Source organism: Flavobacterium sp. SLB02 (genome assembly GCF_009664855.1).
In the GTDB taxonomy this organism is placed as follows: domain Bacteria; phylum Bacteroidota; class Bacteroidia; order Flavobacteriales; family Flavobacteriaceae; genus Flavobacterium.
In genome coordinates this window covers 692,056-749,726 of record NZ_CP045928.1, presented here as the reverse complement: position 1 = coordinate 749,726, position 57,671 = coordinate 692,056, and the positions used below count along the sequence as shown (strand labels likewise).

Here is a 57,671-nt window from a genome sequence, read left to right as displayed (position 1 = left end):
TCTCTGATCGAATAACTGTCAAGCAAAGCCTGAGTAGGATGTTCGTGCGCACCGTCTCCGGCATTTACGATACTGGCTTTGACATTTTTGGATAAAAAATAAGCCGCTCCGGGATTGGAGTGGCGCATTACAACCATGTCTACTTTCATGGAAAGGATATTATTTACAGTATCAATCAGGGTTTCTCCTTTTTTAACCGAAGACTGAGCTGCCGAAAAACTGATAACATCAGCAGATAATCGTTTTTGAGCCAATTCGAACGAAAGTTTTGTTCTGGTACTATTTTCGAAGAAAATATTGGCAATAGTAATATCTCGCAATGAAGGAACTTTTTTAATGGGTCTGTTAATGACTTCTTTAAAATGATCGGCAGTTTCAAAAATCAGGTTAATATCATTCTCGTTGATGTATTTTATTCCTAATAAATGATTTACGCTTAATTCTTTCATTTTTATTTCTTTAATATTTATTTGTCAAATTCATGAATTTCTGAAAATATTCAGTTCTTCAATGCTTATTTAAAGAGCAGCAACTCTATTGAACCATTCTGTCTACCACTTCACTGTAATCCAGGAGATCTCTTGCGTCTTCATCAAAAATCTTCTGCCATCTGAAGCCCGGAATTTCGATTTTGGTTCTTGCAGAGCCATCCCATTTTATTTTAAAATCGTTGTTTATTAAAACCTCAGCTACTACTTTTCCTACTTCTATTGTCGTTGCATCATCAGAATTATCTACTTTCTGAAAAGCGATAAACAAACTTGGATTTTCAACTGCAATTGCTCTTGCCAAATCCTGTTCGTGATAAAAACAATAACCATCAGACTCTATTTCGTTTTCCTGCAATTCTCTTTCAACCTCAACCACTTCATATTCACCATCTGTTGTGGTGTAACCTGCATTATGAAGTGCCAGAATATTCTCGTCACACAATTCATCAAACGCATTTATTAGCCTTTCAGTATCTGTTGGACTTTCCCATTGTTTACTTTCTGACAATAACTTTTGGTATTCTTCTCTTATTTTATCAAAAGCCCATTCTTCTGAGATTTCGTCTGCAAATTCGTTGTCTTCAATTTCTTCTATAATGTTCTCCTGAATCTCATCAAGAGAAAGAAATCCCATTCTGACCTGATTAAAAATTGATTCATAAATAAACGTTTCATTCTCTGTCATATTTTTTTGTTTAAGCGTTTATTTGTTTAAGCGTTTTTGCTATACCGGTAATCGTTTCTTTCCGATTAAACAATTAAACAAATCACCGATTAAACTTTTAATTCGTTATCAGATAAACGGCATCCTCGCCTTCATTCTCTTTCCAGCTCACTTTTACTTTTTCGTCGTTTATAGCATCAACCTGACGACCACGATAATCGGGCTGAATAGGTAAATTACGGCTAAAACGTCTGTCGATTAACACTAACAATTCGATTTCTGAAGGTCTTCCAAAAGACTGAATTGCGGTTAACGCAGAACGAATGCTTCGTCCGGTAAACAATACGTCATCGATAAAAATGACTTTCTTGTTTTCGACTATAAAATTTATTTGTGTTTTATTGGCTTCCAGCGGTTTATCAGTACGACGAAAATCATCTCTAAAAAAAGTGATGTCCAGATAGCCCAAAGAAATCTCCGGAACCTGATATTCGTTTTCTAATATTTGTTTTAAACGTTCAGCTAAAAAAACGCCTCTTGGTTGAATCCCAACTAAAATAGTATCGGAGAAATCAAGGTGTTTTTCGATTAACTGACAAGCCAAACGATGGAGTATGATAGTAACTTCTTTTGAATTAAGTAATACTTTTTGGCTCATAATTAAGTGTAATGTTTGGTTGGGCAAATATACGAAATCAGAATTTATTTGTTGGGGTGTTGGGAAGGGAAATATTTTTTTATTGGTTTTGGCACATAATTTATGCTTGAATTATGTTTTTTAACTTAACACAAATATTTGACTTTAAATTCTCTGGGAGAGATGCATATTATTAATAAACGTTATTATTATATCGAAATTCCATATTTGTAAACTAGATTAAAATCCAGCCCTACAATATTAGTCGAGCCGATGGCTCTTTTTTACCTGATCGGAAATTTACTTGTTTTTCTTATATTTGATAAATGCAAAAACCAAACATCATGAGAAAAATAATCGTAATAACCATGATTACAATCGATGGCGTAATGCAGGCACCTGGTGGACCGGAAGAAGATACTTCAGACGGTTTTGAATATGGAGGCTGGGTGGCGCCTTTTGGAGATGAGGAATATGGCAATGTCATGCAGGAACAAATGAAACCTGCCGATATTCTTTTGGGCAGAAAAACATTTGATATTTTTGAAGACTATTGGCCAAAACATGCAGAAGGCTGGCCAGGAATCAATGAGGTAACCAAATATGTTTTGTCCTCTACCAGAAATAACTCTGACTGGGAAAATACCGAATTTCTTTCGACTATAGAAGACATCAAAAAACTCAAAAATTCAGAAGGCGGAGATATTAAAGTTTGGGGAAGTGCAACACTTGTGCAACTTTTGCTTCAACATGATTTAATCGATGAACTTGGGCTTTTAATTTATCCCATAATTCTAGGTAAAGGAAAAAAATTGTTCGATGATAACTCAACTCCGGCAGGATTTACCTTAATAGAAAATACAGTTACGCCAAGCGGTGTAATTGCTTTGAGTTATAAACGAGGCGGCAAAGTCAAAACTGGAACAATTGGAGAATAAAAAAAAGTCTTCATTTTAATGATAAACAAAATTAAACAACTAAAAATCACAGGAGGAATTATTTGGCTTTTAGAACTTATTCATGGAAAAGATCATTTAGCAGCTAAATTAAGTAATTTAAGAACTTTACAATTGGGAACCGTTGGACGTGAAGTTGCAGAAATGCTCGACAATAAAAACTATCGATTAATTCCGAAATTTGAAAATCACGATTTAAAGCACATTGTTTTAGAATATGAAATGACAATGAAAGATGAAATCAGAATGCAAGCCTATCTCATTGGAAATGGTAATTTTACTTTTCCATGTTTAATATTCTTTTCTTTAGGGATATTTTATCCAACAATTTGGAAAGATTTCCTAGACGAATATCAAACAGGAAAATCTTCAAAATCAATTCATTTTTTAACTTTAGATAATTGTATGGAATTGCAATTGAAAGATATAAAAAGTGAATATGGGAGAAAACATTCAATTTTAAAACTATAAAATCATGAAAGTAAAAGTCATAGGAATCCCAGTTCAAGAACAAGAAAAGGCATTACAATTTTATACTACAAAATTGGGTTTTATAAAAAAACATGATGTGCCTTTAGGCGAAAATAACAGATGGCTAACAGTAGTTTCTAAAGAGGAACCAGACGGAGTCGAAATTTTATTAGAACCGTCACCCAATCATTTTGAACCGGTTAAAACGTATCAAAAAGCGTTGTTTGATACCGGAATTCCGTACACGCAATTTAATGTAGAGAATCTTCAGGAAGAATATGATAGACTTGTACATCTTAACGTTGTATTTAGTATGAAACCCACCGAAATGGGCAATGTAAAAATTGCCATTTTGGATGATACTTGCGGGAATAAAATTCAGTTGATTGAGATGTTATCTTAATATTCCGTTACACTCTTTATATTAAAAATCCCAGTCCCAGAGGGACGTTATATTTATAGCAATTTCTATAGCATTTCATAAGAACCTCATAGGGGTGACACATATTCGTAATCAAAAAACATTTGCAAAAAAATAAGATCGATCTGATTTTTGTAATTTTAAAATTTCGTAGGAATGATTTATATTGTAGCAACGTCCCGAGGCTTCGAAATTAATTCGTTGTATAATGGTTATCATTCTTTTTGACTGGATTAAAATCCAGCCCTACAATATGGTCGAGCCTACGGCTCTTTTTTAATATCATTGATGTTTTTTGAATCAAATTAGACCTATTTTTTTGTTGTTCAAATGATAGTATTTGAAATAAAATTAACTTCAATGATTAATAATTACTACTTTTGATAGTATCAAATGATAGTATCAAAATGAAGCCTCCGTACGAAATAACTCCCGAAATATTAAAATTAATCGTTATTGTCTCTGAGAAAATCGGAGAAGTAAACGCAAAATATTTAGTCAAGCAAAACCCTACATTAAGAAAACAAAATAAGATAAAAACAATTCATTCTTCGTTAAGTATTGAAGGAAACGCATTGTCTGAGGAACAAATTACTGCAATTCTTGAAAACAAGAAAGTTGTGGGACCTCAAAAAGATATCATTGAAGTCTTAAATGCTTTAGAGGTATATGATAACTTAAGTTCCTTAAAATACCAGTCGGAAAAAGATTTTTTGAAAGCTCATAAATTGTTAATGAAAAATCTAATTGAAGATCCTGGAACTTACAGAAAAAAAGGAGTTGGAATTGTAAAAGGCGCAAAAGTAGAACATATTGCACCGCCCTATCAAAACGTTCCTTTTTTGATGAAGGATTTATTCGAATATTTAAAAGATAAATCTGAAATCTCGTTAATAAAAAGTTGTGTATTTCATTACGAAATGGAATTCATTCATTCTTTTATGGATGGAAATGGAAGAATGGGAAGATTATGGCAAACCCTGATTTTGATGAGCGAATATAAATTATTTCAATTCCTGCCTTTCGAGACGTTAATTTCAAAAAATCAGCAAGAATATTATAAGATTTTATCGGTTTGTGACAAAGAAGGAAAATCAACTCATTTTATTTCCTATATGCTACAAATAATAGACACTTCACTTTCGTCGTTGCTTGAAAATTCTACAAAAAAATTAAACGAAACTGAACGGTTAGAATTATTTATAGAAAACGTAAAAGAAGAATTCGCTAGAAAAGATTATATGAAATATTTTAGTGATTTGTCATCTGCGACAGCTAGCAGAGACTTAAAAAAAGGCGTGGAAAACCAAATTATTGAGAAAAGTGGCGATAAAAAAACAACAGTATACATCAAAAAATAATAAACTATTAATAAGTACATGATCTAACAAAAAAGGACTATAACTATATCTAATCTCCAAATCATAGAACTTTCCGGCAAAATTATATAACACCTTTTTTTGTTGTTTGAAGTAATTTTAATCTAACGATAATTAGAATACAAAATTCTTTTTAAAACACTAAAAACAGCAAAATCATGCAAAAGAACATTACACGTTTGTTAATGGTATTCGTAATACTATTTTCATTTACAAGTTGCGAAGTTATTGGAGACATTTTTAAAGCCGGAATGGGATTCGGGATTTTTATCGTCATCTTTATTGTTGCGATAATCATCTTTATATTCGCTAAGCTTTTTGGCGGTAAGAAATAAACATAAAAAAATCCCGATCAGTTGAATGATCGGGATTTTTTTTTATCTAAAACTATGTTTTATTTCGCGTACATTTTTGTTCTTAATTCCTGAACTTTTTCGTCGTCAAGATATTCATCAAATGTCATATAACGGTCGATTGCTCCGTTTGGTGTAAGCTCTACTACTCTATTTCCAACCGTTTGCGCAAACTCGTGGTCATGTGTGGTAAAAATTACAGATCCTTTGAAGTTTTTTAGCGAATTATTAAAAGCTGTAATCGACTCCAAATCTAAGTGATTCGTTGGCTCATCAAGCATTAGGATATTAGCTCTTTCCATCATCATTCTCGAAAGCATACAACGTACTTTTTCTCCTCCTGATAATACGCGGCTAGTTTTTAAAGCTTCTTCTCCTGAGAAAATCATTTTCCCTAAGAATCCTCTAATAAATACTTCATCACGTTCTTCTTCCGTTTTCGCGTATTGGCGTAACCAGTCTACCAATGTTAAATCGTTCTCGAAGAAAGAATGGTTTTCAGCCGGTAAATAAGCCTGATTGGTTGTAATTCCCCAATCGAAAGTTCCTGCATCTGCTTTTTGCTGATTGTTCAAAATTTCGTAGAATGCTGTTGTAGCACGTGAATCTTTTGAGAAAAGAACTATTTTATCGCCTTTTGCCATATTAAGATCTACTCCTTTAAACAAAAGATCTCCATCTACAGACGCTTCTAAATTTTCAACATTCAAAATCTGATCTCCTGCTTCACGATCCTGATCAAAAATGATTGCTGGATAACGACGGCTTGAAGGTTTGATATCTGAAATATTCAATTTAGAAATCATTTTTTTACGAGATGTTGCTTGTTTTGATTTGGCAACGTTGGCGCTAAAACGACGAATAAATTCTTCTAATTCCTGTTTCTTTTCTTCGGCTTTCTTGTTTTGCTGTGCACGTTGTTTTGCCGCTAATTGGCTAGACTCGTACCAGAAAGTATAGTTTCCTGAATAGTGATTTATTTTTCCAAAATCGATATCAGAAATATGTGTACAAACCGAATCTAAAAAGTGACGGTCGTGAGAGACTACAATTACTGTATTTTCATAATTGGCTAAAAAATTTTCTAACCAAGAGATGGTTTCAAAATCCAGGTCGTTGGTAGGCTCATCCATAATAAGCAAATCAGGATTTCCAAAAAGTGCCTGCGCCAAAAGGACACGAACTTTAATTTTTCCCTCAAGATCTCCCATTAATGTATAATGATGCTCTTCGTTGATTCCTAAGTTAGACAACATCGATGCGGCATCAGAATCTGCATTCCATCCGTTCATTTCTTCGAACTGAACCTGAAGCTCTCCAATTCTGTCTGCGTTTTTATCGTTGTAATCTAAATAAAGTTCATCCATTTCTTTTTTAACAGCGTACAAAACTTTATTTCCCATCAAAACAGTTTCCAAAACCGTATGCTCGTCGAACATGTTGTGATTTTGGTTTAAAACCGACATACGTTTTCCGGGCTCTAAATGAATGTGGCCAGAAGTTGGGTCGATATCGCCCGAAATGATTTTTAGAAAGGTAGATTTTCCAGCACCATTGGCTCCAATAACTCCATAAATATTTCCGTGTGTGAATGTGGTATTTACTTCGTCAAACAAAATACGTTTGCCAAATTGAACTGATAAATTATTGACTGTTAACATGAATGTCTTTTTAATTAATTTGGTGCAAAAGTACGAAAAAAGGTTCTAAGTTGCAAAGGTGCTAAGGTTCTAAGTTTTTACCATGCGGAGAAAATTTCTCGCAAAGCCGCAGAGGCGCAAAGAAAACATACTTTGTGTTGAAAATTTTTACCATATAAGTGACATAAGTTCATCTAAACTAAACTTAAAAAAGAAAAACTTTGCGCTTTTGCGAGATTAATTTAATCACAAGCTTTATATAAAACCAAACTTACAATTTCTTATATCACTTATATGGTTTAAAAAAATTATAATTTACTTTCTTTCTCTAAGGCGACTTCTAAACTTTCGAAATTAGGCAAGACTTTTGCAATAATTCCTTCTTTGTTTAAAATAAAATGTGTTGGGAATGAATTGAGTTGTAATGATTCATTCATATACACTTTCATGTTTGGAATTACGGAATATGCCAAAGGTCTTTTGGCTAAAAATACTTTTAATTTTTCCTGAGCATCTTCGGCCAGACTTATAAACAGAATATCTTTTCGGTCTTTGTATTCGTCTGCCAGTTTGTTTACCTGTGGAAATTCTTTGATGCATGGCGTGCAGTGAATGTACCAGCATTTTATAACAATGATTTTTCCTTTCATGGATTCATTTGAAACTAAATTCCCGTTTAGATCTTTGAAAGAGAATTTTGGAAATTGGGTTCCTTCCATTTCGAAATTTTTGTGGGCATCGAAACCAATTTGATTGATGGTGGCTTTTATGCTAGTATCTGAATTCTGCTGAATTAGAAATAGCTTATAATAGTATGTTGAATCTTCTGATTTTAGTCGGATTGGGATGTAGTTTCTGTTTGCCAATAGATTTAGAAAAGATTCTTTCGAAATTTCTTTTGAATTTGGATCTAATGCTACAAAATCTCTTGAAAGCATGATGTTTTTACTTTGGTATGCTGACCAATCTGTATATGTTTTTTGAATGTGGATTGGGTCTACTTCTGGGTTTCCGAAATTATTTTGGGCGAAGGAAAAAGTAAAAAATAAAAATGTGATTATAATGGTGATCGATTTCTTCATGAAGTTTTTAATACGATTATTGAGTTTCAAAAGTACTTAAAATAGTTTTGAATTTGTGTTAATCGTGAGGAAATGGCACGCGGATGGCACGGATTCGCTTTGCGAAAACGCGGATTTATACCGATTTTTTATTCTGATTTTGTCTTATGAAAACGGGTGCCCTAGCCCTGATAGTAGTGGAAATCCTTTTGTGCCGGTCCCGATAGCTATCGGGAGGCACAAAAGGAACGGATTGCTTCCCCAATTCGCACTTTCAGGCTCGGGTGCAGGAAATAGCTCCTAAAAAAAATCACTATTAATTTTACTTCACCTTAAAGCATAAAAAAACCTGACAATATAATTGCCAGGTTCTAATGCTCGCCTCCGGGTGAAAACCAAATAACAAATCACCTAAATTTGATGCATTTATTCGAAATAAAAACTAGATTAAAAAATAAATAACCAAACTCAATTTTAACCGTCCTAATTTTTTTATTTCTAAATTTTCATTCATTTAATTAATTTAAAAAGTTCATTACTTTCAGTGATTTTTTGTTTCCTGCTTTGTCTGTTACGATCACTACAAATATTTGTTTTGTTGAGAAACTATAATTTTGAAGCAGTACTTCTTTATTATTCTGAATGTTTTTATGACTTATCAATAATTGCCCGATGGTACTAAACACGTCTACCTGAGCGATATCCTGGGTGTCATTTGTAACTGATAACGCATCGTTTTTGAAATAAGCCACAGTTGCGTTATTTGCTTCGATAGTATCCACTGAGAGTTTTCTTGCTGTTGACTGCGAAGCAAAATAAGCGGCATAGGCTTTAGATAATTCAGATGAATTACCACAAGAAGATGCATCCCAATTTACAGACCAGGTCATTAAACCTCTTAAAGAAGGATATGGTCCGCCTGGCTGCATAGTATATGTTCTTCCTGAAAACGTGGTTCCGTTTCTTAAATAATCCATAGCACTAATTCCTTCTGCCGGCGTTAAATAACCGCTGCCTGCTGCACTTGGACAGGCTGGTAATGCAATAAGAACTTTTGAGGCAGGTAAACCATCAAAATGCATTCCTGTTGTACCAATGTTATAGCCTTTTATCACCATATCAGTTAGGGCTGTTACCATGTTTGCTTTCTTGGCTGAACCATAATATTGACCATCTAATCCGTTTTCTCCTCCTGTATTGTACAATTGTACCGCTAACAAATCCAATTCATTACGCAAGTTTTGAATGATCGGCAGGAAGGAACCAAAAGTATCTGTGTAGGTAGAATATCCTCCTTGTACGTATTGTGTTTCCGGAGCTGCAGTTAATAAAAATCCAGGACCATAGTACGCTTTTAATTCTTTGAAAGCATCTACTACGTTTTTTAATCTTGGATAAGCAGAAATACCCGCATAAGAAATATTTCTTAAACCTCCTGCATTAAAATTCATCGATCCGCCCTCAAAATCAATATCAACTCCATCAAATTGATACTCATCAATAATTGCTTTCAGACCATTAACAAAAATATTTTTTTGAGTTACATTGTCTAAAACAACATGACCATTTTGACCTCCAATAGAGACAATAACAGGAACGCCGCTATCTCTTAAGGATTTAATATCGTTTTTCAACAATTGCTTATTGAAAACACCATTGGTCAGATATCTAGTGTCATTTGTAGTTAATACTGGTGTGTAACCATCACGATTAACTGTTTCTACAAAAGAATAATCAACTACGTTAAACTTACTTCCTACCATTTGAGAAAAATATAAAAATGGAGCACCAGTATTTTCCCAGGAATGTGCGTATCCTAAAATAATTTTGGATGGAAGCGGGATAAATCTATTGGTGCTCACCGGAGCAATTTTAATTGTATTATTTAATGTAGTTACACCAGATTGATTATCGGTTGCTTTGATTACAACTGGATAATCCTGATAAGCAGAGGGTGTAAAATTATACGTATAGGTATTGTTTGTACCTGCTGTCATGTTAAACGTACCTCCATTTATTGTAATAGTAACACCTGAAACTGATCCGTTACTATCAACAGCTGTAACTGAAATTGGTACAACCTGGAAAGAACTTTGGTTTACAGTGGTATTCGATGGTGAATTCCAAGTAATTACTGGCAAAGAATTTGGACAGTTTGCACCTGAACAACTTAATGTAAAACTATATGTTTTAGAATCTGTTGTTCCGTTTGATGCAGTAGCCGTAACGGTTAACGTATGAGAAACTCCAAACTGATTTGCTGCTGGTGTCCAAATAGCTGTATAAGTTCCTGAAGAATTGGTAGCACTCAAACTTTGTCCATCTAAACTAAATACAACAGATGAAATTGTAGTGGCATCAGCAGCACTTAATCCTACACTTGCAACAAAATTAATTGCTGATCCTAAATTTATAGCTATCGCCGAAGCTGTTGGCGCTGTAATGGTAACCACTGGCTTAGTCGCAACCACCGCTTGTCTATTAAAATCATAAACAGTTGGAGTTGTTGGCATTGCAAAGTTGGATAAGTTATTTGGATAATAAATCACATCACCGTTTTCCCAACCATTTAATTTTAAACTTAAAACTTGCGTATAACCTGCTACAACTGAATTATCAAAACTATAATTTCCTGATGCATCTGTTGTGGCAATAACACTTTTCCAGTTGTGGGTATTATCTGTCCATGGCACCACCAATTCTACTTTTGCTCCTGCAACCGGGGTCGTTCCATTTTTTACAGAACCACTAATTAGGTTGGTAACAGCTAGTGCAGCTGCTCTTGCTGTAGAACCTGTGCTGAAATTATAAACTGTGGGATTTGCCGGAACTGCAAAATTTGCCAGATTATTTGGTAAATAAACCACTTCTCCGTTTTCCCAGGTGTTTAATTTTAAACTTGTAATTGTTGTATATCCTGCTACAACTGCATTATCAAAACTGTATTTTCCTTGTGCATCTGTTATGGCGATAACACTTTTCCAAGGGTGTGAGTTATCTGTCCAAGGTAAAACTATCTCTACTTTGGCACCAGAAACAAAATTTGCTCCGTTTTTAACAGTTCCGCTAATTTTACCTGAAGGTGTTACAACAACATCCTGAGCAAAGTTTAATGTTTTATTGGCAACTAAATTGGTATAAACTGTTGAAGCCGGTGTAAAGGTTTGCCCTGTTAAAGCTGCTGTTACCGTATAATTTCCTCCAGAAGGCAAACTAAGCGAATAAACACCACTTGCGTTTGTAACTGCTGTGAAATTTCCTGTTGTAGAAGTTGCTGTAACTGCTACACCAGAAACCGGCGTTGTTGAGTTAAGAACTGTTCCGCTAACGGTATAATTAACAATTGGTGCGCCCTGAATAAAATTCAGCGTTTTGTTAGCATCGATTGCATTATAGACTGTAGAAGCTGGCGTATATGAAAATCCTGATTTTGCAGCTGTAAGGGTAAAATTAAGTCCAGCTGTTAAACCGGCAACGCTATAAACTCCGCTTGCATTAGAAACTGCAGTTAAAACTGTTGTTGCTGAAGTAGCCGAAACTGTTACCCCAGAAACCGGAGTTGTTCCATTAAGAACTGTTCCGCTAACGGTATAAGTAGGTTGTGTTCCGTTAATAACAACACCTGCTTGATTTACTGCAACATTATTTAATGTCACCGGAACAAAAGTATAAGAAGCTTTTAAAGCAGTTAATGTATAATTTTGTCCTGAAGTTAAGTTATTGAAGGTGAAATTTCCGCCAGGAGAAACTACGGTCTGCAATACTACATTGCTTGCATTACGCAATTCAACAGTAACATCCGGAACTAAAGCTGCTCCGTTTTTTACAGAACCTGCAATACTTACTGTTCCCGGAACTACACTCCCAAATGAAGTATCTATCTGATTTAATAATGAATTAGGAATAGAACCTCTGGTATCCTGAGACAATTCCCAAACCATACCTCCGGCTAAATTTTTTGATTTAATATACTGCACTTTTAAATCCATTGATTGCTTATCTTCATAAGAGATAAACTGTTTTAAAGTCGCATTGTATAAATAAGGAACTTTTGTTGTATTATCGAAATAACGTACCCATCCTGCCGAAGCTGCACTTGGAGTAACTAGCATTGTATTTGGATCTAAATAAGCATGTGAATTCGTTACCGGATTCCCTACTAAATCGCAAATTTCGATGCTTCCCGAACGTTCGCAGGCTGCTGCTCCATCCCAGGTTCCTATAGGGTTTTGTGGGTTTGTACATCCCGGAACTATATCTCTTGGTGCTGAAACGAACAATCCGGGTAAATTAGGATTGGTTCCGTTATTGGCTACATGATCAAATTTTTTCCCGTAGAAAGGCAATCCCATGATTAATTTATTGGCAGGAAAACCAACTACATTAAGATATTGATTTGTTAATTCGTCCAAAGATTCTGATTGTGCTGCGCCATATAAAGGATCATTTGCGTTTCCACTTCCGTATAAAGGAGCGTTGTAGCAGGTTTTATCATACCAGTTTCCTCCAAAATCATAGCCAAAATAGGTGATATAATCACAATAAGTCGAAATGTCTTCTGTCATTCCGTATTGCGATCTGTTGTTTGGCCCAAGATATTGTTTGGATACATTTCGAACATTGTTTCCCGCAGCAATTGTAACTAATTTATTGGGCATTGCCTGACGCATTGCTTTCAATAAATAAACTAAGTTTTTGTTGTCGTCCGGGCTGTACTTTTGCGGAGGAATTGGTGCTCCGTTGATTACTTCAGTACCATCTGTTCCTCCTGAAAGAGGATATTCCCAGTCAATGTCGAACCCGTCAATAAACGGATAAGTGGTAATGAATTTTGCCATGTCTGCAGCCAGAGCGGCTCTTGCAACAGGACTTGCTGCAATTGGAGAAAGATCCTGACCTTTTGTCCATCCTCCTACAGAGATTAAAACTTTTAAATGAGGATACTTTTCTTTTAACTTTTTCAAGTCATAAAAGTTTCCTTTTACCGGAGCATCCCAAGGGATTCCGCCTTCCATATGCTCAAAATCGGCATAGCTATCCAAACATAATAATTTGGTGTTCTCAGGATGGGCCGGATCGTAAGTTGTCCCATAAAAAGAATAATTCAAATGCGTCAATTTACTGCCGTCTATTTTGGGGATATTAAAATCCCGGGCATAGATAGACCATTGCGCATAATACCCCACTACTTTTTTGCCGTGAGCTGGTTGGGCTAACGCGAGTAAGGGAAACAGTAACAAAAAAAGCAATCTGTAATAATGTTTCATAGTTAAATTAATATTGGTTAATAGAAAAAAAATAAATATTCCAATTACAATAAATTATGCACCAAAACACGGCACATAAAAACAATAACTGGGTTTCAATAAATTGCAAATAGAAAACATTGCAACTCACAGGAAATTAATTCATATTACTTCTAAAAATAAATACTACTATTACTGATTTTCCATAATCATTAGTGAATAGCACTGATTGATATTTATTTAATTTAAAAAAAAAATTAGGTTAGCAAATGATAAATTTGGGGTTCATCAATTTTAATACTCTACTTGTTTGTCATGTTTATACTTTATTCTGTTTTATTTGGTTTTAAATGTTAATAATTCTTATTTGGTTACTATATTTTTTATTTGATTTAATAATTTTAATTTAGTTGCTCTTACCATATTCACCTCTACCAGAAACTTCTGGTAGAGATAAATAAATTACTAATAATCATGGTAACAAAACTTACTAAATACTAACTCAAACCAAACTCTTTAAATTAATTTTTTAAGACTTGCATATACTGATAACTCAACATCTGCATGATCTTTTGTATTACATTGCTCTATTAAACTTTTTAGATCATCAGCTTTTAATGTTGATTTGTTCTCTAAAACAAGTAACAATTCCTGGGATGCATCTGTTAGTTTTTTAGACAAAGGCAAAATTGGCTGTAGTAAAGGAGCATTGGCACTCAAAGCAACTAACTCTTTATTTAAGGCAATCCATCTGGTAAAAAATGCCGTTACTTTTGCTTTATTTTCCGGTGTTTTATTGGCCAGATATTTTGTTACTGCGTCATCAAAAGCTAAAGAATCTGTGGCATCCGGTCCACAAGCATCAGCAAAAAGTGTAAATGGTGAATACATTTGATACTCCGTTCCGCCTTTATTACGTGTATATCCTTTTAATGGTTCGCAAACATTCGAAAACTCATCTAGAGAAGCAATGTTTTGATTGTTTGTGATGTTTCTTAAAATAACATCTTTGTTGCGAATGTGTGTTAATCCTAATTCTTCTAATCTAAAAGAAACTACTTCAAGACGTTTGCGCATATTGGCTACATCTGTAATATCTTCTGCTGACCAAAGTCTCTCTGCAATTGCAGCTGTTCTTGGCCAAAGTCTTGAATCGATCGTTAATGGCGTTACCAGTTCTGTCCACATTGTGGCTTCTCCACCCAAAATTCTTGCTTTTTCATCAGCAGTTAAATTGGCACCTTTTGGCATAGGATCATTCAGATAGTGGCTTGCAATTGGGTACATTAGATCGATATAATATCCGTTTGATAAAACTGTTTTGTATCCTTTTTTTACTGCATCAACCAATGACTGACCTGCAATAACTCCTTCGTTAGGACCTCTCCAGGAATGAATAATGGCATCTTTTGACATGTTTTTTGTCAAAATCTCTTCCCATCCCATTAGTTGTTTACCATGTTTTTTAAGCATTGGCACTAATTGCATGGTAAAATAAGTCTGCAATTCATGGTTGTTTGCTAACTTGTTTTTCTTTTTAAATTCCTGAATTTTTGGGTTTGCATCCCAGTCTTTACCTTCGTTTTCATCTCCCCCGATATGAAAATAAGCGCCTGGGAATAATGGACAAACCTCATCAAAAATTTCACTTAATAATTGATATGTTTTAGGATTTGAAGGATCTAATGTTGGTGAAAAAATACCCGCATTTCTTTCAATTCCATAGGTGGCGATTGCCGTACCCTGAATATTTTTTTCAGAAGTTCCTCCTGTCAGTGTAATCACTTTGCTTCCTATCTCCGGGTAAGCAGTAAGTATTGCAGATCCATGACCAGGAACATCTATTTCCGGAACTATCAAAATACCACGCTCATCAGCGTATTTTACGATATTCTTGATTTCCTCTTGTGTGTAATACATTCCATCCGAAGCTAAGTCGATTAGTTTGGGATGTTTTTTCATTTCAATTCTCCAACCCTGATCGTCTACTAAATGCCAGTGGAAAACGTTCATTTTCATAGCAGCCAATCCATCAATGTTTCTTTTGATTACATCAATTGGCTGAAAGTGTCTTGAAACATCAATCATCAAACCTCTCCAGGTAAACCTTGGGAAATCTGAAACTTTTGAGTTTGGAAAATAAAATGAGTTATTGTTATTCTGCAACATTTGCAATAACGTTTCAAGGCCGTGAAGTGCACCTAAATCGCTGGTTGCATTTATTGTAATTTGATTTTGTTTGATATCTAAATGATAGCTTTCATCTTCGTACAAACCAATTTTTCCCGCCTTAGTACAATTGATCTGGAGTGAAGCTGTCGGAACTTCATTTAATTTGGTAATAAAACCTTGTTCGAAAAAAATACCGGTTCTACCATCTAAGCGACGTAAAAAACGAGTTACTCCTCCAAAAATTCGAGGATTAGGGTTTCCGGTAATGTTTACTTTAAAATTTTTATTTAAAGCAAAATTTCCGTCGTTTAAAACAACACTCTGAGGCCACGGCATAAGATTTAGCTGCTCTTTTTGAATTTGAGCACTAGAAGTTACACCTGCTAATAGTAGGACTAATAAATATTTCATTTTTTACTGTTTTTGAAAAAGATGTTATCCGCAGATAACAGTATTAAATAAATAAGAAACAAAACTCAGAATGATCTCTATTGAATCCTCACTTTCCTTATAAAATCAATCTGAATTTTGTAATGTGATTCGCTCTCACCCGAATCTTATATTTTAATTTTAGTAATCAAAACGTTTAAAGGCTTCGATTGCTTCGTATTCTGCCAATCCTAAATCATCGTATAAAATGGCGGTGTTTTTGTTACGGTCTTCGGCTCTTACCCAGAATTCTCTTGAGTCATTACCTTGAAACATTACCCTGTCTTTTTGAGATTGATGATACAAAATCGCATGACGTTTTAAAAGTACTTCTGATGGAGAAAGCGGAACGGCCATGTCAATTTCGTGAATGTCCCATTCGTGCCAAGCTCCTCTGTACAACCATAACCAGCAATCATCCATATATTTCTCTGGTTTTAATTGTTTCATTGCTGCAAAAATCGCGTTCAGGCAAACTTCGTGCGTTCCGTGAGGATCTGCCAAATCTCCTGCGGCAAATACCTGATGCGGTTTTATCTTGGCGATAATATCCTTTACAATGGCGATATCTTCAGCTCCTAATGGATTCTTTTTTACCTGTCCTGTTTCGTAAAACGGAAGATCTAAAAAGTGTGTATTCTCATCTTTTAAACCAATGTATCTTGTGGCTGCATAAGATTCTCTTCTTCTAATAAGCCCTTTTAATTTTCGAACTTCAAGAGAATCAATCTGGTTTTCTGATTTATGGTTTAAAAATTCAATTACCGATTTAAAGTTGATGCCACTTCCTGCGTCGCCCACAAAATCTTTGGCAACCTCAGCAAATTTTAATGCTTCGTCGTCTGTAACGGCTATATTTCCAGAGGTTTGATATACAACATGTACATCATGACCTTGTTTTATCAATTTTGAAAAAGTTCCTCCCATAGAAATCACATCATCATCCGGATGCGGACTAAAAAGAATCACTCGTTTTTTTGCAGGATTGGCTCTTTCCGGACGATGTGAATCATCGGTATTGGGTTTTCCACCCGGCCATCCTGTGATGGTATGCTGCAATACGTTGAACATATTAATATTCAAATCATAAGCAGAACCTTCCTGCGCCAAAAGATCAGACATTCCGTTGTTGTTGTAATCTCTGTCTGTTAATTTTAATATCGATTGTTTTGTTTTTTGGCACAACCAAACAATCGCCTTGCTTTTTAATTCTTGTGTCCAGATGCATTCTCCAACGAGCCAAGGTGTTTTAAAACGGGTTAATTCTGAGGCTGCAGACTGGTCTAATACAAATGTTGCATTAGCATGATTTTGTAAAAAAGTAGCCGGAACTTCTGAACTGATATCTCCCTGAATGGTTCTCTTGATGATATCGGCTTTGTTTTGCCCCCAGGCCATTAATATAATTCTCTTTGATCTCATGATCGTAGAAACTCCCATGGTAATTGCTCTTTTAGGAACGTTATCAATACCATTAAAATCGGATGAAGCGTCTACTCTTGTAATATGGTCCAGTGTAATAATTCTGGTTCCTGAATTGATGTGTGATCCCGGTTCGTTGAAACCTACGTGACCTGTACGCCCAATTCCTAATAATTGAAAATCAAGACCTCCGGCATTTTTAATATTCATTTCATAATCGATGCAATACTGATTCAGTTCATCAATATGTACTGTTCCGTCAGGAATATTAACATTCTCTGGTTTGATGTCAATATGATTAAAAAGATGCTGATGCATGAAATAATGATAGCTCTGATTGTTCTCTTTGGTCATTGGATAATATTCATCCAGATTAAAAGTAATCACGTTGCTAAAGCTCAAGGCTTCTTCTTTGTGCATTCTCACTAACTCTTCGTATACTTTTATAGGAGAAGAACCTGTTGCTAAACCTAATACACAAGATTTTCCTTTTTCTTGTTTAGATCTAATTAATTGCGCAATTTCCTGCGCTACAATTATAGAAGCTTCTGCTGAATTTTTGAAGATTTCATTATGGATTTTCTCAAATCTGGTCTCTTCAAATTTTCCCGCACTTTTATAGCTGATATCAGGTTTTATTTCTAAAGCACTTTTCATTTCTTTTTCTTTTTTTGCTATTTACAATTTTGGTTTTTGAAATGGTATAAGCAACTTGCATTGCTTATACCATTTACTAACCAAACTTAAATTCTTATAGTTCTTTGATATTTTATTTTAGAAATTTGGAGCATTAACATCCCACCAGGTTCTGGTTCCACCATTATCAGGGCCTCCTAATTTTGCTAGTCCTGTTTGATACCCACCAGGATTTCCGTCTTTTTCACTAGAAACAAAAGGTATTCTTCTTACACCAAATTCAGTAGTAACTGTACCACCACTTTGATTATTAAGAATTGGTAATAATTTTGGGTAACCTGTTCTACGGTGATCAGCCCAAGCTTCCATCCCATCAGGGAAATTAGCAATCCATTTTTGAGTAATGATTTTTTGCAGTTTTACTTCGTTGCTTGCTGCATTATCCCAGGCAACAGTAACTTTATTTACCGCTAAACCACTATTAGATGGGGCAACCGGATCTACATAATCTTTAGCCATTTTTACATTATCAGCGATATAATCAGCAGCACCGCCAGTAGCAAGCAAATCAAATGATGCATTAATACCAGCTTTATATAATGTTTCAGCGTCACCTCCCATATTCCAACCTCTTAGAGCTCCTTCTGCTCTTAAAAAGTAAACTTCGGACGTATTCAACCATACTACTCTTTTATCGTCTCTTATTATCTTACCAAAATTTGAGAATGTCATATGTATGGTTTTATCTCCCTGATTTCCTCCGGTACGAACTCCTTTGTATTCTCCAGGAACTTGCTCAGATGTTGCAAAATAAACCTGCATTCTAGGATCATTGTAACCTCCCATAATAGACTCCATATCTGCAGACATACGGCTGTCATTGTATTCATAAGCAGCTACCTTAAGAGGATGCTGTGATACATTCTTAGTTACTATAAAACTATCGCCTGCAACTTTCATTACACCAAATTTTTGGCTAATGGCTTTTTCAGCTTCAGCTTTAGCTAATGCCGGATTTACTTTTACAATACGCATTGCTAATCTCAAGCGCAATGAATTTGCATATATAACCCATTTTTTATAATCACCTTCATATGTTGAACGATCTATATTCGTAAAAGAACTTTTCTCTCCGGCATCGATTCTTTTTGTTAATTCTGTTACGGCGAAGTCTAGATCTTTAAACATTAATCCATAAGCTTCTTCCTGAGAATCATATGCAATTGTTGCATCAGTAGTACCTAATTTTGAGTACACAATTGGCCCCCATGAATCTGCTGCTTTATGTAAGGTTTGTACTTTAATAATTGTAGCAAGAGCGTAAAACTCATCATATTTACCTTTAGCTGCAGCTTCAACTTTTAAGTAATTTGCCATAACTTGTGTGTACATAGCTTCCCAGCCCCAAAGATTCCAGTTATCAGAAAGTGCGTATGAAAGATTGTTAGCTCCATCAAAACCTGGAGGAGTTGTGTAACCTCCCCAGTTATTTCCAGACAAGTCAATAGCTACCTGGTACTTCCAACCCGGAACATTCACCATCACATTATCGAACATGGTCGTAAAAGGACCTTTTATATAATTAAAATCCTGTTTTAGTTCGTCTTGTGTAAAAGCATCAGGATTGCTATTAATCTCGTTGAAATTATCTGTACAACCAACTAAGGCTAAAAGACCAAAACAGATTAATGATTTTTTTATATTATTTGTTTTCATGATATTTTAATTAGAAAGTTACATTTAAATTAAGACCAATACTTCTTGTTGATGGCATACCATAAATATCAACTCCTTGTAAGCCTTGACCTGTACTCAAAGCAATGTTTGGATCAAAAGGTGCGTCTTTATAAATAAAGAATAAGTTTCTTGCTATTAATGATAAAGTTGCTGTATTAACAAAAGGAAGTACTTTTTTATTGAAAGTATAACCAAGAGAAACCTCTCTTAAACTTACGTTTGTAGCATCGTACACATATTCAGCTGTAGCTCCGTTAACTCCGGCAACTGTAGTATAGTATTGCTCAGCAGGCATAGAAGTTACTTTTGTACCATCAGGTTTCACTGCATTTATTGCAACACCTCCTGCATTTCTTGCATCTCCACTTCTTTTTGAAACTCCATAAAAATCATTCATAGATTCAGTAATACTCATTACCTCTCCTCCAAAACGTCCATCGATCAAGAAATTAGCTGTAAAAGCTCCAAATTTAAATGTGTTTGACCATCCTAACATAAAGTCAGGATTTGCATTACCTACTTCGCGCAATCCAGCTTCTAACGACACATTTCCTTTATCATCTAAAACAATTTCTCCCTGATCATTTTTAACAATATGTTTTCCTTCAATAACTCCAAAAGGTCTGCCTTCAGTTAAAGCATATCTGTAATTGATATTATTTACAGGAGTTAAAGGAATTGTACCTCCTAATTCTTCAGGAATTTCTTTAACTTTATTTCTATTTTGAGAATAATTTACAGTAGTATCCCAAGAAAATTTATCTCCAGCAATGATTTTTCCAGTAAGAACAACCTCAAAACCTTGATTTGCAATGCTACCGGCATTAATTCCATAATTAGCATAACCAAAAGGATTGGTTGCAGGGGCAGCAACTTGAACATATTGATTTTTAGTTTCTGAGTTGTAGTACGAAACCTCAAATCCTAATCTATTATTAAACATTCTCCACTCAGTACCAAATTCATATTCTGATTTTAATTCTGGTTTTAATGATTCACCTGGTCTTGGTCCTACTGAAGGATAAAGAATATTACCTCCTTGGATAGTTGATTTTGGAGTAGTTACAAAAGTCGAAATATCATTTCCTACTTGCGCGTAAGTTCCTCTCACTTTAGCAAAATTAACCCACTCTGGCATGCTTGTCATTTCACTTAAAAGAGCTGTAACCCCTACAGATGGATAAAAATAAGATGGAGTATCTGTATTCACTAAAGTAGAAGACCAGTCGTTACGTCCTGTAACATCTAAATACAACATGTTTTTATAACCAAAAGTTGCAGACGCAAAGATGGACTGAACTTCTCTTGAAGAACCTGTAGCCTGAAGACTTAAATTATCTAATCCTGTTGCAGGTCCAAAATTACCCAACGTAAACAAGTTAGCATTAACAAGACCTCCAACAATACCAGAATCTAAAGTAGTGGCATGATTTCCTAATGTATTGTTTATACTTGCCCCAATGATGGCATTAAAACTAAAATTTTCATTGAAATTAGTATTGATTTTAGCGATTAAATCTCCATAACGCTGTGTGCTTAATGTAGCAACATTGATGTATCTACCATTTATATTAGATAAGGAAATGTTGGTAGTTGCGTATATTCTTTTATCAAAATCGTTTTCAATTCTGTTATAACTATATCTCGCACCAATACTTAACCAATTGTTTGCTTTATAGTCTAGTGCTATATTTCCGTTAAAGAAATTGTCCTTATCAACAGATTTGTTTCTATTGATTAACCAATATGGATTCTGAACATAAATATCAGCATTTGGTGCACTATAAAAATTTTGTCCGTATAAATTTCGATCAGGCTGATAGGCTTCAAAATTATCCTTATAATAGTTAAAGTCATTTCCTCTTTGGAACAAATATACTCCTGTTAAAGGATTTGAGTAAAGTCCGTTTACAGGTCTGTTATCAATAGTTTGAGTTGTATATTTTGCATCAGCAGAAACCGTTAATTTATTATCAAAAAATTTCGCTGTCTGACGAATTCCAAAATTATTTTTCTTTAATCCATTCCCTTCTATAATTCCAGAAGCAGAAGTATTAGCATAAGATAAACTAGTTGAATTTACATCTGTTCCTGTTGTAAACGCTAATGAAGTAATTTGTGTAACTCCCGTATTAAAAAAATCTTTTTCAAAATCATTTGACTGCACTTTTCCTCCCCAAGATTTTTGAGCATTAGCAGTTCCATATTCATGCTGGAATTTTGGCAATGAATGCACCGATTCGAAAGTTGTAACAGAAGAAACTGCTAAATTTGATGCATTTTCTTTATTCTTTTTAGAAGAAAGCAAAATAACACCATTTGCTCCCTGAGATCCGTAAAGTACAGAAGCAGCTGCACCTTTAAGTACTGTCATTCCTTCATAATCATCAGGATTAATTAAAGAAACAGTATCACCTCCATCACGGTTACCTCCGGCAGTACTACCAAATGAATCATTTGGCTGATTTGAAGAACCATTATATAAAGGAATACCATCAATAACATAAAGTGGCTGGCTATTCATAATAGAAGAGTTACCACGAATAATTACTTTAGTAGATCCTCCGGTACCTCCAGAACTTTTTGTTACAGCTACACCGGCAATTTTACCAGCAATTGTATTGATAACGTTGGCATCTTTTACACGAGTTAACTCTTCTCCTTTAAGTTCCTGCGCTGAATAAGTTAAAGATTTTCTAGTTTTCTTAAGACCTAATGAAGTTACAACAACCTCTGTAAGAGCATTTGATGCTGCAAGAGCCATTTTAACATTAATTGTAGCGGCATCACCTACAACTATTTTTTGTGTTTCAAGACCTACATAAGTAAAAACTAAAGTCTGTCCCTTTTGCACTTCAACTGTGTACAAACCATCAAAATCGGTAGTAGCACCTTTTTGACCTCCTTGTACTGCAACGGATGCCCCTGGCAACGGCAACCCATCAGAATCTGTAATCACACCTTTGACACTCTTTACTTGTGCAAGTGAAACCTGCGCCGTAAAAACAATCATAAAGATTAAGAAAATTTTTTTCATGTTTATTTATTTTGTTAGTTATGGTGTAAATTTATTCTTAAGGGATTGTTAAAAAAAATATTTTATACAAACAGCTTTAAATTTTAAACCAACGACATAAATCAATCAATAATCCGTTTCACGAAAACGTTTTCAAATTAATATATGTGCTATGTTTAACCTATTTACCAATGTTTTATGCAGTTATTTCACTTATTTACTAAATAATCATCATCTACAATAAAAACCTAATAATGTGAGTTTTACGACAAAAAAACACTTTAAAAAGGCGGATTTATTCGATAAAACAGAATTTTTAGAATAGTTAAAATCTTATTAATTTAAAGGACATATGCAGTCTTGAATTTTAATTTAGTTGCCACACAATCCTGTAGTTCTCACTTTTAAGCTTGTATATTTTTGATGAATTACATCTAATAAAGAATATTCGCCAAAAGAATCCTGAGCAATTTCCCAAATCATTATTCCTCCGGTATTTTGAGAAGCAAATTCAACTTTTTTAGCAATGGTTGATTTTCCGTTGTAATATATTTTACCAAGCTCGTCCTGATCTGCAAATTGGGTTCCTGCCATTATAATATCATTATAGGTTGAACTGGTAACATCAGGATAGGTAAAATTATAGCCGTAAAAAGGCACACCAAGCGTTAATTTATCACTTGGTACATTTTGAAGTTTATGCCAAAAATCAATTCCTTCTTTAGCAAACTCAAAAGAGCTGTGCTGACCCGGCTTATCAGGAGTCCAGGGGCCCGTACTATCGTAAGCCATAATATTAATAAAGTCGAATGCATTTAATGCTGCCTGAGTTATATTTTCGAAACGCGAATTATTAGGCAAAGCTGCCGTTAATAATTTTTTACGCTCGGCAAGGCTCTTTTTTAATTCAATTACAAAACCACTATATCCTGAGGTCACAGCATTCCATTCGAGATCTACATCTACTCCATCCAACTGATGCAATTCGACAAAATTGACAATGTTCTGAATTAAAGCTGACCTGTTTTCTGGTTTATCTATTAAAAAAGACCAATTTGAGGCCTGTTCTTCTGATATTACTCCACCGGCGAGTGAAATACTAATTATAATTTTAGGATTAACTGACTTTGCATATTTAATCAGAGCATCCAGATCTCCGCTAAATACTATATTTCCATTTTTATCCGGGTTTGCAAACGCGATATTGAGATGCGTTAATTGACAAAACTGAATAGCATTGATTTTATTAAAATTATCCGAAGATAAATACCCAACAACTCTGGCTGTTTTATTTTTTGAATCTACAGGATCAGGTTGTTTTTCTCTCGAACAGCTGTATGCTGAAAAAAGGGAACTTATAAAAAAAAGGATGCCTAATAAGGCTTTATTTTTTATCATAATTTTGAATTTAAACTTGTTGTTTGTAATTTTAATTAGAATGAAAATAATACCTCATTAGGCATAACTTTATATTTGAGATTTATTTTTTAGTTTACATCCCACCAAACTTTACCAAACCAGTCATTCTTTCCTCCTAATCTCGCTAAGGCTTCCTGATAATTTTTTTCATTTTTTTGTAGTTCATCACTTGGATAGTACAAACGTGTTGGCACAATACCACCCGTTCCTGAATCTGAATTTGTAATTGGTATTAAGTGAGGATATCCTGTTCTTCTCCAGTTCGAGTATCCTTCGATACTATTAAATAGATAGGTAATCCAAATTTGTGTTCCAATTTGTTCTTTTTCTGTACCAGGCAATAAAGGTTTCGCATTTACATAAGCGTCGATGCTTGCCTGACTTGCAGGAGTCGCACCATAAATAGACAATTGTTTAATTCCTGCCTCAACACCTTTTTTGTAATATTCTGCAGCAGAACCTGAAACCCATCCTCTAAAAGCAGCTTCGGCTAATAACAATTGGCTCTCTGAATAACTTACGTGCAAGAACGGAGTTGTTCTTAATTTTAAATAAGGCTGTATACCAGAGGCTGAATTTGATCCTCCGGAAAGCTCCCATCTAAACACTCCCGGTTTAACCCCTTCGTACAATGTTTCTCCCGGCTGTAGTGGCGCACCCGGAACTATACTACTACTGGTTTTAGGAGTAGCGATCATAGTCAATCTTGGATCTCCGTTATTTTTTAAATAATCTATTAGTAAGGAACTAAAATGATCTCCCTGCTCATTTCCTATAAAACCATAAGACAATCCGTTTCCTCTATAGTCCAGTCTGGCTGGATCATCACTAAAGGGAAAATCTAAATGCTGCATAATACAGTTATCAGCATTGCTTTCAAAAACGCCATTTTGTAACGCTGCTTTTGCTTGTTTTTCTGCTTCGGCTGGGCTTACTTCAGAAATTCTCATCGCCGCACGCAAACGCATAGTGTTGGCTAATTTTTTCCATTTAGAAACATCTCCTTTATAAAACAAATCTCCTTTGATCAGGTCTTTTCCAACATTTAATTGATTATAGGCCTCTTCTAATTCTCTAAAAAATGAAGCATAAATATCTTGTTGTTTATCATATTTAGGTGTTACAATTCCTTTAGAAAAAGCCAGACCCGCTTCTGAATAAGGTACATCTCCATAAATATCTGTTAATCGCTGTGCCACCATTACTTTCATAATTTTAGCAACTGCATTCATATTTACAGCCGAAGCATCTTTTCCGGTTACATCCAGAATATCTACAACACTTTTCATTTCATGAGCATATACGTTTCTCCATAAGGCTACTGCATATTCCTCTGAATTATTAAATTTACCACCGTAGTTTGTTACTGCCCACGAACCAGAGTAATGCTGCACAAAACCTCCGGCATAAATTAGATTGGTTCTATGCTGATAGTATCCGTCTCCAGACATACACAATTGGGTAAATGAAAGCTGACCTGCCGGATTTGCAGATAACGCCACAGGATCTTTTTCCAGTTCGTCAAAATTTTCTGTACAGCCAACTACCGTAAAAACTGCAAGCATGGCTATTATATATTTGATTTTCATAATCTACTTTTTTAGAATGTAATTTTAATATTAAAACCATACGATTGTCTTGATGGTAATGAACCATATTCAAAACCTTGTCCGTTTCCTGAAGTATACATAGACTCCGGATCAATGTTTGGTAAATCTTTATTGAATGTCAATAGATTTCTTCCAAATACAGAAACATAAATTGAATTTATTTTTGCTCCGCCAAAAACGCTTTTAGGTATATTATACCCTAAACTTACCTCTCTTAATTTTACATATGAAGCATCATAAATAAATGGCGCCGGAGTAGCATCTGTAACATTTCTCCAATATTCCTGAGGATCTACAGGTTTGGTATTTTTTACATAAACAGGATTCTGAGCTGTTCCTGTATTTACCACTCCATTTGCTACATAACCACCTGTAGGAACCCAATTATTGATGTCGAAATTAGGATCGTTTGCAGCAGCTTGTGTTCTTGCAGCGATATACGCATCTCTTCCTTCTGTAGTTACATCTAATAATCCTCTCATTGCAGCAACTGAGTTTGTCATAGAATAAACATCCATACCAAATTTCATATCTAATAAAAACTGAAGCGTGATTCCTTTATAAGTAAATCTATTGGTTAAACCCGCTGCCCAATCCGGAACTCCTTTTCCTAAAACTACTTTATTATCTGTATATACAGGCATACCTTGTGCATTTACAATCATTTCTCCTGAAGGTGTTCTTTGAAAATCTCTTCCAATGATAGTACCGTATTTTCCACCAACCTGAGCAACAATCGCTGCGTTAGCCCAACGAGCCTCAGAAATTGTGTAGGTATTAATTTCAGGATGTAAAGAAAGAATTGAGTTTTTATTTCTGGAATAGTTTAAGTCAATTCCCCATTCAAAGTCCTTCGTTTTTATTGGTGAACCAGATAAAAAGATCTCAATACCTTCGTTACGCAATTCACCGGCATTTACAGAAAGATATTCATATCCTGATGTTGATGAAGAAGCTAAATCAAGTGTTTGATCAGATGTATCCTCACGATACACCGTTATATCAGCTTTTAATCTGTTTTTAAAGAAAGCTGTTTCTAAACCAAACTCGATTCCTTTTTTCGTTTGAAAAGTCAGGTTTGCATTTGGTGCCGATGTATTCTTAACATTTACAACACTTTGCCCGTCATAAGAAGAATATGTAGTATAATTTAATGCATTTTTATAAGCCCCTGGAGCATTAGAAACTTTTGCCCATGAAGCTCTTAATTTTCCATAAGAAAAAGTATCTCCCTGAATGTTAAATGCATCCGAGAATACAAAACCTAATGAAGCTCCCGGATAGAAAGCATCTTTATTAATAACGCTAAACCAGTCATTTCTTCCCGTAAACTCAGCATATAGATACCCTTTATAATCCAATTTTGCAGAACCGTAAACAGAATTTGTTCTTGTTCTTGTTTCTATTGGTGCATTTATTGTTTGCGTGGAAAAATTACTAATAAACTCTGTTCCCGGCTGAATAATATTGGTTCCCTCACTAGAATTTTCAGATCTTCTAAAATCTCTTCTAGTTGCTCCTAAAATTCCTGAAAAAGTCAGATCATTAGCTAATTTAATTCCGCTAAAAGTAGCAATGATATCCGTATTCATTTCAGAAACGGTGATATCACCTACTCTAAGATAACCAGTATCTCTTCCAGGCCATGTACTTCCAGGCACCATAAAATCTTTAGAATCAAAAATATAAGTATCTAAACCAGTTCTAAAAGTCAGCGCAACCCATTTTTCTAGTTGATACGTTCCGGCAACATTCCCTGTAAAACGATTTTTCTTAGAAGTATTGTGGTTTGCATCTACAGTTAAATAAGGATTTAATTGATAAATATTATTATTCCATTTATAAACTTCTCCAGTCTCCGGATTTCCATAATTTTTCAACCACGCCTGATCAATATTTGGCGCCAGACCACTTAAAGAATACCCCACATTGTTTGGTGAATCACCCAATCCAGGTCGGTTATTTGTAGTCTCTACCATATAATTTACATTAGCATCTAAAGTAAATTTATCTGATTTTAATGTACCGTTTAAACTAGCATTGTTTCTTTCTAAACCAGAATTAGGAACAACATCATCATTTTTCAGGTTATTGAATCCAAAACGAAGAAATGCATTTTCACTTCCTCCAGAAAGTGCAATTCCGTTTGTTGTTGTAACACCGGTCTTGAAAAAATCCTGAATATTATTTTCAACTCTTGCATAAGGTCGCATAGAACCATCAAATATTTTTACTTGTGTTCCTATACTATTTGAAAATTTAGGTCCCCAGGCACTGGTTGTATACCCGTAAACTTCGCTAGGTGCTTTTGTCGGATCTGGCAAAATTCCGTGACCTCCCGTACCATATTCAGTTTGAAAATCATCATATTTTGCATTTACACGGTCAAAACTAACACCACTTGTTAATTCTACTTGTAATTTTCCTTTGCTTCCTTTTTTAGTTGTAATTAAAATTACCCCGTTTAACGCTCTTGAACCATATAAAGCTGATGCAGCTGCACCTTTTAATACAGTAAGACTTTCAATATCATTTGGGTTAAGACTTGAAATTCCGTCTCCGTTATCTCTTCCGTCGAACCATTTACTGGCTCCGGCAGTGTCATTATTCAAACCTGAGTTATCAATAGGAACTCCATCAACAATATAAAGTGGCTGGTTACTCTCCCCTATACTTGAAATTCCTCTAATAATAACTCTGGAGCTCCCTCCAACTCCTGTGGCAGGCATAGAAATATCAACACCGGCAATTTTACCTGAAAGTGCCGACGCTACATTGGTTGTAATCACTTTATTAAGCTGATCACCTTTAATGTCCTGAACTGCATAACCCAATTCTTTTTTCTGTCTCTTGATACCTAATGCGGTAACAACAACTTCGTTTAAGTTTTGTGCATCTTCTGTGAGCACAACATTTACTGTAGCTGATTGTGTTACAGTAACTTTCTCAGTTTTGATTCCGATAAACGAAAAAACAAGAACATCTCCTGCAGATGCTTGTATCGTAAATTTTCCGTCATAATCAGACTGGGTTGCGGTTTTGGTACCCTGAATAATAATACTTACTCCCGGCAGCGGCAATCCGTTTTGATCGCTTACTAAACCTTTGATTGTTTTTACCTGAGCAAGCGAGAGCTGCGCCGTAAAAACAAACATAAAGATTAACATAATTTGTTTCATTTTATTATGGTTTTGTTGGTTAAGCGATAAATTTATTGTTAAAATTAACATAAATAAAACATTTTAAACATACAGCACAAAACCTTAAACGAACGACACAAAACAATCAACAATATGTTTTACGAAAACGATATACCACACTAATAATATAAAATATATCTTTTTTTATAAAATTTTATTCAAAAGAATTGCGTTTTACCCAGTAATTGTTTAAAGTTGCACAATATTTCCAGCATACCAAACAACCAAATCTAAATTCCCAAATTAAAGTTGACCGAAATTCAAAAATTAAAATTTGATATTAAGCTTAAAAATCATGTTTGGTTTTGGGGTAGCTATTTCACTCTTAACTTTTTACGATGGGGAGCGTACTTTAATGACTATCCTTATTCGTTTAAATCAAACTTAATTGAGTTCTCACTGCACATTCCCTTAGTCTATTTTAACCTTTTTGTTTTGGTGCCCAAATATGTACTGAAACAAAAATATATTACCTATACCCTCGCATTAATATCAAGCCTTTTTGGAATCTATCTGCTAAAAACAGCTTTGACCTATTATATTATATCGGAAAACATCTGGCCGGAAGCCAATAGAGAGTACCATCCTTTTGATATTAATCATATTCTGGCAGTTTGTATCGGAGAGTTGTACGTTCTGGCTATGGCATCATCTGTTTACCTTACTTTGACATGGCTTCGCGAAAGAGAACGAAACAGGTCTTTAAGAGAAAACCAGTTTAAAATCAAATTAAAATACCTTGAAAATCAAATTCAGCCGCATTTCTTTTTCAATACCTTAAATAATTTATACGCTTTATCATTAGAATCTTCTGATAAAGTTCCGGATGTTATTATAAAACTATCAAATTTGATGGAATATGTTTTATATGATGTAAAAGGAACCAAATTTGTTCCATTAATTAAAGAAATTGATTATATTCAGAATTATATCGAAATCGAGAAGTTACGCTTTGAGAATGTAGAAGTTACAGTCAATCTCGAATCGAATATAGAAGATATTGTTGTACCCCCATTGATATTCATCTCATTGGTCGAAAACGCCTTTAAACACGGAGGAATCAACAACAATAATCTAAAAATTAAGATTAATTGTAAAGTCATCGACAATAAATTGTTAGATTTTGAAATCTTAAATAATTTTGTAAATTCACAAAATCTTAATGCTAAAGGCGGAATTGGTTTAGTCAATACAAAAAAAAGATTAAAATTAATTTACAAAAACAATTTCAGTTTAAAACATACAACGAAGTTAAATTACTATATAATTCGTTTGCAAATACCTATTGATAATGAAGATTAAATGCGTGTTGATTGACGATGAGCCATTGGCTATCAAAGTCCTGCAAAATTATTTTACAAATTTTACAGATTTTGAGGTAATTGGCACATTCAATAATTCTCTGGAAGCGCTCGATTTTATAAACAGTACTACTGTCGATGCCGTATTTCTTGACATCAACATGCCTATGATGACAGGTTTTGAACTCATTAGTTTAATCGAAAATAAAACCAAAGTTATCATCACCACTGCTTTTAGGGAATTTGCTGCAGAAAGCTATGATCTTGATGTTTTAGATTATTTAGTAAAACCTATTCCGTTACCACGTTTTATAAAATGCATTAATAAAATCACCACCGAATACAATTTAAAAAACAATATTAAAGTCGAAACCACAAAAGGCGATTCGCATATTTTTATCAAGGTCGATAAAAAAATGATGAAAATTAATATTGAAGAAATTCTATTTGTCGAAGGAATGAAAGAATACATCAAAGTAGTTACTCCTGATAAAACCTATATTACCCATAAATCACTGACATCTTTGTCAGAAGAATTACCTGCTGATCGCTTTTTGCGCATCCATAAATCTTACGTAATTGCCTTAAATAAGGTAAAATCTATCGAAGGAAACCGTATTCAGATACAATCTTATACCATTCCGATAGGCAGAAACTACAGCAAAGAGGTCAAAAACAAAATTTTAGAATAAACTTTAACATTTAAATTCATTTTCTAAGTCGGTAAAAATTAACACATTGTTGAAAAAATGACGCCGTTGGTTTAAATTTAACATTATTTGTGCCTTTTTATTTTTTTTTGATATACTTAACAAATATATTTACGGTCTTCAAAAAACAATAAAATAAAAAATTAACCTCTTAAATTATGAGTTCAGAAAATGTTCAAACCAAATGGGGACAGTTTATCTCGTTGATAATTGTTTTCTTCTTTTGGGGTTTTGTTGGTTCGGCCAATGATATCCTGATTCCCGTATTCAAAAAAGTATTTACTTTATCTCAGGTTCAATCACAATTAGTAGCCTGGGCATTTTATGCGGCGTACTTTGTAGGATCAATGATTTTCTTTTTAGTATCTTTAAAATTAGACGTTTTACAAAAATTCGGATATAAAAAAACCCTTTCTGCAGGTTTACTTCTTTCAGCAGTTGGATCATTTTTATTCATTCCTGCTGCAACAATGGAAAGTTTTCCATTTTTCTTAACCGCTTTATTTACTGTAGGTTTAGGATTTTCAATCCAGCAAATTGTAGCCAATCCATTGGCCATTAAAATGGGAAGTCCTGCAACAGGAGCGCACCGTTTAACATTAGCCGGAGGTATCAACTCTTTCGGGACAACCATTGGAGCTATCCTTTTAGGAATTGCTTTGTTTGGAATGGGTGACAACAAAAACACTTCACTTTCATTAGAAGATATCAAACTGCCTTTCATCATTTTAGGACTTGCTTTTATTGCAGTGGCCATTTTCATGAACTTCTCTAAAATCGAAGATCCTGCAAAAGAAGAGGAAGAAGTAGTTAAAGTAGCACACGAAAAATTCAACATTTCAGATTATCCACAACTATATTTGGGAATGTTAGGAATCTTTATTTACGTTGGTACTGAGGTAACAATCATTAGTAATTTACCAGCTTTATTGCATACTGCAGAATTCGGTAATGTACTCGAAGATGCCATCGCACCTTTTATTGCCCTTTACTGGGGAAGCTTAATGATTGGTCGCTGGAATGGTGGTGTTAACGTTTTCAACACTTCAAACCTTGTAAATACAGCATTAAAATTCATTGTTCCTGCATTAGCCTTTGGAGTAATTATTGGAGCTAACATTTTTGCTGCACACGATGTTTCTGCATTTTACATTTACCCAATCTGGATTTTATTATTTATAGCCGTAAGTTTTGTAGGTGGTAAAAATGCCGGAAAAACTTTAATGCTTTTCGGAATATCAGGATTATTAATGATGCTTGCCGGATTAGCCTGGCCAGACCCATCAATTGCTAAATTCTTCTTTATCTCAGGAGGTTTATTCCTATCTATCATGTGGCCATCAATCTTCGATTTAGCGATCGCAGGATTAGGTAAAAACACAGGAAAAGCATCTTCGTTCTTAATTATGATGATTTTAGGAGGAGGGGTTATTCCATTAATTCAAGGAAGCATCTGCGATATCGACCTTACAAGCCCTGGAGGAATCTTCGGAATCACCTGGACACACTTCTCTTACATCGTTCCCTTACTTGGTTTTGCCTATTTAGGATTCTACGGTTTCTACTGTCCTAAAATATTAAAAAGACAAGGAATTAACCATGTTGAAGGCGGTGGCGGAGGTCACTAAGACAAATTATAAAAACATAAAAAAAATCCCAAATTCCAATCCACAAAATTGAAATTTGGGATTTTTTTTGCTCTAAAATATCACCCAATAACCTTTGTCCCTTTGAACCTCTGTACCTCTGAACCTTTGCCCCTCCTATTTAGCATTAATAATATTGCTCAGATTCTTTTTAAAAGTACTTTTATTTTGCTCCGATAAGATATAAACAACATCTTTATCAGCATGAACAATAACCTTATCAATATTGGCCTCTAAGAGTGCTTTTGGATCTTTTATTTTCAACGTGCAGGCACCATCAAAAAAACCGTCATCTTCAATGATTTTTTTAGCCTCGATAATCGTTCCGTCACTTAAAACAGCCGAAATAGTCATGGTTTTATTGAGTGTTTTCGAATAAAAACCATCCATTACCAGTAACAATCGGTACGAATTTTTCAATTCCGGACCTTTAAATTCGTGTCGCGTAATATTATAACGCAAGCCTTTTGCAAGCGTCTGAAATTGCAATGAACAATCCAGTTCAAAACTCGCTACATCGCCAGCCTCACTAACCTCTTTTTTTATTTTAGCAGCTTGTGCACTAATCGATAAACCAATAAACAAAAACACAAAAACCAGTACAACTTTTTTCATATGTATTTCTTTTTGAGACACATAAAAGTAAAAAAAAAAACGTCACCCTTTTTACAAGGATGACGATTTTTAACTTATAAAGATCTGATTCTTATTTATTTCCCTTTTCAAAATCAGCTACAAACTGAGCCAATCCAATATCAGTCAACGGGTGTTTCAACAATCCATAAATTGCAGAAAGAGGTCCAGTCATAACATCAGCACCAATTTTAGCACAGTTTACAATATGCATTGTATGACGCACAGAAGCTGCCAAAATTTGAGTCTCGTAACCGTAGTTATCATAAATTTCTCTAATTTCCTGAATTAAATTCAAACCGTCTGTAGAAACATCATCCAAACGACCAATAAAAGGAGAAACATAAGTAGCTCCTGCTTTTGCAGCCAATAAAGCCTGACCTGCAGAAAACACAAGTGTTACATTAGTTTTAATTCCTTTATCCGAAAAATATTTCGCAGCCATTACACCTTCCTTAGTCATAGGTAATTTCACTACGATCTGGTCATGTAATTCAGCTAACTCTTCACCTTCTTTGATCATTCCATCATAATCCAGCGCATTAACTTCAGCACTTACATCACCTTCAACAAGGTTGCAAATATCTACATAATGCTTCAAAATGTTGTTTTTTCCGGTAATTCCTTCTTTTGCCATCAAAGATGGGTTAGTCGTTACACCATCTAAAACACCTAAAGCCTGTGCTTCTTTAATCTGAGCTAAATTAGCTGTGTCAATAAAAAATTTCATAATTATATCTATTTAATTGTGTTCCTGTTTTGGGCGTGTCCCTCCGGGTCGGGCTTTCGGCTTTATCTTTTGTTTCGTTTCACTTCACAAAAGGATACTGCCTCAAACGAAGTTCACTGAACTCTTATTAAAAATAAAAACTAAGTGAAGTAATCCTTCACGCAAAATTCGGTGCAAAATTACAATTTATAATTTCCATAAAATAAAAAAGTAAAAAATAATTCTAAATACCTTAACTATAGTCAAAACACCTTTAGCCGAAAAACTAGTTTTATTTTTGTACTTTTAAAAATTAAAAATCCCTCCCATACAAGTGCTAGAAGATCATTTCAAACAAGATATAATCAATATCGAGAACATATCAATTGTCCCCAATCTACTTAACGTTATTTGCCAGACTACCGGAATGGGTTTTGCAGCAATAGCAAGAGTTACTGAGGATCGATGGATTACCTGCAGCGTTCAGGACAATGTACTTTTTGGCTTAAAACCCGGAGACGAATTAAAAATAAAAACAACAATTTGCGACGAAATCAGGCAAAACCCAAAACCTGTCATAATTGATAATGTAAGTGAAGACAAAGAGTATCACGACCACCATACTCCTGCTATGTACAAATTACAAAGCTACATTTCAGTACCCATTATACGTCAGGACGGCAGTTTCTTTGGTACATTATGCGCCATAGACCCAAAACCAAACAACCTTAAAGAGTTTAAAATCAGTGAAATGTTCAATTTATTTGCTGAACTTATCTCATTTCATCTTGCAGCAATAGAACAAAAACTAGAAAGCAAAAAAATACTCGAAGAAAAAAACCATCTGCTTGAAAAAACTCAAGTCGAAAAAAATGAAGCCGAAAAATTAAACTCAGATTTCAAGAAAAAACTCATCGAGAAAAATCTTTCGCTCGAGAAAATGAACAGCGAACTGGAGGCTTTCAATTACATCTCAAGTCACGATCTTCAGGAGCCTTTGCGTAAAATCCAGCTTTTTACCGACACTATTGAACGCGAAGAAGTCACTAATTTATCCGAAAAAGGCAAAACTGCATTTCATAAAATCAAAACGTCAGCGTACCGAATGCAAAACCTGATCAACGACCTTTTGATTTATTCTAAAACAAAATTTGATGACAGAAAGTTCGAAGTAAAAGACTTAAACAACATAGCCAGCGATGTTATCGAAGATCTTACAGACGAGTTCGAAAACAAAAATGTAGTTTTTGATATACAGAAATTAGGCAAACTCTCTGTAATCGAATTTCAATTCAGACAATTACTTTATAACCTGATTAGCAATTCATTGAAATTCGCCAGTCCTGACCGAGATTTAATCATTACAGTAGCCGCAGAAATTACAAATGGTCAGCTCGACAAGCTTTCGCCGCTTACTAAATATTACAAAATAACCATTTCCGATAATGGTATTGGATTTGACCAATTGTACAACGAAAAAATATTCGGGCTCTTTCAGGCATTGCACACAAAACCTTTAAAAAGCACCGGAATTGGCTTAACAATTGTAAAACGAATCGTAGAAAATCACAACGGATTTATTAAAGCAGAAGGCGTTTTAAATCATGGAGCAAAATTTGATATTTTTATTCCTGTAGAATAACTTCAAATTTCGCTCCCCATTCATTTATTATATTTTATAATGGTTCATTAGCATTTTTTCATACACTTTATCAGGAAGCGCACGTTTTAAAACAATCGAAAACTTCTGCATAAACGCCCCCACTTTATAGTGTACGTTTGGCTTTTTCTGTTGCATGATTTTATACACCGCTTCGGCCATTTCGTTAGGATTACTTCCCGCATCTACATGTTCATTCATCGTTGCAAGATTGTCTCCGTAGACTTTTGCGTAAGCTGAACCCTCTATAACCGGCGCATGATAACGCCCCGAAGCAATATTAGTAGCAAAATCGCCTGGTGCAATGCTTGTAATTTCGATTCCAAATGACTTTACTTCCATACGCAAAGCCTCAGTGATTAACTCTAATGCTCCTTTAGAAGCCGAATAAACACTTCTGTAAGGCAATCCCATATAACCGGCGATCGAAGTAATATTAATAATCAAACCTGATTTTTGCTCGCGCATTTGTGGCAACACCGCTTTCATAACTTCAATTGGTCCAAAAAAGTTGGTTTCAAAATTATTCCTGATTTCCTCTGTCGGAATTTCTTCCAGAGGACCAGTAATTCCAACACCTGCATTATTAATCACCACATCTAACCGACCTGAATTGGCAATGATTTTAGCCACCGCTGATTTTATAGATTCAGCATTACGAACATCCAAAGCCACCAATGGAAAAACTGAATTCAGGACTTTTTCAGGATTTCTGCTCGTTCCGTAGACTACAAAACCTTTTTTTTGCAAAAATTCTCCAATTGATTTTCCAATCCCTGAGGATCCTCCGGTAATTAAAACGACTTTATTCATTTTGAAAAGTTATAAGTTTTGAGTTATAGGTTATGAGAGATTACTATTTTTTTTTACCGCAGACTTCACAAAGCTTTGCGAACTTTGCCTTTTCCCCAAAAAAAAGAATAAAAAAACTTAGCGTTCTTTATAGTTAACTTTTTTTATCCCTCCACAGGTTTTAGGATTACTCCAATAACTTTTAACTTACGAAATACCAAAAATAAAAAAATCCTCCATAAGGAAGACCACTTTTAAATTAATTCTAAAAAAAAATCCCGAAAGATCGGGAATAAAAAAAATGGCAAGCGACCTACATCGCACCGCTCAACCACGTACCCTTGCTATGTTCCCATCCTGGGGGAGTCTGCAGGAGCTGGTCGTGTAGGACTTGCCGGTGCAAATATACAATCTTTTTATATTTTTGCAAGACCTTTGTTGCTATAAAAATATCGTCGTATATTGGCTTATTCAAATTTTAAACTATGAAAAAATATAACTTCCTAACTGTCATTTTATTAGGAATCACATTAATTGGATGTGGAGATAAAAATAAAGGTGAAAATTCTTTATTTAATATCGATGATTCTGCTTTTCCTGCTCATTTTACCCAAAAAGAAGCACTTTCTGTTGGAATTTTGAACCCAAATTCGAAAGAAATCGACAGCATTGTTTACTTTGTTAATGATAAAAAAGTGGGAAGCACAAAAGGAGCTTCAAAATTTAATTTCCCTTTAAAAGATCAAAAATTAGGATACCAATATCTAAAAGCAACTGTTTATTTTGGATCAAACTCTTCTGATGCAACCAAACGAATCGAATTAGTATCTGATGTTGAACCAAAAGCTTTAAAATATAAGATCGTAAATACATATGCTCACGATACCTTATCTTTTACTGAAGGTTTAGAGTTTTACAAAGACACTTTGTACGAAAGTACAGGACAAGAAGGCGCTTCGTACATTAGAAAATACGATTATAAAACAGGAAAAGTTTACAAACAAATTGATCTTGATAAACAATATTTTGGAGAAGGCATTACCTTTATCAACGGCAAATTGTTTCAATTGACCTGGCAAAATAAGAAAGGTTTTATCTATGATGCTAATACTTTAAAACTGGAAAAAACCTTTGCTTACGAAAAAGACATCGAAGGCTGGGGAATGACAAATGATGGAAAATACATTTACCAAACAGATAAAACTGAGAAAATCTGGAAAATGGATCCTGCCACTCAAAAAATGGTAGATTACATCAATGTATATTCAGGAACTTCAAAAATTAAAGCCATTAATGAGTTAGAGTGGATTAATGGAAAAATCTATACCAATGTATGGTTTAAAGATGCTATTGCAGTTGTAAACCCTACATCAGGAGCCGTTGAGGGAATTTTAGACATGTCTGGTTTGAGAAAATTTATGGATGCCAAAATAACCAAAGATGATGTTTTAAACGGAATTGCTTACAATCCTAAAACTAAAACCATTTTTGTAACGGGTAAAAACTGGAGCAAAATGTTTGAAATAACAGTTTCCGAAAATTAAATTCCAAATTTTTAAAATTCCAAATTCCAATAAACACGAATTTCACAGATTTTCACGAATAATTAGTGATAATTTGTAAAATTTGTGTTTTGTTTTTTTTCCATATTAAATAGCATTCCATAATAAATCTATACAATGATTACCCTTATCAAAAACATAAAAGAATTACTTCAGGTTCGCGAAACTGCAATTGATAAAGTTTCGGGGGCTGAAATGGCAGAACTTCCTACTATCAAAAATGCTTTCTTAATTATAAAAGATAATCTTATTGCTGATTTTGGATCAATGGAAAATCTTCCTGAAATCAATGCAGATAAAGTAATTGATGCGACAGGACGAGTTATAATGCCAACCTGGTGTGATAGTCACACCCATATTGTATACGCTGGCAATCGCGAACAGGAATTTGTAGACCGCATTAACGGATTTACTTATGAAGAAATAGCGAATCGTGGCGGTGGAATTCTAAATTCAGCCAAGAAACTCAACGAAACTTCGGAAGAAGAAATCTACGAGCAGTCAAAAATTCGATTAGAAGAAGTAATGAATTTAGGAACTGGGGCAGTGGAAATAAAATCCGGATATGGCTTAACTATCCAAGGCGAACTCAAAATGCTTCGTGTCATTAAAAAACTGGCTGAGAACTATCCAATTGCTATAAAAGCTACTTTTCTTGGTGCACACGCCTTTCCTGTACATTACAAGGATAATAAAGCGGGTTATATCGATGAAATCATCACTAAAATGCTGCCTGAAATTGCTCAAAACAAATTAGCTGATTATGTTGATGTTTTCTGCGAAACAGGTTATTTTTCTGTAGAAGAAACAGAACAAATTATGCAGGCAGGAATAAATTTCGGCTTAAAGCCAAAAATTCACGTTAATCAATTTAATTCTATTGGCGGAATACAAGCCGGAATTAAATTTAAGGCCCTTTCTGTCGATCATCTCGAAATTATGAACCCGGAAGATATCGAAGCTTTAAAAAACACAGAAACAATGCCTGTAGCATTACCATCGTGCTCGTACTTTTTAAGTATTCCCTACACACCAGCAAGAGAAATAATAAAAGCAGGACTTCCATTAGCCTTAGCAACCGATTTTAATCCCGGTTCTACTCCATCTGGAAATATGAATTTTGTGGTGGCTACAGCTTGTATCAAAATGAAAATGACCCCTGAGGAAGCAATCAATGCAGCGACTATAAACGGTGCGTACGCAATGGGAATTTCAAAAACCCACGGAAGCATCACCAAAGGCAAAAAAGCCAATTTGATCCTGACAAAACCTATTTCATCATACTACCAGATTCCATACGCTTTTGGCAGTAATCTAATAGAAAGTGTTTTTATTGAAGGTGAAATTTTAGCTTAAAAATTAAGCCAAAAATCAAGTTTTTATTTTTTAAACCATTAAGATATTAAGAAATTTAAGTTTTACAGCTTAATGAAACTTAATATCTTAATGGTAAAAAAAATTAATGGTTCCATAAGATTTTATTGTTCTTTTTTATTCCAAAAACAATCTTGATCCCATAAAAAAAGGTCTGTGAAACTTCACAGACCTTTAATTTTTAGTGGTATTATTACCTAAGCAACGTTGTATTATCTTAAGTTAAAGCTAGTTTTAGAAACTAATTCATCATTATCAAAAACATTGATAAAATAAGTTCCTTTAGCAAAATCTTTACCTGGTAAGTCTTCACTTACGTTAACTGTTTTGTTTTCATATTTAACAGTAGTTTTAAAACTATAAGTTAAAGTATTATCACCAAAATTTTCTGTTTTCTTATCTCCTAAAACATTGTTTTTAGAATCAATAACTTGTACATAGTACGTTTTATCACCAGATTTAGCGATTTGGTTTTCAGCAACAGTAAAACTAATTTTTAAAACATCAGCACGACTTGCTTTATCAGTTTCAATTTGTTTTCCTGAGCTTCTTAATTTGTAAGCAGCTGTTTTTGTATTCAAAACAGATAATTTAGCTCCTTTTTCAACAGTTTTAGCCAATTCTTCGTTTTGACCTACTAATACTTCGTTATATTTTTTAGACTCACCTAAAACTACAATTGTACTATCTCTCTGAGTTGTTAAAACACCATTTTGTTTTTTCAATTCATCATTTTCAGCAACTAAAGTTTTCATTTTACCTTGCATTGCCTGAACCTGAGATCTAAATTTAGATACATCACCTTTTGATTTATTCAAATCATCCATCAAAGCTACTACTTTGTCTCTTTCCTGAATTAATTCATCAGACATAGAAGTATTTTCAGCGATTGCAGCATCATAAGTTGTTTTTAACTCTTGCAGATCTTTCATAACAGACTCTTTCTCTGTTAAAGTTGTTGTAAGTTCTGTCTTAACCACGTCTGTATCAGACGATAATTTAAAAATATACACTAAGCTACCAATTAGTAGGACTGCTAAAACTGCGATTACCGCTTTTAGACTTGAGTTGTTGTTCTTTGGGTTTTCCATATTTAAAAAAATTTTTCTTTAAAACAAATTTAAGAATTAATATAAGGTTATAACGTAAGTTACTACAATTATATTATTTTTGGAAAATAAATTTTTTTCATGGAGAAATTAGTCCCGTTTACTATTAATGATTTAGCAAAAGTTACAAATCATCGAAGTGGTGAAATAAAATTTGGAGAAAAGATGATTATCATCCCTAAAGGAGTTGATAAAATTACTTTTCTAAAAGAAAGCGAAGCTAAATATGTGCTTCTCGGAATTCCGGAAGATATTGGTGTGCGAGCCAATTACGGCAGGCCCGGAGCAGCATCGGCATGGGAAAGCGCTATAAAAAGTATTGCCAATATACAACACAATCGTTTTTCCAAAGGCAGCCAGATTATTGTCTTAGGACATATTAATGTTGCTGAAGAAATGCGCGAAGTAGAAAATCTGGATTTTAACGATATCGACGACCGTTCAAAATTAAGTCAGTTAGTCGAAAAAGTAGACAAAGAAGTTTCTCATATTATTTTTACAATCATAAAAGCAGGAAAAACGCCAATAATTATAGGCGGAGGTCATAATAATGCTTACGGAAATATAAAAGGTTCGGCTTTAGCCAAAGGAAAACCTATAAATGCCATTAATTTTGATGCCCATTCTGATTTCAGGATTTTGGAAGGCCGTCATAGCGGAAATGGATTTTCTTACGCTTACGAAGAAGGTTTCTTAAAAAAATACTTCATTTTTGGTTTACACGAAAACTATACTTCAAAAAGTGTTTTAGACATTATCAAAAAATTAGAAGACCGCGTTCGTTACAATACTTACGACAGTGTGAATATTCGCAAAGAAAAAGATTTTGACAGGGAGATGGCTTTGGCATTAGAGTTTATCAAAACAGATTCTTTTGGGATCGAAATTGATCTTGACGCGATTCCTAATATTGCCAGCAGTGCCATGACAATCAGCGGATTTTCGGTAGAAGAATTACGTCAGTTTATTTCGTTTTTTGGACAGCACAGAAACGCCACCTATTTGCATATTTGCGAAGGAGCTCCGGATCTGGCCGATTCTCCAAACAATAATTTAATTGGAAAATTAATTGGTTATTTAGTCACTGATTTCATCAAAGCCAACAACGAAAAAGAGTAATTTATTGAAAGATGACTGACTGAAAACGAGTTCATTTGCCAAATAAACCAAGAATCAAATAAACGATTGATCGAATAAAGCTATCTTTGCACAGAATTTTAGTACTTAAAACTAAATTCTTAATACCTAAGATATGTTATTCGAAGATTTATCACTTTCAAAAAGTATACAAAAAGCCGTATTTGAAGAAGGCTACCTAAACCCTACTCCTATTCAGGAACAGTCTATTCCGATTGTTTTGGCAGGAAGGGATTTAATTGGTTGTGCCCAAACCGGTACAGGAAAAACTGCGGCATTTGCAATCCCAATTATACATCAATTACACCGAATTGTAGGCTCATCAAAAAAAGCCAAAGTAATTCGCGCCTTAATAGTTACTCCAACACGTGAATTAGCGGTTCAGATTGGGCAAAGTTTTGATACTTATGCCAAATACACCAACCTGACTCAATTGACGATTTTTGGTGGGGTTTCGCAAAATCCTCAAGTTGATACATTGAAAAACGGAGTTGACATTTTGGTCGCTACGCCAGGAAGATTACTGGATTTACAAAAACAAGGTTTCCTTGATTTAGATCACTTGCACACTTTGGTTTTAGACGAGGCAGATCAAATGCTAGATATGGGCTTTATCAATGATGTAAAGAAGATCGTAAAACTTACTCCAAAAAACCGTCAGACTTTATTGTTTTCTGCAACAATGCCTATTGCTATTCGCGAATTGGCCGAAATGTTTTTACAGGATCCTGCAAAAGTTGAAGTCTCTCCGGTTTCATCTACAGCAGAAAACGTAGAACAACGTGTTTATTTTGTTGAAAAAACAGAAAAAAGAAATTTATTATATCATCTTATAAAAAACGAAGATTTATCGAACGTATTGGTTTTTTCGAGAACCAAACACGGGGCTGATAATGTGGTAAAAGCATTGCGCAAAAAAGATATCCCTGCTGAGGCGATTCACGGAGATAAATCGCAAAATGCAAGACAACGTGTTTTAGATGCCTTTAAAAACAAAGAAGTTGGTGTCCTTGTTGCCACAGATATCGCGGCAAGAGGAATTGATATTGACCAATTGCCTTTTGTAATAAACTTTGACTTACCTAATATCCCTGAAACTTACGTACATCGAATTGGACGTACTGGTCGTGCCGGAAACGGCGGAGTTGCGATTTCGTTTTGCAGCAAAGACGAACATGGTTACTGGAAAGACATTCAGAAATTGATAAAAGTAGACGTAAAAACGATTACGGATCATCCTTATCAATGGCACGCAGGAAGTCCTGAAGAAGCGGCAGAAAAACCTAAAAATTCAAACCGAAGCGGTGGTGCTCACAAATCAAGAAAATCAAACGCTTCTAAGCAAAATAAAAAACGCTGGTACTAGCCCTATGAGCAATTGAACACTAATTTCATAAATGATATTAATACCTAATAGCCCGTGTAATTAATTCCACAAACTAATCTGTGTTAATCAGTGAAATTAGTGTTTTCTTTTTTTTATTCTTATACACCTTACTAACTATGGCTTTTAGCTTCGTGTATTAAGTAACTTATAATCTTAAAGAGCTTAACGGGCTCAAAAGGCTTGATAATTATATCATTCATTCCCGACGAAATTGCCTCATCTGTTATTTCATCTTTATCAAAAGCAGTCAATGCTACAATAGGCGTTTTTATACCTTTTAAGCGAATTCTTTTAGTCGTTTCAAAACCATTCATCAAAGGCATATTGATATCCATTAAAATAAGATCAAAATCTTCTTTTTTTAGTATTTCCAAAGCTCCAAAACCGTCGTCTACTACTTTACAGATATAATTATTCTTTTCGATAATCTTCTTTGTAACGAGCTGGTTGATCAGATTATCTTCGACAATCAGTATTTTATAAACATCACTTGAAGTCAGATCTACCTCGATTTCATCGATAATATTTTTAGTCTTTTGCGGATCATGTTCAAAAGGAATTACAAAGGTAAATGACGTTCCTTCGCCAATAGTACTTTTTAAACTAATAGTACTTCCAAAAAGTCCCAACAATCGTTTTACAATACTCAGTCCTAATCCTGTTCCTTGGTAATCTTCATCTTTTCGGCCTACCTGAACAAATTTTTCAAAGATTTTACCCTGATCTACAATTGCAATTCCAACACCATTATCTTTAATTAAAAAATCAAGAAAGTACATTTTTCCCTGTATATCTTTGAGTTTTACGATAATTTCAACTTCTCCGTCTTTGGTAAACTTTAATGCATTACTCACTAAATTCATCAAAATTTGGGCAAGTCTTAATTTATCTCCAATCAAATATTCCGGAATATTAGAATCTATAGAGACAGAAATCTTATTATTTTTTTTTTGAGATAAGAAAGAAAGAGAATTTTTGATCATTGTAATTTCATCAGAAATGTTAAATGTCAAATTCTCTAATACCACTTTATTTTCTTCGATTTTATTAATTTGAAGAATGTCGTTGACCAATGACAATAAATATCGGGCCGAAAATTTCAGGGAACTCAAATGCTGGCTTCTTGATAATTCTTTATGTTCTTCAAGCAGCATATTAGTAATCCCTACTACACCATATAAGGGAGTACGCAATTCATGACTTATAGTCGAAATAAATTGAGTTTTGAGCAAAGAGGCTTCCTCGGCAATTTCTTTAGCTTTTAAAAGCTCTAAATTGTGTTTTTTCTTAAACCTTATATTTTTGATCAGCGTAATGATCAGAAAAAAAAGTATGAGAGAAATCAGGACAAACAAAATGACAATAATCCTCGATTTTTTCAGACTCTGATATTGCGAATCTTTTTCATTTTCGATTTTATCAATTTGTCTTTTGTATTCATCTAACTCAAGATTAAAACCGGCAATAGACGCCCGCTTGAGTTTTTCTTTATTCGTCATTTCATCTCTGATTGTACTGTAGGCGAGCATATTTTTATACGCATGCTCAAATTTACGAATCTTATTCAAAAACTTCGAATACTCCAAATAGGCATATAACAAATCTGTTTTTTCATTTATAGACTCTCCATAAGAAATAGCTTTCAGGAAATATTTATTTGCCTTAGCATTATCGTTTTCATTTGACCAATACATTCCGTTTAAAAAATTCAGCGCAACATCATTTGATTTTCCTTTTAAATCATTCTGGTTTTTATTAATGTAGTCTAGGTAAGGTAACCCTTTGGCATAGTTTCCTATCTTAAAATACGACCAAACGATATTAAGGTTTGTTATGGCAACTTCTTCAGCATATTTAGCATGGTCACCAAATTTTAGCGATTCTTTATAATAAGCAATTCCATCACTATACATTTTCTTTTCAAAAAAACATAAGTTCCCTAGATTACTAGTAATCATCATTCGTAAACTTACAATATTAGATCTTTTAGCATAGGATAAAGCTTTATGGTAAAAAAAATCTGCTTTATCTACTTCACCCAACTCGTGAAAGTTAATGGCTATTATATTGTAATTTCGGGAAATTAAGGTGTCATTTTTTATATTAAAGGCATGTTGTAAGGCTATACCGGATTTCTCTAATGACTTTTCGTAATTAGTCTCGTCTAAATAATCACAGGCTTGTTGCGTTAAATCTTTAACTTTTTCATTTGATGCAATACCAGTCTGGGCAAAGAGCTCAGGACAAAATAAATTTAGAAATACAAAAAATAAAAAATAAAACCTGTAATAAGACATAATTGGGCAAATGTTTATTCAAATATACATTATTATAACTTCAAAATAGCAGTATGTTTTTCATAATGAAAGTAATACTAATCAATATTGTTTATCACTATTTCTTTTTGATTCTTAACAATTACAAAATAGCTCCAAATAAAAAACCGTAATGAAAATTATCATTACGGTTTTTTTTATTTAAAAAGTATAAAACTATTTTTATAAACTAAACTTCTTCAAGTCCTTCTATGTTATCTTCCTTATCAGCTTCCCACTGACCCACAACCGAAGTTGCTAAAGCGTTTCCTAAAACATTCGTAGCACTTCTAAACATGTCACAAAAGTGATCAATTGGCAAAATTAAGGCAATTCCCTCAACTGGAATTTTAAACATTCCGCAAGTAGCCGCAACAATAACCAAACTGGCCCTTGGCACACCCGCAATACCTTTACTGGTTAACATTAAAACCAAAAGCATAGCCATTTGCGTTCCTAAATCTAAATGAACGCCATAAAACTGAGCAATAAAGATACTGGCAAAAGTCATGTACATCATACTTCCATCCAGGTTAAACGAATATCCAAGCGGTAACATAAAGGCAACGATTTTATCCTTTACACCAAATTGTTCCAGTTCTTCTGTCAATTTAGGAAAAACAGCTTCACTACTGGTTGTTCCAAAAGCAATAGCCAGCGGCCCAACAATACGTCGTAATAATTCGGTCATTCTTCTTTTCAGGAAAATATAACCTACAGCAATCAGAACTACCCATAGTGTACTGATTCCGACTAAAAATGATCCGAAAAATTTAAAATAAGTAATGATTAACTCTTCTGCATCTCGAATAGCAAAAACTCCTGCAATGGCTCCAAATACTCCAATTGGAGCAAAGTTCATTACATAATTCACCATTTTTAAAACAATGTGAGACGCTTTATCAAAAGCATTTATAATTGGTTTTACCGTACTTCCTAATGAAGCTGCCGCCAATCCAAAAAAGATAGAGAATATCACAATTTGTAAAATCTCATTGGTTGCCAATGCTTCAAAAAGGCTTTTAGGAACAATGTGTTCTACAAAATTCTCAACAGATAATATTTTTGTTTTTGCTGTAACCTCAGAAGCTGCAGCCATATCTACGTGATCTAATTTTAAACCTACTCCAGGCTCTAAAAGATTTACATAAAATAATCCAATTAGCAAGGATACAAAAGATGCTGTAAAAAACCATCCAAGAGCTTTTCCTCCCACTCTTCCAACTGTTTTTATATCGCCCAATTTAGCAATTCCAACTACTAAGGTCGTAAAAACCAAAGGAGCAATAATCATTTGCACTAATCTAATGAAGATCGTGGCAAGCATTTTTATTTTATTGCTAAAAGACAGTGCAGCTTCCTGCGAAATCGAATTATGGATCACAATTCCTAAAGCTGCTCCAAGCACCATTGCAATTACTATTTGCCCTGTTAGTCCTTTAAGAAATGATTTTTTTTTAGTTTCTGTTACTTGCATTAATTTGTTTTATTTAGAATTAAATATTAAGACCCTCACTGCCTTAATTTTTATTAATATGTTTTGTTGATTAAATAAAAATCAGCCAAAACAATTGCTGCCATAGCCTCAACAATAGGCACAGCACGTGGTACAACACACGGATCATGACGACCTTTACCCGTCATTGGTGTGATATTTCCTTTATTATCTAATGAATCCTGGGTTTGCATGATAGTGGCAACAGGTTTAAAAGCTACTCTAAAGTAGATATCCATTCCGTTGCTGATTCCGCCCTGAATTCCTCCTGAAAGATTTGTTTTTGTCGTTCCGTCAGGATTGTATAAATCGTTATGTTCGCTTCCTTTCATTTCAGAACCTGAAAATCCGCTTCCGTATTCAAAACCTTTCACGGCATTGATAGAAAGCATTGCTTTTCCTAATTCGGCATGTAATTTATCAAAAACCGGCTCACCTAAACCAACCGGAACGTTTTTAATCACACACGAAACAACACCACCTACAGTATCTCCCTGCTTGCGGATATCGCGAATGTATTCTTCCATAATTGCTGCCGATTTTTCATCCGGACAACGAACAGGGTTACTTTCTATTTTAGAAAAATCTAAATCCTGATAAGGCGTATCTAAATGAATTGGCCCAACAGACGAAACATAAGCATTAATTTTAATTTCCGGTAACATTTGCTTTGCAATTGCCCCTGCCACTACTCTGCTTGCGGTTTCACGAGCAGAACTCCTTCCGCCTCCGCGATAATCACGAAAACCATATTTCTGGTCGTATACATAATCAGCGTGACTTGGTCTGTAATTGTCTTTTATATGAGAGTAATCATCAGATTTTTGATTGGTATTGGGGATAATAAAACCAATTGGCGTTCCCGTAGTTTTACCTTCAAAAATACCAGATAAAAACTGCACTGCATCGGGTTCTTTTCGTTGTGTTACAATTGCTGATTGTCCTGGTTTTCTTCTGGACATTTCAAGTTCAATTGCTTCTAAATCAAGTTCAATTCCTGATGGACAACCATCAATAATTCCACCTAAAGCTTCACCATGAGATTCTCCAAATGTTGTAACTTTATATAGGGTGCCGTAGCTATTTCCTGCCATTGTAATTTGTTTTGAGCAAATGTAAGTTTTATGAATTAAATTAAAAAATTTAAAATTAGTATTATTAACTAAAGGTTAAGGAGTTTAAAAATCACAATTTATTAAAATTGTGGCCAAATTGATAACCTTTTGATAAAATATCTCTGCTAGGAGTTTCTTTTATTTGTTAAACTTCAAAAAAAGAAAAATTGAAAAAACGAAATGTCGAATTGGTCATTCTTTCAGATGTCCATTTGGGAACTTACGGAAGTCACGCTAAAGAACTAAACAACTACCTATCAAGCATTAAGCCCAAAACATTAGTCTTAAACGGCGATATAATTGACGCCTGGCAGTTTCGAAAATCATACTTCCCTAAAGCACATTTAAGGGTCATTCAACGCATAATCGGGATGGCATCTAAGGGCACAAAAGTGTATTACATCACTGGAAATCACGATGAAATTCTTCGAAAATTCAGCGATATGAACATGGGAAATTTTTCACTGGTTGATAAACTGGTTTTAGAATTAGACGATAAAAAAGCCTGGATTTTTCACGGAGATGTTTTTGACGCTTCTGTTCAGCACTCAAAATGGATCGCAAAACTAGGCGGATTAGGATATGATTATCTAATTTTGAGCAATCGATTTGCCAACTGGTGTTTGGCAAAATTAGGCCGCGAACCGTATTCTTTTTCTAAAAAAATAAAAGCAAGTGTAAAAAAGGCTGTCAAATTCATTTCAGATTTCGAAACTACCGCTACAGATTTAGCCATCGAAAAAAAATACGATTATGTAATTTGCGGACATATACATGAACCAAAAATCATAACTAAAGAAAACAAACACGGATCTACCTTATATTTAAATTCCGGCGATTGGGTCGAAAATCTAACTGCGCTAGAATACCACAAAAAGCGTTGGAAATTATACTCTTATACTGAAAGTAATTTTACAGAAGAAGAAAATCTTTTCGAGATGGAAGACATTTTAAGCTCCCAATTAATTTCCTCGATCATCCTTAAAAAATAATCCTAAAACTGCTTCAAAAGTCCAAATCACGCATTATAACTGACACCGAAGCCTTTAACAAAATGAAATTAAAATTCAAAAATGTGAATTATATAACAATTTTCAAAAATATTATACGTTTCTACTCAACACGTAACTGTACATTTGAAAAAAATTAAATAACCATTTTTATGAAAAAAATCATTTTATCTGCCTTTATGCTATTAGGAATAGCATTCACAGCTCAATCACAAGAAATTTCAAAACACGCTTTAGGAGTACGTTTAGGAGATAACAACGGATTTGGTGGCGAGGTATCATATCAATTAGGCTTAAGCCAAAAAAACAGACTTGAATTTGATTTAGGTTTTAGAAACAGCAGTAATGTAGACGCCATTAAAGGAGTTGCTCTTTACCAATGGGTTTGGAACATCGACGGAGGTTTTAACTGGTACGCTGGTGTTGGTGGTGGTATTGCTGCATGGGATCACGATTACTACAACAACAATTTTAAGTATAACGACAGCGGAACATACGTATTTGCAGCTGGAGATATCGGTATAGAATACAGATTTAGCGAAGCACCTATTACACTTTCATTAGATGCAAGACCAGAAATTGGTTCTGGATACTATGATGATGACAATTTTGGATTCGATGTAGGTTTAGGAGTTAAATTTAGATTCTAAATTAAAACTAAAAAATAATTGTAAAAAGAAATCCTGTCGTTGAAAAGCGACAGGATTTTTTTGTTTTCATTAGGCTCAGCATTGAATTTAACCTAAAGAATGCTTATTTAATAATAATCTCTTTTTTCGAATGCACTTTTACCACCGTATAAGGATAGGTAATCACCTGCATCACCATCGCATCCGGAGCTGGACTTACTTCTTTTATCGTAATGATAATATTCTTATCGGTTTCTTCCACTTTTTCAACGCCAATAGAGTATCCGCCGGTATTTTTCTCCCCCATGTTCAGGATAACATAATTCGAATTACTAATATCGTCATGTTTCATTTTATCTTTTAAAAGCGGGTCATTTTCCAACATTTTGATTTCATTAGGTTCAGTCAAAATTTCAAAAAACTTAATATTCCCACCACCGTCAGATTGTTCCGTCAAAACCTCATACAAAACTTTCGAACCTGAATCTGCTGTTTTTTTTGCTCCGCAAGAAATCAAAACAAAAATTATTAAAACCGAAATTACTTTTTTCATTTACGAGTATTTTTAAATTATGTTCTATTCTTTATAATCGTCTATTGCTTTTTGATACAAAGCTTCATACTTAGGCAATATATTTTTGATATCGAATTTCTTCGCTACTTCCAGCGCATTTGCTTTAAATTCATTCAGCGTTTTATCATCTTTAAGAATCTTAATTGCATTTGCAGCCATTTCTTCGACATTCCCAACATCACTCAAATATCCCGAAATACCATCAAAATTAACCTCCGGCAAACCTCCCGAGTTACTCGAAATTACCGGAACCCCGCAAGCCATTGCTTCTAAAGCTGCCAAACCAAAACTTTCTGTTTCTGACGGAAGCAGGAACAAATCAGTAAGACATAAAATTTTATCAATTTCATTACTGTTTCCAAAGAAAATTACCTTGTCGTAAATTCCCAGTTCCATACATAAAATTTCCGCTTTTTCTTTCTCAGGACCATCACCCACCATCATCAATTTAGCTGGCATTTCTTTCTGGATATTATAGAAAATCTTAATAATATCCGGAATACGTTTTACCTTTCTAAAGTTACTGATATGCGTTATGATACGCTCATTTTCCTTGGCCATTACATAACGGTGACAAGGCTGCTGCGGATCTTTTCTCACCTTATCCAGCTCAATAAAATTAGGAATTACCTTGATTTTATTCTTGATTTTAAAGAGTTTCAAAGTATCATCTTTCAGACTCTGCGAAACAGAAGTAACATAATCAGATTTATTGATACTAAAGGTCACTGCGGGTTTATAAAAAGGGTGATTTCCAACAAGAGTAATATCAGTTCCGTGAAGCGTTGTAATCATTGGCAGATTAATGCCTTCATTCTTCAGCATTTGCTTGGCCATATAGCCCGCATAAGCGTGAGGAATAGCATAATGCACGTGCAAGACTTCAATCTTATATAATTTCACCATATCAACCAATTTGCTTGACAAAGCCAATTCATAAGGCTGATAATGAAAAAGAGGATATTCAGGAACGTTTACTTCGTGATAATGAACATTAGGATTCAAAAGTGCCAGCCTAACCGGCTGACTATAAGTAATAAAATGGATTTCGTGTCCGCGTCTGGCTAATTCAAGACCCAATTCTGTAGCAACTACGCCACTACCGCCAAATGTCGGATAACAAACTATAGCTATTTTCATGTATTAAATTTAATACTACGAAAGTACTCAAAAATAGCATTTAATCGAAGATTTAGATTGTTAGATTTTTGTGAAGATTAAATGTACCAGAGTATTAGATCGTTAGATATTTAAAACAATTACTCTAACATTATCTCTGTCAGTCTGAGCGATCCATAGGCTTCACAAGAAGAACTTTACACTCATAATTCATAACTAATAATTCATAATTTAAATAAGAAGCAAAAAATCACTTTTCCAAAATAACCATCTGTCCCGCTGTCCGTTATATCTTTTCTGCCCAACAACGGCAAAAAAGGATATCACTCCCATCGGGGCTAAATTAGAGGCTTTTATTTTTGTAAGATCCACAGAGTTAAACCCAGCATGTTTACTCGTAAATGTGATATTCTTAAAACAAAAAAAGGCATAAAATCTAAATTTCATGCCTTTTTTTTTTATTATAAATTCTTCTTAGAAAAATCTGCTATGCCAGCTATCGGCAGCAGGAACTTCCCACGATTCGTTGTATTCTTCGATATTGTTTACAAGGTTATTAAAGACAATCGTATTCTCAGATACCGATTTATCTTTCACCATTTTCTTGAAATCAATTAATGGTTTATGAGCTATGTGTTCACCAAGTTTAAAAGTAACGTTCATCTTATCAAGCAAATCAACGTGGTATTTTTTCTCTAAACTTTGGATAAACTCCACTGAACTATCTATAGAACATCCTGTAGCTGCCTGCACATCCTGATTTACAGCCAAAATAATGAATCGGTTGTATTTTAGTTGGTATGAAGCCTCTAAACTTGTTCCGTGAGCTGCCCAGCCTTCTACGAAAGCTTTCAGGTCAGTTTCTATTTCAGAAAATTCTTCCTCAGAAAACTTTCTGTTTGATTGGTAAATCCAAATTCTGGATTCACCAGGTAAATTTTCAAAAGGTATATACATTTTTAAATTTTAGATTTTAGATTATTGGATTTGAAAAGTTTCAAGTTTAAAATTTCAGGTTTCCAGCAAAAAAACTTAGCAGCTTAGTATCCCAGAACCTTAGCCACTTTTTTACAAATCTTGCGCATTAGCAATTAACTCCGCAATATCCATTACTTTTACTTGTCCTTCTTTTTCCTGATGTTTAATACCATCAGTTAACATTGTATTGCAAAACGGACAACCTGCTGCAATAATATCCGGTTTTACTTCCAGAGCATCTTCTGTACGTAATACGTTTACTTCTTTGTTTCCTGGTTCAGCATCTTTAAACATTTGTGCTCCACCCGCTCCGCAACATAAACCATTCGCTTTAGAACGTTTCATTTCGACCAGCTCTACATCAAGTTTTTCAATTAAATCCCTTGGTGCTTCATAAACTTTATTGGCCCTTCCTAAATAACAAGGATCGTGGAAAGTGATTTTTTTCCCTTTAAACTGACCTCCTTCAACAGTTAATCTTCCCTCATCCATTAACGACTTTAAAAACTCCGTATGATGCACTACATCATATTGACCTCCTAATTCAGGATATTCATTTTTTAAAGTATTAAAACAATGCGGACAAGCCGTAACAATTTTTTTAGCTTCATAAGCATTCAGAACCTCGATATTCATCATGGCCTGCATCTGAAACAAAAATTCATTTCCGGCGCGTTTTGCAGGATCTCCGGTACAACTCTCCTCAGTACCCAAAACCGCAAAAGAAACATTAGTACGATTTAAGATTCGTACAAATGCCTTTGTAATTTTTTTTGCTCTATCATCAAAACTTCCCGCACAACCCACCCAAAACAAAACTTCTGGTTGTTTTCCTTCGGCCAGCATTTCTGCCATTGTTGGTACTACTAAACTTTCTGACATCTTCTTATTTTATTAAATCGGTAATTGGATTAATCTCTCGTCTGAATAAACCTTTTCCTTAAAATTAAAACCGAAATTTATTTTATTAGTCGATTAAACGGTTAAACAAATAACCGCTTAAACTCTTTAATTCTCATTTTTCCAATTCAACCTGTCCTGTTGGCTGTATTGCCAAGGCGCACCATTGTTTTCAATATTAGTCATCATCGCATTCAATGACATTGGCGCAGCACTTTGCTCCATTACCAAATAACGACGCATATCCATAATAATAGACAACGGACTTATATTTACCGGACATTCCTCTACACAAGCATTACATGAGGTACAAGCCCACAATTCTTCAGGAGTAATATAATCGTTTAATAAGGTCTTATTATCCGGAACAAAAACACCTTTGTTGGCATCTATATTTTTTCCTACTTCCTGCAAACGGTCTCTTGTATCCATCATAATTTTACGAGGAGACAATTTTTTACCGGTTTGATTCGCCGGACAAGATGATGTACAACGGCCACATTCTGTACAAGTATAAGCATTCAATAGCTGAACCCAGTTTAAATCCTGAACATCACTTGCCCCAAATTTACCTGGCGCAGCGTTTTCATCTACCGGAGCAGCGGCAAACGGATCTGCGTTTGGATCCATCATTAACTTCACCTCTTTTGTAACTGATGCCAAATTATCAAACTGCCCTTCTGGTTTCAGATTAGCAAAATAAGTATTTGGGAAAGCTAAAAGAATATGTAAATGTTTTGAGAAGTACAAATAGTTCATAAAAACCAAAATACCTGCAATATGCAACCACCAAAAAACTTCAAACAACAATCCAACCAGTTCGTTTGAAACTCCGTTGAACATTGGCGCAATAAACTGACTTATTGGAAAACTTCCTGCTTTATGAAAATGCGAAAATCCCCCCGGAACATTTTGTAAATGCAAATCAGAAGCATTCATCAATAAAAACAAAATCATTAAAACAGTCTCGAAATACAAAATGTAATTGGCATCACTTTTTGGAAACCCGTTTAAATCCGGATTTATAAAACGTTTTAACTTAATTATATTTCTTCTGATCCAAAATACAATAACTGCAACCAGAACCAAAAATGCCAATATCTCAAATGCGGCAATTAAAACATCATAGACTACACCTAAATAAGGAGCAAAAACTCTATGTGTTCCAAACAAACCATCGATGATGATTTCGAGTAACTCGATATTAATAATAACAAAACCTACATAAACAACAATATGCAATACTCCGGCAACAGGCCGTTTCACCATTTTTGACTGCCCTAAAGCAATCATCGCCATATTTGCCCAACGCGCCTTTGGATTATCTTTACGATCTACATCAACTCCTAAGTTAATGTTTCTGATAATCTTTTTTACACTTGAAGCAAAAAAGCCAAAACCAGCTATTAAAAGTATAGCAAATAAAATATTGTCTAAATATCCCATTCCTTATTATTTTTTATCGGTTGAATTTGCATCTTCTACAGGGGCTACGTAAGGTTTATTTTTCTTTCCAAAAAGAGAAACATTTACATAACGAGTTGGGTATAAACGAACATCCTGCAATAACAATTCTAACTCTTTTGAAGTCTTAGCCAAATTGTTATACAAAGCATCATCACTTAATAATTTACCGGCAGTACCTTTTCCTGAGTTTAAGTTACTCATAATACCGTCTACTTTAGCCAAAGTTTGGTTTAGGTTTCTAACTGTTTTTCCTAAATCAGCCTTGTTTAAAGAATCAGATATCTTATTGAAGTTGTTTGACATCTTGTTAAAGTTTGTCACCACTCCGTTTATCTGACCTTTATTGGTATCTAAAATAGAATTCAAACTTCCTGAAGCTCTATGAAACTGCTCCATTGTCTGGCTTAATTCTGCCAATGATTTTTTTAGATTCTCCTGCCCTTGTTTGTCTAAAACATTATTTAATCCCGATACCAGAGTATTTATGTTAAGAAGCATTAAATCTAATTTTTGCTGAATAGGTTCGATTTTACCTCCCAGAGATTCTGTTAATCCCATCTCTACAGTAGATACAAGCGTTTGTCCTTCCTCTGCCGGATCTTTATCAGCCAGATTAGGCAAAATTTTAATTTGTTTTCCACCAATTAAACTTGGCGAATACAAAGCCGCTTTACTTGTTTTTGAAATTGGAAAATCTGTTTTTAATTGAAGTTCAACTAATAATTTACCTGTTAATTCATTAATTGTAATTTTACTTACTTTACCAACTGAAAGTCCATTTATGGTAACGGGTGCTGATGCTGACAGATCCTCAACATTATCATATTCTACATATAATGTCTTATAATTTGTAAAAAGGTCTTTACCTTTTAAAAAGCTGTAGCCCCAGATAAATAATAAAATTGACGCGATGACTAAAATAGCCGTTTTAATTTCTCTTGTTAGTTTCAAAATTCTTAGTGTTTGTACAAAATTAGTATAAATATTCGAACTAAAGGCTATTATTTAATAGCGTCTTGAATACTGATCTTTTCTCCATCTTTAGTTGCAACTAGAAAAGAAGCTCCATATCCTTTATCCTTAGCTTCTTCTAAATATTTTTTAGCAGCTGTATAATCCGAAGTTTCCTGGTAAAAATATTTATAAATATTATTTTCGTATATCATTGTTACATTTTTTAGTCCTTTAAAATTTTTAGGTTCTAAGGGCGTTTTTTTAATGCTGGCGATAAGCTGTACTTTAAAGAATGTTCCTTTTGGAGTATTCTTAGCAACCGCAGGAGTTTCAACCACTTTTGCTTTTACAGGAGTAGTATCTCTTACTGGTCGCGCATCGTTTGATTCACTAGCTCCGGAACCAAAATATTCTCTTTTGTAACTTAAAATTGCTTCGGCAATAGCTTTTGCAATATCATTTTGTCCCTCTTCAGAATTTAAAATATTTCCTTCAGTAGGATTAGAGATAAATCCCGTTTCAACTAAAACTCTTGGCATATACGCTTTATGAAGTACCATAAAAGGTGCCTGCTTTACCCCTCCCTGTCTTAGTTTTTTTCCTAATTTTTCAAAATTATCTTCAATTTTACTGGCTAGTGAAATACTGTTATCCTGATATTCTTCCTGCATTAAAGTCAAACCAATCATAGATTCCGGAGAATTAGGATCATAACCTTCGTATTTACGTTTATAATCTTTCTCTAAGGTAATAACCGAGTTCTCTTTTTTCGCAGCCTCAAGATTTGATGCCAGTTTACTTAAACCCATTACATAGGTTTCTGTTCCATCAGCAGCCGTATTTTTATTAGCATTACAGTGAATTGACACAAAAATATTCGAATTGGCTCTGTTGGCAATATTGGCTCTTTCGACCAAATCGATAAAAACATCTGTTTTACGAGTATAAATCACATTAATATTGGGCGTGCTTTCTAAAATTTTACCAACTTTTAAAACAATGGCCAAAGCAATATTTTTTTCAATCCGTCCGCTATAAACAGCTCCAAAGTCATGATCTCCATGCCCAGCATCAAGTGTTACCTTAAAAACATTTGACTGGCTGTATGCACAAAAAGACAATATCGTTAGAAAAAAAGTAAATATTACTTTAATTTTGTTAAATCTGTTCATAAATCTAAAAGTTAATTTTAATAAAACGTAACTGCTATAATTTTTACAATTGATTATTTTTGACAAAAAATTATATGTAAGTTTGACATGTCAAAAAACAAGCCATAATTTTACAAAAATAGCATTTAAACCTTTGCATACAAACTTATTTAATATCGTTTTATTATCATTTTTCCTAACATTAGGATGTGGTAATTTATATTCGCAAGAGATAAAAAACAAAAAAAAGCCGTTACCAACTGTAAAACAAACAGATAAACCCAAAACTGCTGTTACAGATATAACACCGGCTCCCATAGCCGATACCATAAAGTTAGATACTGTAAAGACTAAAAAGAACGCTTTAGACGCTGTTACGAAGTACAAAGCCAAAGATTATGCTAAGTATGACAGGAAAAATAAAACGCTTACATTATATAATGAAGCCGAATTATATTATAAAGATGTCGAACTAAAGTCAGGTATTATTGTTTTAAATCTCGAAAAAGATGAAGTTTATGCGGGTCGTATAAGAGATTCCGCAGGTGTTTTGATACAATATCCCAATTTTAAACAAGGCCCAAGCGAAGTTCAGCCTGATTCTATCCGATTTAATTTTAAAACCAAAAAGGCTTTAATTTATAATTCAAGGACAGAACAGGGAGAATTTAAAATCAAAGCGGCAATCACCAAAAAAGAAAACGATTCGGTTTACTTTTTAAAAGGAGCCCGCTTTACCACTGCAAAAGACATCGACAATCCTGAATATTATTTTAGAACAAATAAAGTAAAATTCGTTCCGAACAAAAAAGTTGTTGTAGGAACCACTCAAATGGTAATTGCAGATGTACCTACTCCGCTAGTATTGCCTTTCGCCTTTTTCCCTATGACTAAGGAAAAAAGTGTTTCGGGTATTATCGTACCAAGTTATAATGACTCAAATACCAGAGGTTTCTCATTGCAAAACATGGGGTATTATTTTGC

General features: G+C 34.3%; 43 protein-coding genes and 1 other RNA gene (2 of these 44 only partly in view). 16 read left to right on the top strand and 28 right to left on the bottom strand.

Translation table 11 applies throughout. The annotated features are described in order from the left end of the window. From GIY83_RS03250 to pyrR, 3 genes are all read right to left on the bottom strand, one after another. Positions 1-449, bottom strand: partial view of an aspartate carbamoyltransferase catalytic subunit gene (locus GIY83_RS03250; protein ID WP_194620344.1) — the 5' end (the start) only. 478 nt of this gene lie to the left of the window's left edge; 449 of the gene's 927 nt are visible here — the first part of the coding sequence; its start codon is at positions 447-449; the stop codon falls past the left edge of the window. Positions 450-534: 85 nt separating this feature from the next. Continuing rightward, positions 535-1,176: a hypothetical protein gene (locus tag GIY83_RS03245; protein ID WP_194620343.1), complete on the bottom strand. Its 642-nt coding sequence runs from the start codon at positions 1,174-1,176 to the stop codon at positions 535-537. A gap of 97 nt (positions 1,177-1,273) precedes the next feature. Next, positions 1,274-1,813 carry a bifunctional pyr operon transcriptional regulator/uracil phosphoribosyltransferase PyrR gene (gene pyrR, locus GIY83_RS03240; RefSeq protein ID WP_078005278.1) on the bottom strand — a complete coding sequence of 180 codons (540 nt, stop codon included), beginning with the start codon at positions 1,811-1,813 and terminating at the stop codon, positions 1,274-1,276. A gap of 323 nt (positions 1,814-2,136) precedes the next feature. On the opposite strand from pyrR, the gene GIY83_RS03235 reads away from it, so the two are divergent. From GIY83_RS03235 to GIY83_RS03215, 5 genes are all read left to right on the top strand, one after another. Then, positions 2,137-2,730: a dihydrofolate reductase family protein gene (locus GIY83_RS03235; protein WP_194620342.1), complete on the top strand. Its 594-nt coding sequence runs from the start codon at positions 2,137-2,139 to the stop codon at positions 2,728-2,730. A gap of 18 nt (positions 2,731-2,748) precedes the next feature. Beyond that, the gene (locus GIY83_RS03230; RefSeq protein ID WP_208684696.1) at positions 2,749-3,219 is read left to right on the top strand and encodes a hypothetical protein; all 471 of its coding nucleotides are present in this window, start codon (positions 2,749-2,751) and stop codon (positions 3,217-3,219) included. Positions 3,220-3,223: 4 nt separating this feature from the next. Beyond that, the gene (locus GIY83_RS03225; protein WP_208684694.1) at positions 3,224-3,622 is read left to right on the top strand and encodes a VOC family protein; all 399 of its coding nucleotides are present in this window, start codon (positions 3,224-3,226) and stop codon (positions 3,620-3,622) included. 425 nt (positions 3,623-4,047) lie between these two features. Further along, positions 4,048-5,001: a Fic family protein gene (locus GIY83_RS03220; protein ID WP_208684686.1), complete on the top strand. Its 954-nt coding sequence runs from the start codon at positions 4,048-4,050 to the stop codon at positions 4,999-5,001. A 176-nt stretch (positions 5,002-5,177) separates the two neighbouring features. Further along, the gene (locus tag GIY83_RS03215; RefSeq protein WP_173969674.1) at positions 5,178-5,354 is read left to right on the top strand and encodes a hypothetical protein; all 177 of its coding nucleotides are present in this window, start codon (positions 5,178-5,180) and stop codon (positions 5,352-5,354) included. 59 nt (positions 5,355-5,413) lie between these two features. Here the strand turns inward: GIY83_RS03215 and GIY83_RS03210 are convergent, their stop codons facing one another. The 10 genes from GIY83_RS03210 to GIY83_RS03165 form a co-directional block, all read right to left on the bottom strand. Continuing rightward, positions 5,414-7,033 carry an ABC-F family ATP-binding cassette domain-containing protein gene (locus GIY83_RS03210; RefSeq protein WP_072964944.1) on the bottom strand — a complete coding sequence of 540 codons (1,620 nt, stop codon included), beginning with the start codon at positions 7,031-7,033 and terminating at the stop codon, positions 5,414-5,416. A 287-nt stretch (positions 7,034-7,320) separates the two neighbouring features. Next, positions 7,321-8,094, bottom strand: coding sequence for a TlpA disulfide reductase family protein (locus tag GIY83_RS03205; RefSeq protein ID WP_208684684.1), 774 nt, complete (start codon positions 8,092-8,094; stop codon positions 7,321-7,323). Positions 8,095-8,591: 497 nt separating this feature from the next. Beyond that, complete coding sequence (chiA, locus tag GIY83_RS03200) at positions 8,592-13,340, bottom strand: T9SS-translocated chitinase ChiA (protein WP_208684682.1); 4,749 nt, start codon at positions 13,338-13,340, stop codon at positions 8,592-8,594. 495 nt (positions 13,341-13,835) lie between these two features. Further along, complete coding sequence (locus GIY83_RS03195) at positions 13,836-15,902, bottom strand: beta-N-acetylhexosaminidase (protein ID WP_208684675.1); 2,067 nt, start codon at positions 15,900-15,902, stop codon at positions 13,836-13,838. A 159-nt stretch (positions 15,903-16,061) separates the two neighbouring features. Next, positions 16,062-17,999 (bottom strand): glucosamine-6-phosphate deaminase, encoded by a 1,938-nt coding sequence (gene nagB, locus GIY83_RS03190; RefSeq protein WP_208684673.1) that lies wholly within the window; start codon positions 17,997-17,999, stop codon positions 16,062-16,064. A gap of 117 nt (positions 18,000-18,116) precedes the next feature. Beyond that, a complete protein-coding gene (locus tag GIY83_RS03185) occupies positions 18,117-19,694 on the bottom strand; it encodes a SusD/RagB family nutrient-binding outer membrane lipoprotein (protein WP_194618836.1) in 1,578 nt (525 codons plus the stop codon). Positions 19,695-19,704: 10 nt separating this feature from the next. Further along, positions 19,705-22,752 carry a SusC/RagA family TonB-linked outer membrane protein gene (locus GIY83_RS03180; RefSeq protein ID WP_208684665.1) on the bottom strand — a complete coding sequence of 1,016 codons (3,048 nt, stop codon included), beginning with the start codon at positions 22,750-22,752 and terminating at the stop codon, positions 19,705-19,707. A gap of 351 nt (positions 22,753-23,103) precedes the next feature. Further along, positions 23,104-24,129: a glycosyl hydrolase family 18 protein gene (locus tag GIY83_RS03175; RefSeq protein WP_208684663.1), complete on the bottom strand. Its 1,026-nt coding sequence runs from the start codon at positions 24,127-24,129 to the stop codon at positions 23,104-23,106. An 89-nt stretch (positions 24,130-24,218) separates the two neighbouring features. Further along, positions 24,219-25,739: a SusD/RagB family nutrient-binding outer membrane lipoprotein gene (locus GIY83_RS03170; RefSeq protein WP_194618857.1), complete on the bottom strand. Its 1,521-nt coding sequence runs from the start codon at positions 25,737-25,739 to the stop codon at positions 24,219-24,221. Positions 25,740-25,750: 11 nt separating this feature from the next. Further along, positions 25,751-28,939 (bottom strand): SusC/RagA family TonB-linked outer membrane protein, encoded by a 3,189-nt coding sequence (locus GIY83_RS03165; protein ID WP_194618865.1) that lies wholly within the window; start codon positions 28,937-28,939, stop codon positions 25,751-25,753. A 270-nt stretch (positions 28,940-29,209) separates the two neighbouring features. On the opposite strand from GIY83_RS03165, the gene GIY83_RS03160 reads away from it, so the two are divergent. From GIY83_RS03160 to GIY83_RS03150, 3 genes are all read left to right on the top strand, one after another. Next, entirely contained in the window at positions 29,210-30,262 is a 1,053-nt protein-coding gene (locus GIY83_RS03160; RefSeq protein WP_194618867.1) for a sensor histidine kinase, read from the top strand. Further along, positions 30,252-30,953, top strand: a complete 702-nt coding sequence (locus tag GIY83_RS03155; protein ID WP_089481263.1) for a LytTR family DNA-binding domain-containing protein — start codon at positions 30,252-30,254, stop codon at positions 30,951-30,953. The genes GIY83_RS03160 and GIY83_RS03155 overlap by 11 nt, the downstream gene beginning before the upstream one ends. Before the next feature lie 176 nt (positions 30,954-31,129). Next, the gene (locus tag GIY83_RS03150; protein ID WP_194618871.1) at positions 31,130-32,599 is read left to right on the top strand and encodes an MFS transporter; all 1,470 of its coding nucleotides are present in this window, start codon (positions 31,130-31,132) and stop codon (positions 32,597-32,599) included. A gap of 135 nt (positions 32,600-32,734) precedes the next feature. Here GIY83_RS03150 and GIY83_RS03145 read toward each other — a convergent pair whose 3' ends face one another. Both GIY83_RS03145 and fsa read right to left on the bottom strand, forming a co-directional pair. After that, positions 32,735-33,232: a hypothetical protein gene (locus GIY83_RS03145; protein WP_208684661.1), complete on the bottom strand. Its 498-nt coding sequence runs from the start codon at positions 33,230-33,232 to the stop codon at positions 32,735-32,737. 91 nt (positions 33,233-33,323) lie between these two features. Beyond that, positions 33,324-33,980 carry a fructose-6-phosphate aldolase gene (fsa, locus tag GIY83_RS03140; RefSeq protein WP_065449355.1) on the bottom strand — a complete coding sequence of 219 codons (657 nt, stop codon included), beginning with the start codon at positions 33,978-33,980 and terminating at the stop codon, positions 33,324-33,326. 313 nt (positions 33,981-34,293) lie between these two features. On the opposite strand from fsa, the gene GIY83_RS03135 reads away from it, so the two are divergent. Then, complete coding sequence (locus GIY83_RS03135; protein WP_208684659.1) at positions 34,294-35,601, top strand: ATP-binding protein; 1,308 nt, start codon at positions 34,294-34,296, stop codon at positions 35,599-35,601. Between the two features lie 27 nt (positions 35,602-35,628). Here GIY83_RS03135 and GIY83_RS03130 read toward each other — a convergent pair whose 3' ends face one another. Next, entirely contained in the window at positions 35,629-36,432 is an 804-nt protein-coding gene (locus GIY83_RS03130; RefSeq protein WP_208684657.1) for an SDR family oxidoreductase, read from the bottom strand. A gap of 278 nt (positions 36,433-36,710) precedes the next feature. Beyond that, positions 36,711-36,808, bottom strand: an RNA gene (gene ffs / locus GIY83_RS03125) — signal recognition particle sRNA small type. Positions 36,809-36,896: 88 nt separating this feature from the next. On the opposite strand from ffs, the gene GIY83_RS03120 reads away from it, so the two are divergent. Then, positions 36,897-37,955: a glutaminyl-peptide cyclotransferase gene (locus GIY83_RS03120; protein ID WP_194618888.1), complete on the top strand. Its 1,059-nt coding sequence runs from the start codon at positions 36,897-36,899 to the stop codon at positions 37,953-37,955. A gap of 135 nt (positions 37,956-38,090) precedes the next feature. After that, positions 38,091-39,329 carry an imidazolonepropionase gene (gene hutI, locus GIY83_RS03115; RefSeq protein ID WP_194618890.1) on the top strand — a complete coding sequence of 413 codons (1,239 nt, stop codon included), beginning with the start codon at positions 38,091-38,093 and terminating at the stop codon, positions 39,327-39,329. A 230-nt stretch (positions 39,330-39,559) separates the two neighbouring features. On the opposite strand, the gene GIY83_RS03110 is transcribed toward hutI, so the two are convergent. Continuing rightward, a complete protein-coding gene (locus GIY83_RS03110) occupies positions 39,560-40,438 on the bottom strand; it encodes a hypothetical protein (RefSeq protein WP_194618892.1) in 879 nt (292 codons plus the stop codon). Between the two features lie 99 nt (positions 40,439-40,537). Between GIY83_RS03110 and GIY83_RS03105 the strand changes: the two genes are divergently transcribed. After that, complete coding sequence (locus GIY83_RS03105) at positions 40,538-41,575, top strand: formimidoylglutamase (protein WP_194618894.1); 1,038 nt, start codon at positions 40,538-40,540, stop codon at positions 41,573-41,575. A gap of 133 nt (positions 41,576-41,708) precedes the next feature. Further along, a complete protein-coding gene (locus GIY83_RS03100; RefSeq protein WP_208684655.1) occupies positions 41,709-42,959 on the top strand; it encodes a DEAD/DEAH box helicase in 1,251 nt (416 codons plus the stop codon). A gap of 131 nt (positions 42,960-43,090) precedes the next feature. Here the strand turns inward: GIY83_RS03100 and GIY83_RS03095 are convergent, their stop codons facing one another. From GIY83_RS03095 to aroC, 3 genes are all read right to left on the bottom strand, one after another. Then, positions 43,091-45,277 carry a response regulator gene (locus GIY83_RS03095; protein ID WP_208684653.1) on the bottom strand — a complete coding sequence of 729 codons (2,187 nt, stop codon included), beginning with the start codon at positions 45,275-45,277 and terminating at the stop codon, positions 43,091-43,093. 208 nt (positions 45,278-45,485) lie between these two features. Beyond that, a complete protein-coding gene (locus GIY83_RS03090) occupies positions 45,486-46,772 on the bottom strand; it encodes a dicarboxylate/amino acid:cation symporter (protein WP_194618900.1) in 1,287 nt (428 codons plus the stop codon). A gap of 53 nt (positions 46,773-46,825) precedes the next feature. Further along, on the bottom strand, positions 46,826-47,884 hold the full coding sequence (aroC, locus tag GIY83_RS03085; protein WP_194618908.1) for a chorismate synthase: 1,059 nt from the start codon (positions 47,882-47,884) through the stop codon (positions 46,826-46,828). 188 nt (positions 47,885-48,072) lie between these two features. Here aroC and GIY83_RS03080 point away from each other — a divergent pair, with 188 nt between their 5' ends. Both GIY83_RS03080 and GIY83_RS03075 read left to right on the top strand, forming a co-directional pair. Continuing rightward, positions 48,073-48,897, top strand: coding sequence for a UDP-2,3-diacylglucosamine diphosphatase (locus GIY83_RS03080; protein ID WP_194618910.1), 825 nt, complete (start codon positions 48,073-48,075; stop codon positions 48,895-48,897). 170 nt (positions 48,898-49,067) lie between these two features. Next, complete coding sequence (locus GIY83_RS03075; protein ID WP_194618912.1) at positions 49,068-49,565, top strand: hypothetical protein; 498 nt, start codon at positions 49,068-49,070, stop codon at positions 49,563-49,565. Between the two features lie 103 nt (positions 49,566-49,668). Here the strand turns inward: GIY83_RS03075 and GIY83_RS03070 are convergent, their stop codons facing one another. The 7 genes from GIY83_RS03070 to GIY83_RS03040 all read right to left on the bottom strand — a co-directional run bounded on the left by GIY83_RS03070 (position 49,669) and on the right by GIY83_RS03040 (position 56,708). Continuing rightward, complete coding sequence (locus GIY83_RS03070) at positions 49,669-50,097, bottom strand: protease complex subunit PrcB family protein (RefSeq protein ID WP_194618914.1); 429 nt, start codon at positions 50,095-50,097, stop codon at positions 49,669-49,671. A 24-nt stretch (positions 50,098-50,121) separates the two neighbouring features. Beyond that, positions 50,122-51,258, bottom strand: coding sequence for an N-acetyl-alpha-D-glucosaminyl L-malate synthase BshA (bshA, locus tag GIY83_RS03065; RefSeq protein ID WP_194618916.1), 1,137 nt, complete (start codon positions 51,256-51,258; stop codon positions 50,122-50,124). 453 nt (positions 51,259-51,711) lie between these two features. Further along, complete coding sequence (locus GIY83_RS03060) at positions 51,712-52,194, bottom strand: ABC transporter ATPase (protein ID WP_194618918.1); 483 nt, start codon at positions 52,192-52,194, stop codon at positions 51,712-51,714. A gap of 111 nt (positions 52,195-52,305) precedes the next feature. Next, entirely contained in the window at positions 52,306-53,097 is a 792-nt protein-coding gene (locus GIY83_RS03055) for a (Fe-S)-binding protein (RefSeq protein WP_194618920.1), read from the bottom strand. 126 nt (positions 53,098-53,223) lie between these two features. Continuing rightward, on the bottom strand, positions 53,224-54,561 hold the full coding sequence (locus GIY83_RS03050) for a (Fe-S)-binding protein (protein ID WP_194618922.1): 1,338 nt from the start codon (positions 54,559-54,561) through the stop codon (positions 53,224-53,226). 6 nt (positions 54,562-54,567) lie between these two features. Beyond that, a complete protein-coding gene (locus tag GIY83_RS03045) occupies positions 54,568-55,533 on the bottom strand; it encodes an MlaD family protein (protein ID WP_194618924.1) in 966 nt (321 codons plus the stop codon). Positions 55,534-55,583: 50 nt separating this feature from the next. Further along, entirely contained in the window at positions 55,584-56,708 is a 1,125-nt protein-coding gene (locus tag GIY83_RS03040; protein ID WP_194618927.1) for an N-acetylmuramoyl-L-alanine amidase, read from the bottom strand. An 82-nt stretch (positions 56,709-56,790) separates the two neighbouring features. Here GIY83_RS03040 and GIY83_RS03035 point away from each other — a divergent pair, with 82 nt between their 5' ends. Next, a protein-coding gene (locus tag GIY83_RS03035) for a putative LPS assembly protein LptD (protein ID WP_370514235.1) crosses the window boundary here: on the top strand, positions 56,791-57,671 show its 5' portion. The gene runs 1,843 nt beyond the window's last position; only the first 881 of its 2,724 coding nucleotides appear in the window; it begins with the start codon at positions 56,791-56,793; its stop codon lies beyond the right edge, outside the window.

Coding starts and splice junctions, on each gene's coding strand:
- fsa (WP_065449355.1), bottom strand. CDS start 33,980: ATGAAATTTTTTATTGACACAGCTAATTTAGCTCAGATTAAAGAAGCA.
- GIY83_RS03095 (WP_208684653.1), bottom strand. CDS start 45,277: ATGTCTTATTACAGGTTTTATTTTTTATTTTTTGTATTTCTAAATTTA.
- GIY83_RS03220 (WP_208684686.1), top strand. CDS start 4,048: ATGAAGCCTCCGTACGAAATAACTCCCGAAATATTAAAATTAATCGTT.
- aroC (WP_194618908.1), bottom strand. CDS start 47,884: ATGGCAGGAAATAGCTACGGCACCCTATATAAAGTTACAACATTTGGA.
- pyrR (WP_078005278.1), bottom strand. CDS start 1,813: ATGAGCCAAAAAGTATTACTTAATTCAAAAGAAGTTACTATCATACTC.
- GIY83_RS03040 (WP_194618927.1), bottom strand. CDS start 56,708: ATGAACAGATTTAACAAAATTAAAGTAATATTTACTTTTTTTCTAACG.
- GIY83_RS03175 (WP_208684663.1), bottom strand. CDS start 24,129: ATGATAAAAAATAAAGCCTTATTAGGCATCCTTTTTTTTATAAGTTCC.
- hutI (WP_194618890.1), top strand. CDS start 38,091: ATGATTACCCTTATCAAAAACATAAAAGAATTACTTCAGGTTCGCGAA.
- GIY83_RS03145 (WP_208684661.1), bottom strand. CDS start 33,232: ATGAAAAAAGTTGTACTGGTTTTTGTGTTTTTGTTTATTGGTTTATCG.
- GIY83_RS03230 (WP_208684696.1), top strand. CDS start 2,749: ATGATAAACAAAATTAAACAACTAAAAATCACAGGAGGAATTATTTGG.
- GIY83_RS03245 (WP_194620343.1), bottom strand. CDS start 1,176: ATGACAGAGAATGAAACGTTTATTTATGAATCAATTTTTAATCAGGTC.
- GIY83_RS03185 (WP_194618836.1), bottom strand. CDS start 19,694: ATGAAAACAAATAATATAAAAAAATCATTAATCTGTTTTGGTCTTTTA.
- GIY83_RS03210 (WP_072964944.1), bottom strand. CDS start 7,033: ATGTTAACAGTCAATAATTTATCAGTTCAATTTGGCAAACGTATTTTG.
- GIY83_RS03130 (WP_208684657.1), bottom strand. CDS start 36,432: ATGAATAAAGTCGTTTTAATTACCGGAGGATCCTCAGGGATTGGAAAA.
- GIY83_RS03205 (WP_208684684.1), bottom strand. CDS start 8,094: ATGAAGAAATCGATCACCATTATAATCACATTTTTATTTTTTACTTTT.
- GIY83_RS03110 (WP_194618892.1), bottom strand. CDS start 40,438: ATGGAAAACCCAAAGAACAACAACTCAAGTCTAAAAGCGGTAATCGCA.
- bshA (WP_194618916.1), bottom strand. CDS start 51,258: ATGAAAATAGCTATAGTTTGTTATCCGACATTTGGCGGTAGTGGCGTA.
- GIY83_RS03090 (WP_194618900.1), bottom strand. CDS start 46,772: ATGCAAGTAACAGAAACTAAAAAAAAATCATTTCTTAAAGGACTAACA.
- GIY83_RS03105 (WP_194618894.1), top strand. CDS start 40,538: ATGGAGAAATTAGTCCCGTTTACTATTAATGATTTAGCAAAAGTTACA.
- nagB (WP_208684673.1), bottom strand. CDS start 17,999: ATGAAAAGTGCTTTAGAAATAAAACCTGATATCAGCTATAAAAGTGCG.
- GIY83_RS03150 (WP_194618871.1), top strand. CDS start 31,130: ATGAGTTCAGAAAATGTTCAAACCAAATGGGGACAGTTTATCTCGTTG.
- GIY83_RS03120 (WP_194618888.1), top strand. CDS start 36,897: ATGAAAAAATATAACTTCCTAACTGTCATTTTATTAGGAATCACATTA.
- GIY83_RS03180 (WP_208684665.1), bottom strand. CDS start 22,752: ATGAAAAAAATTTTCTTAATCTTTATGATTGTTTTTACGGCGCAGGTT.
- GIY83_RS03155 (WP_089481263.1), top strand. CDS start 30,252: ATGAAGATTAAATGCGTGTTGATTGACGATGAGCCATTGGCTATCAAA.
- GIY83_RS03050 (WP_194618922.1), bottom strand. CDS start 54,561: ATGGGATATTTAGACAATATTTTATTTGCTATACTTTTAATAGCTGGT.
- GIY83_RS03195 (WP_208684675.1), bottom strand. CDS start 15,902: ATGAAATATTTATTAGTCCTACTATTAGCAGGTGTAACTTCTAGTGCT.
- GIY83_RS03060 (WP_194618918.1), bottom strand. CDS start 52,194: ATGTATATACCTTTTGAAAATTTACCTGGTGAATCCAGAATTTGGATT.
- GIY83_RS03100 (WP_208684655.1), top strand. CDS start 41,709: ATGTTATTCGAAGATTTATCACTTTCAAAAAGTATACAAAAAGCCGTA.
- chiA (WP_208684682.1), bottom strand. CDS start 13,340: ATGAAACATTATTACAGATTGCTTTTTTTGTTACTGTTTCCCTTACTC.
- GIY83_RS03165 (WP_194618865.1), bottom strand. CDS start 28,939: ATGAAACAAATTATGTTAATCTTTATGTTTGTTTTTACGGCGCAGCTC.
- GIY83_RS03225 (WP_208684694.1), top strand. CDS start 3,224: ATGAAAGTAAAAGTCATAGGAATCCCAGTTCAAGAACAAGAAAAGGCA.
- GIY83_RS03075 (WP_194618912.1), top strand. CDS start 49,068: ATGAAAAAAATCATTTTATCTGCCTTTATGCTATTAGGAATAGCATTC.
- GIY83_RS03170 (WP_194618857.1), bottom strand. CDS start 25,739: ATGAAAATCAAATATATAATAGCCATGCTTGCAGTTTTTACGGTAGTT.
- GIY83_RS03215 (WP_173969674.1), top strand. CDS start 5,178: ATGCAAAAGAACATTACACGTTTGTTAATGGTATTCGTAATACTATTT.
- GIY83_RS03235 (WP_194620342.1), top strand. CDS start 2,137: ATGAGAAAAATAATCGTAATAACCATGATTACAATCGATGGCGTAATG.
- GIY83_RS03055 (WP_194618920.1), bottom strand. CDS start 53,097: ATGTCAGAAAGTTTAGTAGTACCAACAATGGCAGAAATGCTGGCCGAA.
- GIY83_RS03070 (WP_194618914.1), bottom strand. CDS start 50,097: ATGAAAAAAGTAATTTCGGTTTTAATAATTTTTGTTTTGATTTCTTGC.